Genomic DNA, 41,496 nt, shown 5'->3' on the forward strand with positions numbered 1-41,496 from the left:
ACCCTGTCCTGCCAGCTGATGGTGGAAGGCCACGGCGTGGCCTGGTCCTGGCATCAGGCGGTGGAACGGCTGGCCGACCGGCTGGCTGCGCTGGGCAACCAGCTGCTGGCCGCCCGTGCGGCCGACCTGCGCGATGTAGGCCGCCGCGTGCTGGGCAAGATTGACCCCAGCCTGCAGGCCACCACCCTGGCCGAGCTGCCGGACAACTGCATTCTGCTGGCTAGCGATTTATCGCCGTCCGATACCGCCGGGCTGGATACCAACAAGGTGATTGGTCTGGCCACCGCCCAGGGCGGCCCCACTTCGCACACCGCCATTCTGGCGCGCACGCTGGGCCTGCCGGCACTGGTAGCTGGTGGCCCCGGCCTGCTTGGCGTCGCCAATGGCACCGCCGCCATTCTGGATGGCCAGAGCGGCCGGCTCTACCTGAGCCCGAGCGAACTCGACCTCAAATCCGCCCGCGAGTGGATGGCACTGCAAAACGAACGCAAGGCACGTGAGGAAGAACAGCGCAGCCTGCCGGCAGAAACCCGCGACGGCCACCGCGTGGAAGTGGCCGCCAACGTCAACCGTCCGGACCAGGTGGCTGCGGCCATTGCCTCCGGCGCCGAAGGCGTGGGCCTGATGCGTACCGAATTCCTGTTCCTGGAACGTGACGACAGCCCGGATGAAGCAGAACAACTGGCTACCTATCAGGGCATGCTGCAGGCACTGGAAGGCCGCCCGCTGATCGTGCGTACGCTGGATATCGGCGGCGACAAGCAAGTGCCCTATCTGAACCTGCCGCATGAGGAAAACCCCTTCCTCGGCATGCGTGGCGCCCGCCTGCTGCTGCGCCGCCGCGACCTGCTGGAACCACAACTGCGCGCACTGTACCGCGCCGCCCGTGGTGGTCAGCCGCTGTCCATCATGTTCCCGATGATTACCTCACTCAAGGAAATCACCCGCCTGAAGGGCCTGTGTGAAGGCATCCGCCGCGAGCTGGATGCGCCGGTGGTACCGATCGGCATCATGGTGGAAGTGCCTGCCGCCGCCACCCTGGCCGACAAGCTGGCTGAGCATGTGGACTTTTTCTCCATCGGCACCAACGACCTCACCCAGTACGCTCTGGCCATCGACCGCCAGCATCCGGAACTGGCGGCAGAAGCCGACAGCCTGCACCCGGCCGTGCTGCGCCTGATCCACCAGACCGTACAGGGTGCAGCCCTGCATGGCCGCTGGGTGGGTGTGTGCGGCGGCATTGCCGGCGACCCCTTCGGTGCCGCCCTGCTCACCGGCCTGGGTGTCAACGAACTGTCGATGAGTCCGCGCGACGTCGCCAGCGTCAAGGCCCGCCTGCGCGGCAGCGACTTTGCCAAGCTGGCCGCACTGGCGCAGCAGGCACTGGATTGCGATAGCGCCGAAGAAGTCCGCGCCCTGCAGAGCCTGCTGTCATGAATAGCCCGCTGATCACCATCACCCTGAATCCGGCCATCGACCAGACCGTGTGCGTGCAGAATTTTCAGCCCGGTGCAGTCAACCTGGCGCTGTCCAGCAGCAGCAATGCCGGCGGCAAGGGCGTCAACGTTGCCAGCTGCCTGGCCGACTGGGGCTTGCCGGTGCTGGCCACCGGCCTGCTCGGCCGCAATAACAGCGAGGCTTTCGAAGCCCTGTTCAAGGACAAGGGCATTGCCGACCGCTTTATCCGCGTGGCGGGCGATACCCGCGTCAACATCAAGCTGTCTGATCTGGCCAATGCCAGCACCACCGACATCAACCTGCCCGGCCTGACGGTGGGCGAAGCCCAGTGGGAACGCCTGCTCACCCTGCTGGCGGCAGACATCAACCCCGGCAGCCAGATCGTGCTGGCCGGCAGCCTGCCGCAAGGGCTGGAGCCGGAGCGCCTGCCGGTGCTGATCGGCAAGCTGCGCCAATGGGGCGCGCATGTGCTGCTGGACAGCAGCGGCCCGGCACTGGCCAGCGCACTGGCCGCGCCCCGCGCCAGCCTGCCGGACTGCATCAAGCCCAATCGCCACGAACTGGAGCAATGGGCGGGACGCCCCCTGCCCACCCTGGACGATGTCCTGGCCTGCGCCCGCCAGTTGCAACAGGCCGGCGTGGCCGAGGTGGTGGTGTCGCTCGGCGAGGAAGGCGCGCTGTTTGTGCTGGACGATGGCCCCGCCCTGCTGGCACGGCTGCCGGTACAGAACCCGCTCAGCACCGTCGGTGCTGGCGATGCCTTGGTAGCCGGCCTCAGTGCCGCACGCCACCAGCGCCTGGCCGGTGAAGACCGTGCGCGGCTGGCCGTGGCCTTTGCCACCGCCAAGCTGGCGCGTATCGGCCCGCACCTGCCGGCTCGCAGCGAGGTGGAAGGCTTGGCGCAGCAAGTGGATGTCCAGTTACTGCAATAAACCATCATGCTGCGGGCGGGCAACGCTCACCCACCCCGCCACGCGGCAGATCATCAGCAAAGCAACAACAACAGGCAGACAAAACTAGGAGAAAGACAATGGCAAACCTGCTGGCAGTAATTGCAGCCCCAGACCGCAGCACCCAGGCCATGTTGGCTGGTGAAGCCTTGCGTCAGGCGGCAAGCAAGCTGAAACACAAGATCGATGTGGAAATTCATACCGCACAGGGCGTGCAACAGCCGCTGAGCGCCAGCGCCATCGCCAGTGCCGATGCGGTGCTGCTGCTGGGTGAAGCAGCCGCGCAAGACGTGCGCTTTGCCAACAGCCACACCCTGCTCAGCTCACTGGAAGCCGTACTGGCCGATGCTGAAGGCCAGCTCAAGGCCAGCCTGAACGCCCAGACCGCCAGCAGCGCGCTGCGCATTGTCGGCATTACCTCCTGCCCCACCGGCATCGCCCACACCTTCATGGCCGCCGAAGGCCTGAGCCAGGCAGCACAAAAGCTGGGCCACAGCATCCGCGTGGAAACCCAGGGTTCGGTCGGCGCACAGGACACCCTGACTGCCGATGAAATCCGTCTGGCCGATGTGGTGATCATCGCGGCGGACACCCAGGTCGATCTGGCGCGTTTTGTTGGCAAACGCTTGTACTCCAGCGGCACCAAGCCGGCCATCAACGATGGCGAAAACCTGGTGCGTCGCGCCATTGCCGAAGCCCAGCCGCACGCGACCAGCCAGGCCGCCGGCAGTACTGCGGCGGCCACGGCAGCAACAGCCAGCCAAAGCGAACAGCGCAGCGGGCCCTACAAGCATCTGATGACTGGCGTGTCCTTCATGCTGCCCTTCGTCACTGCTGGCGGCATCATGATTGCGCTGGCTTTTGCGCTGGGCGGCATTTACGCCTTCGACGATGCCCACAAGGGCACGCTGGCCTGGGCCTTGTTCCAGATTGGTGCCAAGTCGGCGTTTGCGCTGATGGTGCCGATTCTGGCTGGTTATATCTCCTACTCCATCGCCAACCGTCCGGGCATTGCCCCCGGCATGGTGGGCGGCATGCTGGCCGCCAGCCTGGGCTCCGGCTTTCTCGGTGGTATTGCCGCCGGTTTCATCGCCGGTTACGGCACTGACTGGCTGAACAAGAAAATCCAGCTGGGACGTAATCTGGACGGCCTGAAGCCGGTACTGATCCTGCCGGTGCTGGGCTCCCTGCTGGTGGGCCTGCTGATGATCTACGTCATCGGTACGCCGGTAGCCGCCCTGCTGGCGATGCTGACCGAAGCACTCAAGAGCATGCAGGGCAGCAGTGCCCTGCTGCTGGGTGCCATTCTGGGCGCGATGATGGCCTTTGACATGGGCGGCCCGGTGAACAAGGCAGCCTACGCCTTTGCCACCGGCCTGATCGCCAGCCAGGTCTACACCCCGATGGCCGCCGTGATGGCAGCCGGCATGACCCCGCCGCTGGGTATTGCCCTGGCCACCAAGCTGTTTGCCGACCGCTTTACCGCCGACGAACGTGAAGCCGGCAAGGCCGCTGGCGTGCTGGGTATTTCCTTCATCAGCGAAGGGGCGATTCCCTTTGCCGCCCGTGATCCGCTACGGGTGATTCCGTCGCTGATGGTAGGCTCGGCGGTGACCGGTGCCATCTCCATGGCCATGGGCGTGGAACTGAAAGTACCGCACGGTGGCGTGTTCGTGCTGCCCATCCCCAATGCGGTGACCAATCTGGGATCCTACCTGGTGGCACTGGTGGTGGGTACGGTGCTGACCGCCGTGATGCTGCGCGTGCTGAAAAAACCGCTGGCACAGTAAGCCATAGCCGGACCAGCAGCCCAGATCTGCTGGCCGGTAAACCGTTTCTCTCTCTCGGGCCAACTCCTTTGTGGGTTGGCATTTTTTTGCCCGGCACATGGAAACGGCATCTTAAAAAAACGGAAATTTCCAGAACGGAATGGCCAGAGCACCGCATGGCAGCGCTGCTATGGTAGAGCCCATTCCCGCCGTGGCAGGCAAGCTTGCGCCAAGCCCGGCTTACTCTGGAGAACCACCACATGTCTGCCCCTGCCCTGTCCGCCGCCGATGTCAAACTGGGCCTGCGTGAAAAAGTAGCCTATGGACTGGGCGACATGGCGTCCAATCTGTCGTTTGGTGCCGTGTCGCTGTTCCTGCTGTTTTTCTATACCAATATCTTTGGCCTGAGTGCTGGCGAAGCCAGCCTGATCTTCCTGATCGCCCGCATCATCGACGCGCTGTTCAACATCCTGCTGGGCTACGCCATCGACAAGACCCACAGCCGCCACGGCAAGCTGCGGCCCTATCTCTTGTATGGTGCGCTGCCACTGGGTGTACTGACCGTACTGTGCTTCAGCACCCCGGACACCAGTTACAAGTTTGCCTATGCCCTGGTCAGCTACACCGTGTACTGCCTGGCCTACACCACGGTGAACACCCCCTATTCGGCCATGAACAATATGCTGACCCAGCACGCCATGTCGCGCTCCTCGCTGTCGGTCTATCGCATGGTGTTTGCCACCATGGGCTACTTTGTGGTGTCGGTGTATGCCGACCAGCTGATTCGCCGCTTTGCCGATCCGCGCACCGGCTACCAGCTCACCATTGCCCTGTTCGCTGTGCTGGCCACCCTGCTGTTCTATGCCTGCTTTGCCATGACCAAGGAGCGCATCCACCAGCACAAGGACGAAGCACCCAGCCTGCGCCAGATGGTGCAGGCTATCACCGGCAACCTGCCCTTGTTCCACCTGTCCATGTTCACCGTGTTTACCTATATCGCCTACAGCGTGTGGATGGCCGCCGCCATTTACTACATCAACTATGTCCTGCGCGATGAAGCCTATACCGCCAGCTTTTTCGCCCTCCAGACCATAGCCAATGTCGCCGGCACCATCGCCTCGGAACAACTGATCGCCCGCTTCGGCAAAAAAAGACTGACCCTGCTCACCCTGGCTGCCGGCGCCTTGGCACTGGCCTACCAGTACTGGCTGGCGGGTGACAGCCGACTGGCCATCATGGCCTGCGTCTGCCTATACAGCGCTGCCATGGGCAGCATCTTCGTCTGCATGTACGCCATGGTGGCCGACACGGTGGAATACGCCGAATGGAAGCACCATGTGCGTACCGAGGGTGCCATCTACGGCTATTTCAACTTCATCACCAAGGTGGCCATGGCCATTGCCGGCGGGCTGGCCGGGCTGATCCTGCAGTATGCCGGTTACGACGCCGCCCATATCACGCCGCGGGCGCAAGACTGGATCGCCCTGATGATGACCCTGATCCCCGCCGCCATGTTTGTACTCGCCCTGCTGTTCATGCTGCTCTACCAGCTGGACGAAGACAGCTATCTGCGCATGGTGGGCCAGATCGAGGCACGCAAGCAACACGCCGGCACCCCGGTACAGGAGTCCTGAAATGACAGCCAATCACCAAGAACTGATCGCCAGCATGAGCCCGCAAGACAAGGTCAAGCTGCTGAGCGGGCATGGATTATGGCGCAGCGCCAGCCTGCCGCAGCTGGGCATCAGCGACTTTGTCATGACCGATGGCACCTATGGCGTGCGCTACAGCACGGCCCAGATCGACGAGCAGGAAAGCTGGAATATCAGCGACTTCCTGTCGGTGATCCAGCAGGACGCAGGCCAACAGGCAGACGACGGCAAGGGCGGTTCCGAAGCGCTGTTTGGCCACTCACGCCCGGCCACCTGTTTTCCCAATGGCTCCAGCCTGGCCTGCAGCTGGGATGTGGCACTGGTGGAACAAATGGGCCGGGCGCTGGCGATTGAATGCCAGTCCATGGGCGTGGGCCTGCTGCTGGGGCCGGGCATCAACATCCGCCGCACGCCGCTGGCCGGGCGTGGCTATGAATACTACTCGGAAGACCCGCTGCTCAGCGGCGATCTGGCTGCAGCGCTGATCAACGGTCTGCAACAGGAAGGCGTGGGAGCCAGCCTCAAGCATTTCGCCTGCAACAACTCGGAATACATGCGCACCGAGATGGACTCCATCGTCGAGGAACGGGCGCTGCGCGAAATCTACCTGTACGGTTTCCAGCGCGCCATTGCCAAGGCCAATCCCTGGACGGTGATGTCCTCTTACAACCGGCTGAACGGCGAACAGACCTCGCAGCACCACTGGCTGCTGACCCGGGTATTGCGTGAGGAATGGGGCTATCAGGGGCTGGTGATGTCCGACTGGTACGGCATCAAGGACCGCCCGGCCTCGCTGCTGGCCGGCAATGAACTGGCCATGCCGGAAAACGCGCTGGACAATGCCGAACTGCTGGCTGCCATCGAACAGGGCCGCATTCCGCAGGAGGTACTCGACAACGCCTGCCTGCACATGCTGCAGCTGATCGCCAAGGTGCATGCCGGCCGCCGCCCCGGCACCGAGGCTGATTTTGCCGCCCACCACCAGCTGGCACGGCAGATTGCCGCCGAATCTCTGGTATTGCTGAAGAACGATCACCAGCTGTTGCCGCTGGATGGACAACAGTTGCAGCGGCTGGCGGTCATCGGCAAACCGGCACTGCAGCCGGTGATACAGGGCTCGGGCTGCGCCACCACCCAGCCCTGGCAGCTGGACTGCCCACTGGATGAAATCCGGGGGCTGGCAGGCCCGGCAGTACGCGTCGATTACGCCGTTGGCGCGCCGGATGATGAACACGACGACGAAACCGCGTTGCAGGAAGCCTGCGCCATGGCTGCAGCAGCCGAGGTAGCGGTGGTATTTGTCAGCACGGCTATCGGGGTGGATGGTGAAAACGGCGATCGCCAGCAGCTTGACTTGCTGCCCAGTCATCAACGCCTGATCAGCCGGCTGGCCGCCGTGCAGCCCAAGCTGGTAGTGGTGCTGTGCAATGGCGATGCGGTACTGATGCCCTGGCTGCAACAGGTGCCCGCGGTACTGGAATGCTTCTTTGCCGGCCAGGGCATGGGCCATGCCGTCGCTGCCACGCTGTTCGGCCACAACAATCCCAGCGGCAAGCTCACCACCACCCTGCCCAACAGCCTGGAAGAAACCCCGGCCTACCTGCATTACCCCGGCGAAAACGGCCGTCACCATTACAGCGAGGGTCTGTATGTCGGTTACCGCTATTACGACAAACGCCGGCTGCAACCGCTGTTTCCCTTCGGCTTTGGCCTGAGCTACACCCGCTTCGACTACCGCGACCTGCAGCTCTCCAGCCGGCAAATCGACGAACACGACACGCTGAATCTTGGCGTGGACATCCACAACGTCGGCACACGTGCCGGCAAGGAAATCGTGCAGTTGTACATCGCCCCGCCACCCTCGGCACTGGGCCGCCCGCTGCAGGCTTTGCGGGCGTTTGCCAAGGTGGATATACCTGCTGGCGCAAGCCGCCGCGTCCAGTTCACCCTGCAGCGTGAGGATTTTGCCTATTACGACCCGGCACACGCGGCCTGGGTAGTGGACAGCGGACAATATGAAATCCGTATCGGCGCGTCCAGCCGCGACATCCGCTTGTACGCCACGCTAGCGGTTTCGGCACAGCCGCCCTACCCCAGGCTCAAGGCCGACTCCTCGCTAGTGCAGCTCACCCGTCACCCACCGATGCTGCAGGCAGTGGCCGAACTGGTGGCGAGCAAATGTCCGCTCAGCGTGGAAGAAGCCCACGCCAAGCTGGTGAACATGGCTCCCGACATGTTCGGCGGCCTGTTCATCACCCTCACCGCCATGCTGGAACTGGATATCAGCCGCGATGAGCTGCAACAGATACTGCAGCGTTTCAATGGCATGTACCCGGAGGACGCCTGCTAGGCATCGCGGTTTTTTCATCGAGACGTCAAGCCGCTGTCACATAACAAGGCGACAATCCCTCCCGAGCCAGCGGCTTGTGCTGGATTGTCTCTTGTTCCGTTGTTTCTTCTCGGCTTTACTCTCGGGCCAACCCTTCACCGGGTTGGCATTTTTTTTGGCCTTGCCCCGCCTGCCTGACTAGACCCGCTGACACCCCCGCTCCTGCCTTGTGCCGCCTTGCCGTACGTTTGGTACTGTCTGCGGCGGCGCGCCTTGGCCCGATTTCTCTACGTGGTTTTGTTAGCCGCTCTGAATGCTCGTGCCTGCCGTGCTACCCGCGCAGATATCGTTTTGTTCCCCATTTGGCGCTAGACTGCCGGCTGCCCTGTTTACCGACACCCATCATGAAATCGAAATCCTCCTCCGGCGGCCTGGTTTACTCCACCGAGCACGGTCGCATGTGTCCGGACTGCCGCCAGCCTGTTGATGCCTGCAGCTGCCAGCAAGACACCCTGCCCAGCGGCGATGGCATCGTGCGCGTCAACCGCGAAAACAAGGGTCGTGGCGGCAAGACCGTCACCCTGGTCAAGGGCGTGCTGCGCGACGCGGCGGGTTTGACTGCACTGGGCAAGCAACTGAAAAACGCCTGCGGCAGCGGTGGCACCGTCAAGGATGGCATCATCGAAATCCAGGGCGACCATGTCGCGACCGTGATGACCACCCTGCAAAAGCTGGGCTTTCAGGTAAAACGGGCGGGCGGCTGAGGCAGCCTGAAGTAATGTCCCCGCACGGCTATTACGCCTCTTTCCTCTGCCGCGTCATGCCCGGCACTGCGCTTTCCCTCACTCGGCAATTGAAAAAATACAACACAAATTTTCTCTTCGTGAAAATTTATCATTATTTTTTCACTAAAAATCGCTTCTCCCCGTATGCTAGCTGGCATGACATACGCCCATACCGACCAGCTTGCACCCACTACCCAGCCCGATCCGGCCTGGCTGGGTGAGCAAATCCGCCAGCTGCGCAAGTTGCGCAAGCTGTCGCTGCAACAGCTCAGCACCGCCACCGGCCGCTCCATCGGCTTTCTGTCACAGCTGGAACGCGGCAAGAGCCAGCCCAGCGTGTCGGACCTGAACAAGCTGGCCAGCGCACTGGCCGTCCCCTACAGCGTATTTTTCAGCCAGGCACCGCAGCACGAGCGCGGACTGGTGGTGCGCCAGGCGCATCGTCCGGTACTGCACTACGCCGAAGGTGTCAGCGATGCCCTGCTGTCACCCGGATTTGGCGGCGAGCTGCAACTGATGCTCAGCCGCTTTGCGCCCGGAGCCAGCTCTGGCGCGCAGACCTTGACCCATGGTGGCGATCAGGGCGGCATGGTGCTGTGTGGCGAGCTGGAATTATGGGTGGACGAACACTGCCATCACCTGCAAGCCGGCGACAGTTTCAGCTTCAACAGCAGCCGGCCACACCGTTATCGCAACCCCGGCACCGTCGAAACCCAGGTGATGTGGGCTTATACCGTCAGCAACTAAGCCCCGCACCGCACGGCCACAGAGGAGACGCCATGTTTGAATCCAGCGCACATTACCCGCCCACCTGGTATGCCGCCACCAGCCAGGCCGAACAAATCGAACGCCCGCCCCTGCGACAGGATCTGGATGTCGATGTACTGGTAGTGGGCGCCGGCTATACCGGCCTCTATACCGCGCACAATCTGGCGGATGCTGGCGTCAACGTAGCGGTGATCGAGGCCAGCCGGGTCGGCTGGGCGGCCAGCGGACGCAATGGCGGCCAGCTTATCCTGGGCTTTTCCTGCGACATGCCGCCCATCGAAGCTGCGCTGGGGCTGGAAGCCGCCCGGGAAATCTGGCAACTGCTACGCGGCGCAGCTGCCGACATTCGCCACAAGATTGCCCGGCATCAGATCGACTGCGAGCTGGCACAGGGCCATCTGTGGACATCCGTGCTGTGGCAGCGCATCCGGCTGTTATCCGAGTGGCAGGAGCATGCTGCCCGCCATTACGACTACCAGGCACTGGAGTTCGTCCCACGCAAGGACCTGCCACAGCATGTTGGCTCAGAGCGCTATGTGGCCGGACTGATCGACCATGAAGGCGGCCATTTCCATCCGCTCAAATACATTCTGGGGCTGGCCCGTGCCGCCGAAGAAAAAGGCGTGGCCATCTTCGAACAGACCCGCGCCCTGTCCTACACCAGCCAGGGCGATGGCTGCGTGGTGCAAACGGCACAGGGCAAGATACGCTGCCGCAAACTGGTACTGGCCACCAATGCCTATGTCGACCAGCTGGACCCGGCACTGGAGCGCAAGATCATGCCGGTAGGCACCTATATGATCGCCACCGAACCGTTGCCCGAAGAAGTGGCAAGCCAGCTGCTGCCCAGCAATATGGCGGTATCCGACAACCAGTTCATCCTCGACTATTTCCGTCTGAGTGCCGACCGCAGCCTGCTGTTCGGTGGCAAATGCACTTATTCCGGCCGCACCCCGGCCAATCTCACCGCCAGCATGCGTGCCGACCTGCTGCGGGTATTTCCGCAACTGGCCCCCTATCGCATCACCCATACCTGGGGCGGGCATATCGACATTACCGTACCGCGCACTCCGGATTTCGGCTGCCGCGACAATGTCTACTGGGCGCAAGGTTTTTCCGGCCACGGCGTGGTGCCCACCTGCGCGGCAGGCCGGGTACTGGCCAATGCCATTCTGGGGGATAGCCACCTGCTGCAGCAGTTCATGCGCCTGTCCAACCCCGACTTTCCCGGCGGCAAGCTGCTGCGCGTGCCGCTGCAGGCGGCCGGCATGTTCTATTACCGCCTGCGCGACTACGCCATCCCCGGCCTGAGCTACTAAACCTGCCTGGAGCAGCTGATAAAACCCTGTGGCGATGCACCCTGCCTCAGGGAGGCTACGCTCTTGTTAGCCTCTCGAGGCAAAAGCCCGCAGTAAAACCCAGGACAAGCACCCCGCAAGCGGCAGTGCATGCCGGCCTTGCGGTTTTGTTCGCCGCCCCCCTTTTCCACCGTCAACAGGAGTTGCCCATGACCGCCCACCCCGGTTCACAAGCTGCCTACCAGTTGTTGAAGCACACCGCCCGCCAGACGCTGGCCAGTACACCGTACACCGGCCCGCTATGGCTGCTGGACCCTGCACTGGTCCGTCAGCAATACCTGGCCTTGCAGCAAGCCCTGCCACGTGCCCGCATCCACTATGCGGTCAAGGCCAATCCGCATCCGGCCATTCTGCACACCCTGCTGGCGTTGGGCAGCGATTTCGAAATTGCCTCGGAGCAAGAACTGGATAGCCTGCTGGAACTGGGCGTGGATGCCGCACGCATCCTGTACTCCAATCCGATCAAGGCACGGCGTGCCATTCGCTACGCCTACCAGCATGGTGTGCGCTGGTTTGCCAGCGACAGCGTGGAAGAAACCCTGAAAATTGCCGCCGAAGCGCCGGATGCCACCCAGTACCTGCGCCTGGAAGTGGACAACAACAGCAGCGACTACCCGCTGGGTACCAAGTTTGGCCTGGCCATTGCCGAAGTGCCGGCGCTGCTGGCACAAGCGCAGCTACATGGTGTGGACATCGGCGGCGTGCACTTTCACGTAGGCAGCCAGTGTCGCGACCCGGCAGCCTGGCTGCGCGCCATCGATACGGTGTGGCCGGTGATGACCTTGCTGCGCGAGCAAGGCTTCCGGCCGCGGCTGCTGAATCTGGGCGGCGGCTTTCCCATCACTTATGACAAGCAGGCACCGGACATCGCCAGCATCGGCGCGGCACTCATGCCACGGCTGGCGCAGCTTCCTGCCGACTGTGAAGTCGTGGTGGAGCCTGGCCGCTACATGAGTGGCCCGGCCGGGCTGTTCATCTGTGAAGTGATCAATGTGCAGCACAAGCATGGCAAGCGCTGGGTATATGCCGATGCCGGCATGTTCAGCGGACTATACGAATTGATGGATGGCTTTCACTACCCGCTGGAACTGAATGGCGGCGCAGCCGGCCCCAGCGGTCAGGCCATCCTGGCCGGCCCCACCTGTGACAGCTGTGATGTGCTGAGTGAAGCCATGCCGCTACCGGATACGCTGCAAGAGGGGGATTTGCTGTGGTTCTATCACAGCGGGGTCTATACCCAGAATCTGGTCACCACTTTCAACGGCATGCCGGCTCCGCGCGTGGTGGTGTGCCAGCCTGGCGGAGCAACAGCCGCTTCCTGAGGCCAGCAAGGCAGCGCACTCACCAAGGCTCAGCGCATCAACGTCCGCCGGACACATCCAGAATGCTGCCGGTGCAGAAGCTGGCGGCATCGGATAGCAGCCAGACAATGGCCGCAGCCACTTCCTGCGGCTGGCCGCCACGCTGCATGGGCACCGCCGGTGCCAGCCGCTCCACCCGGCCCGGCTCGCCGCTGAGGGCGTGGATGCCGGTTGCGATCAGGCCGGGGCGCACGGCATTGACGCGGATGCCCTCGCTGGCCACTTCGCGTGCCAGACCCAGCGTGAGCGTGTCGATGGCCCCCTTGCTGGCAGCGTAATCGACATATTCGCCGGCACTCCCCAAACGGGAGGCAGCGGAAGAAACATTGACAATGATGCCGCCACGCCCGCCATGACGGGTGGACATGCGGCGCACCGCCTCGCGGCAGCACAGCATCGGCCCCGCCACGTTCAGCTGCAGCATGTGCTGGATGCGTTCGGCACTGAAGCTGTCCAGCCGCCCCATGGGCGCGGTGGCTCCGGCATTGTTGACCAGGCCATCGATACGGCCAAAGCGGGTAGCAACCGCGGCAAACAGCTGGATGATCTGCGCCTCGTCCGACACATCGGCCTGAAACGCCTGCGCTTCGCCACCCTGGGCGCGAATGGCCGCCACCACATGCTGCGCGGCCGCCTCATCCTGCCGGTAATTCACCGCCACCTGCCAGCCGGCACTGGCCGCTTGCACGGCGGTAGCCGCACCAATGCCACGGGAAGCACCGGTAATCAGCAGGGTCTGGCTCATCTCAGGTTTGTCCTTCGCGCAAAAAGCGCTGGTACCAGCCCACGCGGGCGGTGCGGGCGGTGTCGAATGTGCTGGCGAGGCCAGCCTCGTCGCTAGCTGCGACCTGCTCGGTCAGGGCCGCCAGTGCCAGGCGGTAGCGTTCCAGCTCGTCCAGCAAGGCCGAGCGGTTGGCCAGGGTAATGTCTTTCCACATTTCCGGGTGACTGCCGGCAATACGGGTGAAATCACGGAAACCGGTGGCGGCGAAATCGAAGCAGCGTTCGGCATCCGGCTTGCCCGCCACCATGCCGACATAGGCAAAGGCCAGCAGGTGCGGCAGATGGCTGACCGTAGCAAACACGCTGTCGTGTTCGGCCGGGCTCATGCGATGGATCACCGCACCACAGGCCTGCCACAGCCCGGCCACCTTATCGCAGGCGCCGCTGCTGGTTTCCGGCAAGGGGGTGAGCACCACCTTGCGCTTTTCATACAGGCCGTACTGGGCAGCAGCCGCGCCGGACAGCTCGGAGCCGGCAATGGGATGGGCCGGCACGCAGCCGGCCAGATGATCCGCCAAATGGGTGCGGAACAGCTCGGCCACATCGCCCTTGGTACTGCCGGCATCGCTGACGATGGCATGCGGCTGCAAATGCGGGGCCATGGCCTGCATCATGCGGCCCATCTGCCCCACCGGGCAGGCCAGCAAGACCATGTCGGCACGGCTGGCCACTGCGGCCAGATCCTGGCTGATTTCATCCACCACGCCCAGCTCCAGCGCGCGGGTCAGGTTGTCCAGCGTCCGGCCCACGCCGATCACATGCTGCACCTTGCCCGCCCGTTTCAGCGACAGCGCAAATGATCCACCGATCAGCCCGACCCCGACCACCACCAAGGTGGTAATACCCTGCTGCACCTGACTCCCCTTTCCTGCCCTGTTACCATCTGGCCCTGCCTCATCTGCGGCGGGCGAAAGAGCTATGATAAGCGATTTTGCGCCCGCGCCAAGCCCGCAAACCATCAAAGGAGCCGGCCATGTCCTGCACCGTGTATGTCTATTTCAAGATTGAACCGGCCAGCGGTCGCCAGCTATTGCCGGCGCTGCGCCGGATGCAGGCCGCACTGGCCGTCGATGGCATCCGCGCCAGCTTGCTGCGCCGTGCCGATGAGCCGGCTGATGTGCCGCTACAGACCTGGATGGAGGTGTATCAGGGAGTGGAGGACGTGGCGCAGTTTCGCCAGAGGATGCAGCAGGCGCTGGACTGTTATATCGATCCGCTGCTGATGCCGCCACGGCATCTGGAATGCTTTCAGCCGCTGGAGTGATCAAGCACGACTGGCGATGCTGACAGCCGACAATGCGGCTAGACCGGCAGATTGAGCTGCTCGCCGGGGCGGGCCAGATGAAAACCCTGCACGAAGTCACAGCCGGCAGCGCGGGCGATATCCAGCTGCATGGCGCTTTCAATGCCTTCGCCCACTACTTTGGCACCGTGCAGATGCAGGATGTCCACCAGCCGCGCCAGCTTGTCGCGCACGCTGGGGCGCATCAGCGCGTGGCGCATCAATACCTTGTCCAGCTTGACGTAATCCGGCTCCAGCAGCCATACCCGCTCCAGATTGGATGCGCCCTGGCCAAAATCATCCAGCGCAATCTTGAAACCCAGGCTGCGGTAACGCTGTACCGCTTCGTACAGGCGCATGGGATCGCTCACCGCGTCCTCCACCACTTCCAGACAGATCTGGCTGGCCGGAATCTGCAGGTATTGCAGCACCTCGGCAAAGAACTGGCCATGGGTTTCGCTGACATTGACCAGATGCTGGGCATTCACATTCAGTGACAGCACCAGATCGGCCGGCGGGTGTTGCAGCAGGAAATTGAGCAGATGCAGACAGCGCAGCTGACGGTCGAGAAAGACCGAACGGCGTGGCGAGGTTTCCGCGGCAAACAGTACGGTAGGGATCAGCTGACCGCCAAAACCGTCAGTCACCCGCGCCAGAGCTTCGACCGACCACAAGCGCTGGCTGCCATTGGCTTCCAGTGCATAAATCGGCTGATACACCGAGCGGAAACGCCATTCTTCGTGGCGGCCGCGTACCCGGCCAGCTTGCAGGCTGAGCGCCTGCTGTTCGAACTGGTGTGCGTTCAACAACTGATTGATATGCGCCAGATCTCGCTCGATCGGTGCCAGTTGCGCAGGCTGGGCAAGGGCTTGCTGTTCCAGCAGGCTGGCTGCCACCATGCTGTTTCTCCTCGGACAGTCCGTGGACTGCCATTATTGCTGGAGGGGAAACGGCTCCCCCTCATCGTGGCTGCCACTATAGCGACGGCCATTTAGCGCCAGAAATAATTTAATAAGAAGACTTTATGCAAAAATGATCTAAACAGTACCAGCCGGCTGAACGCTGCCAACAAAACCTCGCAGACGGTACAAGGTATACGACAAGCAGACACGGTGCCGCGCGCAGATTCTGCTAGCGGGTGTCAAGCCTGCTGCAGCAGCAAGGCTTGCAGTTGCTGGCAGCATGGATGCCCAGCCGGCAAAGCCTGCCCGGCAATCCTGGCCACCGGCCACAGGCCGATCAGGCTATTGGAAAGAAATACCTGCTCGGCTTGCCACAGCCGGGCCGGGGCGATATCCGCCTCGTCCAACTGATAGCCCAGCTGTGGCGCATGGGCAAACAGCCAGTCGCGCAGCATGCCCTGTACGCCGTTCTGGTCCAGTCGGGGTGTGACGATGCGCTGCCCTTCCACCAGATAGACATTGCTCATGGTGGCTTCGATCAGCAAACCGCGCTGGTCCAGCATCAGCCCTTCATGGATGTCCGGGTCGCTCCATTCGGAACGGGCCAGCACGTTTTCCAGCCGGTTAAGGTGCTTGATGCCAGCCAGCAAGGGCTGGCAGGACAGGCGGGTGTCGCACCAGCGCACATTCACCCCGTCACGGGCACGCTCCTGCGGATAGCCGGCCCACGGCGTAACCGACACCAGGCGGGTGGGCTGGCAGTCTGCCGGCATGGCATAGCCACGCGCCCCCACACCCCGGGTGAGCACGATCTTGGCCACGCCCTGCTCCACTCCAGCAGCCAGTTGGGCGATTTCTGCCAGCAGCAAGGCTTCATCCGGCAGCGGCAGCTTCAGCCGGGCCGCGTCGGCCAGCAGCCGCTGATATTGCCAGCGCCACAGCCGGGGCTTGCCCTGACGGATTTCGATGGTGCGATAGATGCCGTCACCATAAGCCAGGCCACGGTCCAGCGCGGAAATCTGCTCGCCAGGCTGGCCGTTGATCAGCATCGTCATCAGGCTTGCTCCACGCCCAGCGCACGCAGCAAGCCACGCGCCTTGTGGCGGGTTTCCTGCAGTTCGCGCTGCGGGTCGGAGTCGGCCACGATGCCGCCACCGGCACGGAAGCGCAGCTGCTGCCCTTCCTGCATGAAAGTGCGGATCAGGATGTTCAGGTCCATGCTGCCATCGCGGTTGAGGTAGCCCAGGCTGCCGGTATAAGCGCGGCGTGCACTGTTTTCCAGCTCGCGGATGATCTGCATGGTGCGCACTTTGGGGCAGCCGGTGATGGTGCCGCCGGGGAACAGGGCGCGGATGGTGTCCAGTGGCGAAACATCGTCACGCAGACGGCCACGGATATTGGATTCGATGTGATGAACATAGGCATAGCTTTCCACCGCCATCAGTTCGTTCACCTCAACCGTGCCGGGCTGGCTGATGCGCCCCAGATCGTTGCGCTCCAGATCGATCAGCATCACATGCTCGGCCCGTTCCTTGACGCTGGAAATCAGCCGCTGCTTGAGCGCGCCATCTTCTACGGGGTCGGGCGAGCGCGGATGGGTGCCGGCAATCGGCCGGGTGTCGGCCCAGCCATCCCGTACCCGCAGCAGCCGCTCCGGCGAGGAGCTGACAATCTGTGCACTGCCAAAGTCGGCCAGCGCGGAAAACGGTGCCGGGTTGGCACGGCGCAGGGCGGCAAACAGGTCTGGAGCCTGCACTTCCGTCCCCAGCTCGGCGCGCCAGCCACGGGAGATGTTCACCTGGAACACATCGCCTTCGTAAATGTAGTTTTTCAGCCGCAGTACCGCGTCGGTATACCAGTGCGGCGGGTCTTCCTCCAGCGTCTGCAGGCTGACTGCTTGCGGAACAAAAGCGGGAATGCTGCGAGCCAGCTCACCCAGCCGCTGCCAGTCGGCGGCGCTTTCCGCCACGATCCACGCGCTTTGTTCACGACGGTTGATCAGAATGGCGGCCGGTACCCTGGCCATGGCAGCCAGCGGGAAACTGTCCGGCAGCGCCTCTGCTACCCGGCTTTCAAACTGCGACAGCAAGTCGTAGCCCAGATAGAGGAAATGCCCGCCGACAAAGGGTAGACGGTGTGGATTGTCCACCACTTGCGGCTGAAACTGGCGCAGGGCCTCGACAAAAGCCTCGCCCTCACCGGCGTGGTACAGCGTGGTGCTCTGGGCGGCAAACAGCATGTCCCAGCCCTGCTCGCCGGAGGACATCAAGAGATAGGGGAAGTCGGCGCGACGCGCGGCATGCAGGGCCAGCAGGTCGGGCAGGAAGTCGAGTCGTTCGGTGAACATGCCAGATCCGGAAAGGCGGCACGAAGACGCCGCACAAATAAGAAAACCGCCGCGAGTGTATCGCAGCGGTTCGGGCTGTCAATCCATTTGCGCGCTGCACCGCAGTATGCGGCACGGAGCGTCAGGCATTACATGCGCTTGAATACCAAGGTACCGTTGGTACCACCAAAGCCAAACGAGTTGGAAATGGCGATATCAATCTGCATGTCACGCGCGGTATTGGCCACGTAGTCCAGATCGCAACCGGATTCCACATCCTGCTCGTGCAGGTTGATGGTGGGTGGCGACACCTGGTTGTAAACAGCCAGGATGGAGTAAATGGCTTCCACACCACCCGCGCCGCCCAGCAAGTGGCCGGTCATCGACTTGGTCGAATTCACCACCAGCTTTTTGGCGTGGTCACCAAAGGCGATTTTCAGCGCATTGGTTTCGTTGGCATCCCCCAGCGGGGTGGAAGTACCGTGCGCATTCACATACTGCACCTGATCCGGATTGATCCGGGCGTCACGCAGTGCATTCTGCACGCCGCGGGCCGGGCCTTCCGCACTCGGAGCGGTAATGTGGTGGGCATCGGAGCTCATGCCAAAGCCGATCAGCTCGGCATAGATACGGGCGCCGCGCTTGACCGCGTGCTCGTATTCTTCCAGTACCAGCACGCCAGCACCTTCGCCCATGACAAAGCCGTCACGGCCCTTGTCCCAGGGTCGGGACGCGGTTTCCGGATCGTCATTGCGGGTGGACAGCGCCTTCATGGCAGCAAAACCGCCCATGCCCAGCTTGGAGATGGCACCTTCGGCACCACCGGCCACCATCACGTCGGCGTCGCCATACTGGATCATCCGTGCTGCATCACCGATGCAATGCGCACCGGTGGTGCAGGCTGACACGATGCCATACGACGGGCCTTGATAGCCCTTCAGGATGGATACGTGGCCGGCGATCAGGTTGATCAGCGAACCCGGAATGAAGAAGGGGCCGATCTTGCGGGCACCGCCCTGCTGTACCGCTACGCCGGTTTCCTCGATCAGCGGCAAGCCGCCAATACCGGAACCGATGTTGACGCCAACGCGGGTCTTGTCCAGGTCGGCGACATCGTCCAGACCGGCATCGGCTACCGCTTGCAGCGCTGCTGCAATGCCGTAGTGGATGAACAGGTCGGAGCGACGGGCTTCCTTGGGCGAGATATACGCGCTGATGTCGAAGTCTTTGACTTCGCCGGCGATCTGGCAGTTGAGCTCGCTGGCATCAAAACGGGTTACTTTGCCGATGCCGCTCTTGCCGGCCAACAGATTGGCCCAGCCGGTAGCGACATCATTGCCGACCGGGGAAATGTGTCCCAGACCGGTTACTACAACTCTGCGTTTGGACACGAAGAATCTCCGTGAGAGGTGGGAGGCAGTCTCCCGATGATCCCACAAGGCCTGTTTGATCATTATTACAATCAAACGGGCGTTTGGAATCCTCTATAACAAAAGAACCTCTGCTGGCGAGCCAAGGCCGCACCGCGCAGAGGTCCTGTACAGGCCTGAAAATATTACTTGTTCAGGTGGGCGGTAACGTAATCCACGGCTTGCTGAACAGTGGTGATCTTTTCAGCTTCTTCGTCCGGGATTTCGCACTCGAACTCTTCTTCCAGAGCCATTACCAGCTCAACGGTGTCGAGGGAGTCAGCGCCCAGATCATCAACGAAGGACGATTCGATCTTGACTTCAGCTTCGTTTACGCCCAGTTGTTCGGCAACGATCTTTTTAACGCGCGCTTCGATGTTTTCCATTTGTCTAAACCCTTGACCTTTCTGATTCGGGATAACAAAACCCGTGTATTCTACAAAAAAAAATTAGAGCAGCCCACCTAAATCTTGTCTTTTGTTCGACAAGCTAGTTCAGGGCATGAACATGCCACCATTTACATGCAGTGTCTGACCGGTGATATAGGCTGCGCGGTCGGATGCCAGGAAGGATGTTGCATCGGCAATATCCTTGGCATCGCCCAGACGGCCCAGGGCGATTTGCCCCACCAGCGCCTCGCGCTGCGCTTCCGGCAGCGCGCGGGTCATGTCGGTATCGATAAAGCCCGGTGCCACGCAGTTGACCGTGATATTGCGACTGCCAACTTCGCGTGCCATGGACTTGGTGAAGCCCATGATACCGGCTTTGGCCGCTGCATAGTTAGTCTGACCTGCATTGCCGGTGGCACCCACCACCGAGGCGATATTGATGATGCGGCCCCAGCGGGCCTTCATCATGCCGCGCAGCACGGCCTTGGATGCCTTGAACACCGACTTGAGGTTGGTGTCCATGATGGCATCCCAGTCGTCGTCCTTCATGCGCATCAACAGGCCATCGCGGGTGATACCAGCGTTGTTGACCAGAATGGCCACGCCGCCGAATTCCTTGTCGATGGCATCCACCAGCGCTTCGATGGCACCGTCTTCGGTCACGTTCAGCACGCGACCGGCACCACCGGCAGCCGCCAGACGTTCGTTGATGGCAGCAGCACCGGCTTCCGAGGTAGCAGTGCCGATGACAATGGCGCCCTCGGCTTGCAGCGCATCGGCAATGGCTGCGCCAATGCCGCGCGAAGCGCCGGTTACCAGGGCTACTTTGCCTTGCAGACTCATTTCGGATGTCTCCTTGTTATGGGCGTCAGCACGCGGCGGGCCGGCTGGCGACCCGCCACGGATATCATTGCAGTTCGGCCTTGGCCGTTTCCAGCGCAGCAGCGTCGGTCAGCGCCAGGCACTTGACGTTGCCGTCAATGCGCTTGGCCAGACCAGCCAGCACCTTGCCCGGGCCACACTCGGCCATGGTGACGATGCCGTCGCCAGCCAGCTTCTGGATGGTTTCGGTCCAGCGCACCGGGCTGTACAGCTGGCGTACCAGCGCATCACGGATGTCGGCAGCGTCGCTGTAGCTGACTACGTCGGCATTGTGCAGCACCGGAATGGCCGGGGGATTAATGTGTACTTGCAGCAGGGCTTCGGCCAGTTGCATGCCGGCCGGCTTCATCAGCGCACAGTGCGAAGGCACTGACACCGGCAGCGGCAGCGCACGCTTGGCACCACGGGCCTTGCAGGCTTCCATGGCACGCTCGACGGCCGCCTTGGAGCCGGCAATCACGACCTGGCCCGGCGAATTGTAATTGACCGCTTCCACCACCTCGCCATTGGCCGCTTCGGCGCAGGCAGCGCGTACTTCGTCATCGGACAGGTTGAGGATGGCCGCCATGGCCCCCTGCCCGGCCGGTACGGCGTTCTGCATGGCTTCGGCGCGCAGGCGCACCAGCTTGACGGCTTCGGCAAACGGCAGCGCGCCGGCAGCCACCAGCGCGGTGTATTCACCCAGGCTGTGGCCGGCAACAACAGCAGGTTGCTGGCCGCCTACTTCCTGCCAGGCCAGATACGTGGCCACACCGGCAGCCAGCATGATGGGCTGGGTATTGACGGTGGCATTGATGGCCTCGGCGGAATCCGCCTGCAACATGGCCCACAGGTCCACGCCCAGCGCGGTGGAGGCTTCTTCGAAGGTGTGCTTGACGACCGGCAGGTCGGCAAAGCCATCCATCATTTTCAGGCTTTGCGAGCCCTGACCGGGAAAGAGAAAGGCAAACGCCATAGACAGTCTCCGCAAATACGACGGAATAATAATCGACGGAAGGATGCGGCAAACCAGACCATTCTGCCAAGCACTCAGATCAAACGCCCATAAGAATGGGCGTCATCACATGCCAGGCATGCTATGGTCGTGACCGGCCTTCCGTCGCGAAGAATCAGTACTTCAGCAGTACGGCACCCCAGGCAAAGCCACCGCCAATCCCTTCCAGCAGAATGGTCTGGCCACGCTGGATGCGACCATCACGTACCGCATGGTCCAGCGCCAGCGGAATGGAGGCAGCCGAGGTATTGCCCTGTTGCGGCAATGTCACGATCACCCGCTCCATCGACATGCCCAGGTGTTTGGCCGTGGATTCGATAATGCGCAGATTGGCCTGATGCGGCACCAGCCAGTCGACTTGCGCCTTGTCCACGCCAGCCTCGGCCAGGGTGGTGGCAGCGATGTCGGACAAGGCCTTGACCGCAAACTTGAATACCGCCGGGCCGTCCATGTGCAAGAAGGGAATGCCCTGGATCTTCCCGCCGGAAATCTGCGCCGGGGTATTGAGGATGTCCTTGTAGCGGCCATCGGAGGCCAGCTTGGCATGCAGGATGCCCGGCTCGTCCGATGCGCCCAGCACGACCGCGCCCGCACCATCGCCAAACAGCACGCAGGTACGGCGGTCTTCCCAGTCCATCACGCGTGACATCACCTCGGCGCCGACCACCAGCACTTTGCTGGCCATGCCGCCCTTGATGTAGTTGTGCGCGGTGGTAAGGGCAAACATGAAGCCGGCACACACCGCCTGCACGTCGAATGCGGCGCAGCCGTGAATACCCAGCTTTTCCTGCAACAGGCAGGCGGTGCTGGGGAAAATCATGTCAGGCGTGGTGGTGGCGACGATGATCAGATCGATCTCGCCCTTGTCGATGCCAGCGCTCTGGATCGCCGCCTCGGCGGCTTTCAGGGCCAGATCACTGGTGGTTTCTTCATCGGACACGATGTGGCGGGCGTGAATGCCAGTGCGCGAAACAATCCATTCGTCACTGGTTTCCACGCGCTCGGCCAGCATCGCATTCGTGAGCACATTGGATGGCAGATAACTGCCAGTGCCTAGAATGCGGGAATGGGCCATGTATTAATCAGTTCGCTTCCGGCTCGGGCTGCTTGAGGTTGTTTAATTGGTGTGCAACCCGGTCGGTAATATGACCAATCACGTCGGAGCCGGCTTCCTCGCAAGCCTGTTCCAGCGCGAAACGGAATCCTACGGCATCAGTTCCGCCATGGCTTTTCACCACGATGCCGCGCAGGCCCAGCAGGCTGGCGCCATTGTAGCGACGCGGATCAACGCGGTTGCGGAAATGCTTGAGCACCGGCATGGCAGCCAGCGCGCACAGGCGGGTCCACCAGTTACGGGTGAATTCCTGCCGCAGGAAGTAGGCAATCATGTGCGCCAGCCCCTCGGCTGATTTGAGCGCCACATTGCCGGTAAAACCGTCGCAGACTACCACATCTACCGTGCCTTTGTAGACGTCGTTGCCTTCGACATTGCCGATGAAGTTCAGCTCGGACTGGCGCAGGTATTCGCCGGCGCGCTTGACGCTGTCGTTACCCTTGATGTCTTCCGAACCGATATTGAGCAGCCCGACACGCGGGTTGGCATTGCCGGTAATGCTGGATACCAGCTCCGAACCCATGATGCCGAACTGCAGGAGTTGTTCTGAGGTGCAATCGACGTTGGCGCCCAGGTCCAGCATGCAGGTGCTGCCCTTGACTGACGGCATCATCTTGGCGATGGCCGGTCGTTCGATGCCCGGAATGGTTTTGAGGACAAAGCGTGCAGTGGCCATCAGTGCGCCGGTATTGCCGGCAGACACGGCAGCTTGCGCTTCGCCTTCCTTGACCAGATTGATCGCCACCCGCATCGACGAATCTTTCTTGTTTTTCAGGGCCAGTTGCGGCGACTCGTCCATGCCGACCACTTGCGTGGCATGGCGGATATGGACGCGCGAACGCGCAACACCCTGATGGCGGGACAATTCAGCCTCGATGGCTGCCTGGTCTCCGACAAGAATCAGATTGGCGTTGGGATGGTCTTGCAGGAATTGGATCGATGCTGGGACGGTGACCTTGAGGCCAACGTCACCGCCCATTGCATCAACCGCGACGGTGATAGTCATCAACGTTTACGGTAGTGAAACCTACCTGTTTTTATGAAGGTAAGTATTGGGTGAAAAAGGACGAATTATTCGCCTTTGGTCTTAACGACCTTGCGACCACGGTAGAAGCCGTTCGGGCTGATGTGGTGACGCAGGTGGGTTTCACCGGTCGTCGGCTCGCTAGCCAGCGACGGAGCGGTCAGAAAATCGTGTGCACGATGCATGCCGCGCTTGGACGGGGACTTTTTGTTCTGTTGAACAGCCATGTTCGACTCCTAGGAAAATCGCGTGTATTGATAATTCAAGACTTGGAGATCTTCAACGTGGCCAGCACCGCAAACGGATTGGGCTTGTCAGCCTTGGCACGCGTCAGAGCTTCCGAACCGCATTCGTCGTGTTTCGTCGAGTGCGGCAAGCCCATGATGATTTCGTCTTCGATCATTGCCACCACATCAAGCTCTTCCAAGGCGAGAATGGCGTCCAGCGTTTCGTCCAGTTCCACTGCTTCATCCAGCTTTTCCTGCCGGGTGAACAGGGTTACCACCACATCAGTGGCTACCTGGTAAGGCATGGCTTCCAGACAACGCTGGCAGCTTACCATTACGTCTGCATTCACCCGGAGGCGAAGGGACAAACGGGACGAACCATCACGAAAACCTTCCACGGTGTATTCCACCGTACCGGAGGTATCGGACAGGTCGCTGTGCACACGCTCGTCAAGTGCGCTGACGGGCATTTTGCCGGTCAGAACGCGGCCCTCACGGGCGAACTTGAGCGGGTCGATCAAAATCGGGTTAGACATAAACCCAGCATGATATAATCTGCCCCCCTGATTTGTCAAAATAATCAAGCAATACCATCATGCAGATCATACTGGCTTCCACCTCCCGTTATCGTCAGGAAATCATCAGCCGGCTGGGCCTCCCCTTCGAGGCAGTCGCTCCCGTTTGTGACGAAACACCCCTGCCCGGCGAAACCGCACTGGACACCGCCGTGCGCCTGGCGCGCAGCAAGGCCCAGTCGCTGGCTACCCGCTACCCTGCGGCCTTGATCATCGGCTCCGATCAGGTAGCCTTGCTCGACGGCCAGCAGATCGGCAAGCCTGGCTCCTTTGAAAAGGGCGTGGCCATGCTGCAATGGATGAGCGGCCGCACCGTGGTGTTTCACTCGGCGCTGGCGCTGTACAACACCGCCAGCGGCCGCCTGCAGGAAACCGTGGGCATCACCCGCGTTACCTTGCGCCAGCTCAGCGAGCAGCAGATCCGCAATTATCTGACGCGCGAACCGGATGCCCTGCATTGCGCCGGCAGCGCAAAGAGCGAGGGCCTGGGCGGCGCACTGTTGCAAAAAGTGGAATCGGACGACCCCAATGCCCTGATTGGCGTGCCGCTGTTCGACCTGATCAGCATGCTGAATGCCGAAGGCGTGGAGATACTGTAATGAGTGGAAGCCTGTTTCTGATTCCCGCCCCGCTGGGCGATGAAAGCGTCGCCTGGCTGCCGGCAGCCGAGGCAGCCAAAGTGCTGCATATCCGCCACTTTGTGGTAGAGGCAGAGAAGACTGCCCGCAAGCACCTGAAAGCGCTGGGCGTCAGCACGCCGATTCGCGAGCTGGCAATGAGCACGCTGAATGAACACACCAAACCCGGCGATGTCGCCGCCCTGCTCGCACCGCTGCTGGCAGGCGAAGACGTGGGCCTGATTTCCGAAGCGGGCTGCCCGGCGGTGGCCGACCCCGGCGCACAGCTGGTGGCACTGGCGCATGAGCGTGGCATCCGCGTGGCGCCGCTGATCGGCCCTTCGTCCATTTTGCTGGCGCTGATGGCCTCCGGGGCCAATGGCCAGTGCTTTGCCTTTCATGGCTATCTGCCGGTGGATGCTGCAGAAAAGGCCAAGCTGGTAAAGGAGCTGGAGCAACGCTCGCGCCAGCGCAATGAGACCCAGGTGTTCATCGAAACGCCTTACCGCAACAATGCCCTGCTACAACAATTGCGCGAAACGCTCTCTCCCACCACCAGGCTGGCCGTGGCCTGCGATCTGACCCTGCCGACGGAAACCATTGTCAGTCGCTTGGTGAAGGACTGGCCGCAAGCTGCGCCAGACTTCCACAAGCGCCCGGCCATTTTCATTCTGCACGCTGCCTGAAAGGCCACGCCATGCCCAAGCTGCCGCCGCTGATCCACTCGCTGCTGGATACCGACCTGTACAAGTTCACCATGCTGCAGGCGATTCTGCACCAGTTTCCGGCAGCTTACGGGCAGTATGAATTCCGCTGCCGCAACCAGCCGGACTACCCGCTTTCCCAATTGCACAAGGACGTGGAAGCCCAGCTGGACTGGCTGTGCCAGCTACAGTTTACCCAGCCGGAACTGGCCTATCTGCGCAGCTTGCGTTTCATCAAGAGTGATTTTGTCGACTACCTGGAGCTGTTCCACCTACAGCGCCGCTTTATCCGGGTGGAATGCGACGGCGACGCACTGAACATTCATATCGAAGGGCCGCTGGTCCAGGCCATGTTCTTTGAAATCTTCGTGCTGGCCATCGTCAACGAGCTGTATTTCCGCCGGCTGGATACCCCGCAGGTGCGCGAAGAAGGCCAGCGCCGGCTGGATGAGAAGATTGCCACCCTGCTGCGCTTCGAAGCGGAAGAAAGCGCCCAGCAGCGCTTCCCCCTGCTGATTTCGGATTTCGGCACCCGCCGCCGCTTCAGCCGCGAATGGCAGCAACAGGTGGTGGAGCAGCTCAATGCCGCCCTGCCCAAAGTATTCCGTGGCACCAGCAATGTGTGGCTGGCATGGAAGCTGGGCATCACCCCCATCGGCACCATGGCACACGAATTCTTCCAGGCATTCCAAGCCTTGGGCGTGCGCCTGCGCGATTTTCAGAATGCGGCACTGGAAGCCTGGGTACAGGAATACCGTGGCGACCTGGGCATCGCCCTCACCGATGTGGTGTGCATGGACGCCTTCCTGGCCGATTTCGACCTGTACTTCGCCAAGCTGTTCGATGGCCTGCGCCACGACAGCGGCGACCCGACCGAGTGGGCGGACAAGGCCATTGCCCACTACCGCAAGCTGCGCATCGACCCGGCCACCAAGATGCTTACCTTCAGCGACGGCCTGAGCGTGGACAAGGCTCTGGAGCTGCACCGCCGCTACAGCCCGCACATCCAGGTGAGCTTTGGCATCGGCACCCACTTTACCAATGATATGGGGCTGGAGCCCTTGCAGATCGTGCTGAAACTGGTCAGCTGCAATGGTCAGCCGGTGGCCAAGCTGTCGGACAGCCCGGGCAAGACCATGTGCAGCGACCAGACCTTCCTCGCCTATCTGCGCCAGGTGTTCAAAGTAGCCCAGCCGGACTGAGCCTCAGCCTTGCAGCAGTGCCAACAGGCGCTGCTGCGCATCCGCACTCAGACGCTCCCCTGCCAGTGCCACGGTGCGCTCGCCCAGAGCGCGGTAGGCCGGTTGCCAGTTTGCCGGCAGTACCGCCAGATGGCGCGCCACGGTAGCCACATCCCCCCGCACGACAGGCCCGGTCAGCGCGGCCTGCGGCCCCATGCTCAGCGCATTGGCCAGACTACCCTGCATCAACTGCCCCAGCAGGGCTGGCAACAGCTGTTCGTCCACGCCGCCTTGCCGCGCCAGCTGGCGGGCCATGTCCGTCAGCGTCACCAGATAATTGGATGCCACCGACAGGGCCGCGTGGTATGCCGCCTTACCACCCGGAGCCAGCGCAAACGGGCGTGCACCGATGGCGGCCGCAAAATCCCGCAGCGCCACGCATGCCACCGCATCGCCCTCCAGCGCGCACATGGTGCCGGCAAATTGCTCGACCGCCCGCGCCGGGTCAGCAAAGGAAAACGCCGGATGCAGGCTGGCGACATACGCACCCGCCGCACGCAGCGGCGCCAGCAGTTCGGCTTCGGCAGCACCGCTGGCATGGAATACCACGCAACCGGGCCGCACCACACCGCTGGCCAGCAAGGCTTGCGCCACACCGGCAATGGCGTCGTCCGGTACCGTCAATAGCCACAAATCTGCTGGCTGCAAGCCGTCCAGCGCCAAACAGGCACGCCCGGCACCGATGAAATCCACCGCAACCGTGGCCGATGCAAGGCTGCGCGCCAGGCAATCCACCACCCGATAGGCCCCGCTGCCCACCGCCAGGCGGCCCAGGGTACGGCCCACGCGGCCGGCCCCGATGATGTTCAGACTCTGCATTCCAGACTCTTTCTTGACAGTCACAACGGCATGGCAGACCATGCCGCTACAATAATTTTGCTTAACAGCATTTTACTCGCCACGACCACACTCCCGGGGAGCCAGAGCCATGAAGCTGGTGATTTTTCTTGGCGTCATCGCCATCATCCTGTTTTATTTCATCACCCTGTACAACGCGCTGGTCAATCTCAAGCATACGGTGGCGCGCAGCTGGGCCAATATCGATGTGCTGCTCAAGCAGCGCCACGACGAACTGCCCAAGCTGGTGGAAGTGTGCAAGCAGTATGCCCAGTTCGAACAGCAGACCCTGAGCCGGGTGATGGAAGCGCGCGCCGGCGTGGCGCAATACGCCCAGAGCCGCAATATGGAAGGGCTGGGCCACGAAGAAGGCAAGCTGCGCGGACTGATCGGCCAGGTACTGGCCGTGGCGGAGGCCTACCCCGAACTCAAGGCCGACCAGCAGTTTGCCCATTTGTCCGAGCGCATCAGCCAGCTGGAAGACAATATTGCCGACCGGCGCGAACTGTATAACGACGCAGTCAACCTGAACAATGTGCGCATCGAGCAATTTCCCGATGTGCTGATCGCCCGCCTGTTCAATTTCCCCAGCGCTCGCGCCCTGCAGTTTACCGCGGCAGAAAAGCGCGATGTCGATCTGCACCAGCTGTTTCAGCAAGGCTAAAGCATGCTGTGGCTCAGTTCACAGTGGACCCGCAGCGGTTGGGCTGCCTTCAGCCTGTATCCCCTGCTGGCTTTCATCGGCCTCAAGCTCGGTCTGCATTCTTTCCTGCATGGCGTACTGCCGGCACTGCTGGCCTGCGGGCTGATCGGCTGGTGGCTGAATTATCGCCGCTACCGGCTGATTGCCGACACGCCTACCGCCCATGCCGTTTCCGCGGCACTGGGCCATGTGGAATTGTGCGGCGTCGCCCGCAATCACCCACAGGCGGCCAATTACAGCCCCTATTCCGGCCGCCGCTGCGTCTGGTATCGCTGCTGGCGCTATGAAAATGACCGTCGCGGACTGAATGGCAGCACGCTGGATCTTTTCGAGCGTGGCAACAGCCTGCCCTCGCTGCCGGAAAACTCCGAACTTTCCTTCCTGCTGGTAGATGGCAAACAGGAGGTCATCATCAATCCGGAAGGGGCCGAGGTCATTGCTCCGCACCGCGAAAGCTGGCAGGAGGGCAAGGAAACGCTGGTAGAGGAATGGATAGCCGAAGGCGACCCGCTCTACGTGCTGGGCCAGTTGCAAAGTCACGGTGGCAGCCGGCCGGATCTGCAGAGTTTCCGCCAGGATGTCGGCGCCAAGCTGGCGGAATGGAAACAAGACCAGCCCGCCCTGCTGCGCCGCCACGACCTGGATGGCGACGGCAAGATCAGCGAGCAGGAATGGCTGCTCGTGCGGGCAGCGGCCGAGCGCGAGGTGCGACAAAACTACCAGCAGCTGGCCAGCACACCAGCCACCCTGCACATCAGCAAACCGGATGACGGCAAGCCCTACCTGATCAACACCCTGCCACCACGGCAGGTAGCGCGCAGTTATCGCCTGCGCGCCTGGCTGCATGCGCTGGCAGCGCTACTCAGCTTCATCGCCTGGCTGCACAGCGGTCTGTCCGCCTAGTCAGGGCCATGCAATGGCCACAAGCAGCGCAGACTTTCACTGTGGCAAGTGCATGACAAGGCAATTCCACCTATCATTAGCCAGCCTGCATACCTCGCAGCGACAAGAGCGCCACAGCGCCGGGAGACACGCATGATCCGCCTGATTTATTCCAGCGCCCTCAACCCCGCCTATGCCGTGCAGGAACTGCACGGCCTGCTGGCCAGCTACCGGGCGCGCAACCAGCGCATGGGCATCAACAGCCTGCTGCTGCTGATGAACAAGGACTTCCTGCAAATGCTGGAAGGCGAAGAAGCAGCCATCGATGAACTGTATGCTTTCATCCAGCAAGACAAGCACCATTTGCAGCTGACCTTGCTGTCACGCGAAACGGTGAGCCAGCCCAGCTTTCCCAATCAGCCGCTGGTTTTCGTCGATACCGAGGAGCTGACACGCAAGCTGGGCCACCCGGTGCACCTGAGCAATATCGCGCCGCACGGCGAGCTGGACCATGCCGAACGCGCCAAGCGCTTTGTGCAGGAATTCATCAGCGGTAAATGGCACCACCATCTGCCCAATGGCCAGAACCCTCAGGTGGTTCATCGGCGCTGATCCGGCGCGCAAGAAAAAGGCTGCCGGATGGCAGCCTTTTTTATTGGCAGATCACGCTTACAAGGCAGCGGCCTGCAGTGCCTGATCCACATCGGCCAGGATGTCGTCGATATGCTCGATGCCGATGGACAGGCGAATCAGCTCGGGACGCACCCCGGCCTTGAGCTGCTCTTCCGGCGACAGCTGGCGGTGGGTGGTAGACGCCGGATGGCAGGCCAGGCTCTTGGCATCGCCGATATTCACCAGGCGGGTCACCAGTTGCAGGGCATCGATAAAGCGGCCACCGGCCTCGATGCCACCCTTGATGCCGAAGGACAGAATGCCCGACGCACGACCGCCCATATACTTGTCCACCAGCGCCTTGCTGGGGCTGCCCGGCAAGGCGCCATACTCCACCCACTCCACTGCCGGATGGGCTTGCAGGCGCTCGGCCACCTTGAGTGCATTGTCGCAGATGCGGTCCAGCCGCAGCGCCAGGGTTTCGATGCCCTGCAGGATCAGGAAGGCATTAAACGGCGAAATCGCCGCACCCATATTGCGCAGCGGCACCACGCGGGCACGGGCGATATAGGCCGCCGGCCCCAGTACCTCGACATAATTCACGCCGTGGTAGCTGACATCCGGCGTATTCAGGCGCACAAAGCGTTCTTTATGCTCGCCCCAGGGGAATTTGCCGGAATCGACAATGATGCCGCCAATACTGGTGCCATGACCGCCAAGGTATTTGGTCAGGCTGTGTACCACGATGTCGGCGCCATGCTCGAAGGGGCGGCACAGATAGGGAGACGGCACGGTATTGTCGACGATCAGCGGCAGGCCGTGCTGGTGGGCTTCTTCGGCAAAGGCGGCAAAGTCCACCACATTGCCCAGCGGGTTGCCCACCGACTCGCAGAACACCGCCTTGGTCTTGTCATCTACCAGCTTGCTGATGGAGGCCGGGTCCCTGTAATCGATGAAGCGCACTTCGATGCCCAGCTGCGGGAAAGTGTGGGCAAACAGGTTATAAGTGCCGCCGTACAGCGTGCTGGTGGCAATGATGTTGTCGCCAGCTTCGGCAATGGTCTGGATGGCGTAGCTGATGGCCGCCATGCCGGAGGCTACTGCCAGCGCACCGATACCGCCTTCCAGCGCCGCAACGCGCTTTTCCAGCACATCGGTAGTGGGGTTCATGATGCGGGTGTAGATATTGCCCTGCACCTTGAGGTCGAACAGGTCGGCACCGTGCTGGGTGCTGTCAAAGGCATAGCTGGTGGTCTGATACAGCGGAACGGCCACCGCCTTGGTGGTGGGGTCCGGGCTGTAGCCGCCGTGCACGGCCAGTGTTTCCAGTTTCATCTTCTTCTCTCCTGTGGCTTTACGCCTGTTGCATATCGGCCTAACCATACCGGCAGCAGGGACGGAAGCCAAGCCGGATTTCCTGCAAAGCTTATGAATTTTCGCGGCAGAAAAGCAAATGGCCAGTCAAAGACTGGCCATGTCTGGCAACACGCAGCACAGAAAGGAACTAGACGGCTGGCAGTGCCTGCACCGGCGCCATATTGGCCAGCACCCGCTCGAAGGGCTGGCGGAAACGGCTGGACACATAAGGAGCCAGGAAGTACAGCAGGCTCAGACAGCCCTCGCGGGCCACTACCTGTGCCTCTTGTGGGCAGCGGGCGATGTCAGGCCGGGCAATCCAGCCGGTTTGCAACAGCTGGAAATTGCGCGCCAGAAAACCGATCTGCACGTCGTCGCCTTCCAGCATGCCCTGATCGCGCAGCTTGAAAAACAGCTTTTCCACGCCACGGCTGATCAGTCCGGCCTCGATCTTGCTGTAGCTTTCGCGCAGCGACTGATTGACCGAAAACAGACTGGAGATGCTCTGCGGGATGAAACGGAAGGTCCACAGATGGCGCAATACCTTTTCCAGCAGCGACACCAGCCCCTCGATAGAGGCATTCACGCTCAGCTCGCCGGCGGCATTGAGGTAATCAGCCATGCCTTTGGAGTAACGGCGATACAGTTCGTTGATGATGTCTTCCTTGCAGGCAAAGTGGTAATACAGATTGCCGGTGCTGATATTCAGATAGCGCGCGATGTGATTGGTGGTGACGCTACGCTCACCCTGCTGGTTGAACAGCTGCAGGCTGGCTTCGACAATGCGGTCAAAGGTTGGACTTTTGCTTTCTTTACGGCTCATGGCAGGTTCTTCCCGATGTGCGGAACCCCGGGACAGACTGTTCCCGGCACCCGCTGCGTCTGTGATCGACAAACACCCGCGTATGATACCGCAAGCCAGCCGCTGCCAGCACCTGCTTCGCAGTAGGCAACTGCGCTCGCAATAGAAAAAGGCAGCGTTACGCTGCCTTTTCTGTCTGCATCTGCGCCTACTGCACGCTTACCGCACCAAAGTTGACGCGGCCAAAGGGGTTGGCAACAAAGCCGGCCACTTCCTTGCGCTCCAGCACATAGGCGGTGGGGTGAGCCAGTGGCAGCCACAGCGCCTGATCGCTGATCTGCTTTTGCGCCTGCAGGTAAAGCTTGCTGCGCAGGGCAAAGTCGCTGGTTTTCTTGCCGTCGCTGATCAGCTTGTCCAGCTGCGGATTGCAGTAGCGGGCGAAGTTGGTGCCCGACTGCACCGCTGCGCAGGAAAACTGCGGGGTGAGGAAGTTGTCCGGGTCGCCATTGTCCCCGGCCCAGCCCATGAACAGCAGATCATGTTCGCCCGCCTTGCCGCGCTTGATCAGCTCGCCCCACTCGATCACCTTGATCTGCGCCCGGATGCCCACCTTGGCCAGATCAGCCTGCAGCAGCTCGGCGCCCGCCTTGGGGTTGGGGTTAAGCGTGCTGCCACTTGGCCTTACCCAGATGGTGGTGTCAAAACCATTGGCCAAGCCGGCCTGCACCAGCAGTTTTTTCGCCCGTACCAGGTCTTGCGGGTAAGGCTTGATGGCCTTGTTATAGCCCCAGGTATTGGGCGGGTAAGGCAGAGTGGCCGCGCTGGCGGTGCCATCGAACACGGTTTTCAGATAGGTGTTCTTGTCAAAAGCCAGGTTGATGGCCTGACGCACCAGCACATTGTCAAAGGGCTTGTGCTGGCTGTTGATGGCGACAAAGGCGGTCATGAAGGCAGGCGTTTGCAGCACGCGGATCTTGCTGTCGTCCTTTACTGCCAGCACGTCTTGCGGCTTGGCGGACAAGGCCAGCTGGCACTCGCCGGCTTTCAGCTTTTGCACCCGCACCGTGGCGTCCGGGGTAATGGCATAGACCAGTGCCGACACCTTGGGCTTGGCACCCCAATAAGCTGGATTGGGCTGGTAGCGCACCACGCTGTCTTTCTGGAAGCTGCGCAGCACGAAGGGCCCAGTACCGATGGGCTTGCTGTTCAGCTCGGCCTGCTTGCCCGCGGCCAGCAACTGGCCGGCATACTCGGCCGAGTAGATGGAGGCAAAACCCATGCTCAGCGTGGACAGGAAGGTGGACTCGGGGTAGTTCAGCTCGAAGCGCACCGTGTTGTCATCCAGCTTGCTCACCGTCTTGATCAGCTTGGGCAGCTGCATGGACTGGGCATGCGGGTAGCCATTGGCGGCGGTCTTGTACCAGGGGTGCTCGGGGTTGAGCATGCGCTGGAAGGTAAACACCACGTCGTCGGCAGTGAGCTTGCGTGTGGGTTTGAAATAGTCGGTACTGTGGAAGGCTACGCCCGGACGCAGCTTGAAGGTGTAGCTGAGGCCATCGGCACTCACCTGCCAGCTGCTGGCCAGTCCCGGCTGCAATTTGCGGCTGGCGGCATCGTACTCCACCAGCCGGTTCATCAGCACATCGGCCGAGGCATTGGTGGTCACCAGCGAGTTGTACTGCACCACGTCGAAGCCTTCCGGATTGGCATCGGTACAGACGGTAAGCGGTTTGGCGGCCAGCGCCAGCGGGCTGGCCAGCATCAGGGCCAGCGCGAGGGTTCGCAGAGTCATGTTGGTCTCCATGCGGGGGAAGGCCGCCATGCGTGCGGGGCCCCGCTTGGGCATCAGCTTAAGGGAAGATGCGGCAAAATCAAATGACGCATTCCCGCTAAGCTTATTCACCATCAGCATCACACCGGGGCGGTGCTGTGCTCCAGCAATTCGTTGAAATGTGCCAGCGATACCGGCCGGCTGCACAGATAGCCCTGATACTGCTGGCAGCCCTGCTGGCGCAGCCAGTGGAGCTGGGCGTGGGTTTCCACCCCTTCGGCCACCATATTCAGCGAAAGAATGCGACACAGGCTGGTGATGAGCTGCGGAATCGCCGAGCTTTGTGGCAGGCCGGAAATAAAGGAGCGGTCGATTTTCAGGGTATTGAGGGGATAGTTCTGCAAATAGGCCAGATTGGAATAGCCGGTGCCAAAATCATCAATGGCAATGGCAAAGCCCATGGCGCGCAAGCTGGCCAGCGTATCCAGCGTGTTCTGGTCATGTGCCAGCAGCAGCGATTCGGTAATTTCCAGTTCGATGGCGGCGGCGCGACAGGCACTGGCTTGCAGAATCTGCTGCAAGGCATCCGGCAGCGCCGGATCAGCAAACTGGCTGGCCGACAGATTGACCGACACCTGCAAGCGCCTGCCCTGTGCTTCCCAGCGGGACAGCTGGCTGGCGACCTGTGCCAGTATCTGGCGGTCCAGCTCACGGATCAGACCACTTTCCTCGCACACCGGGATGAAACTGTCGGGAAACAGCAGGCCACGCTCAGGATGCCGCCAGCGTGCCAGCGCTTCGGCGCCGACGATTTCGCCAGTGAAGCAATCCACCCGTGGCTGGTAGAAGGCTTCGAACTCGCCGTTTTCCAGTCCGCGACGGATCTCATACTCCAGGGCGAGACGAGTGCGCGCCCGGGCATCCATCGCCTTATCATAAAACTGGATGCCATTGCGGCCGGCATCCTTGGCGCTATACATGGCCAGATCGGCATGCCGCATATGGCCCTGGATATCCTCGGCGCCATCCTGGCACAGGCTGATGCCCACCGAGGCCGTCAGCCTGACTTCCTGTCCGCGCAACCATAGCGGCCGCGCCAGCGCCTCGACCATGGCAGCAGCCAGCACGGCGGCCTGTTGCTGCACTTGCGGTGCACACAGCAGCACCAGGAATTCATCCCCACCCTGCCGTGCCAGTTGCTGATGCGGTGTCAGCAGTGCTTTCAGCCGCTCGCCCATCTGCACCAGCAGCAGGTCGCCAAAGGCATGGCCCAGGCTGTCATTGATATTCTTGAACCGGTCCAGATCGATACACAGCAGGGCCGCTTGCCAGCCCTGGCGCTTGGCCTGCTGCAGCAGCGCCGGATAACTCTGCAACACGAAATTGCGGTTGGGCAGGCCAGTCAGGGTGTCGTGCATGGCCAGGTAACGGGCGCGGGCTTCGGCATCTTTCAGCTCACTGACATCCACTTCGCTGATCAGCACGGCGTCTGCGCCGGACACCGCATCGCGACAATGGCGCGCCGATACTTCGTGCCAGCGCTCGCCATGGCGGGTCATCACCTGCGCCACCAGCCGCCCCTTGCCTTGCTGCTGCAATTGCAGCTGTAACAATTCGCGATCGGCAGCATGGATCAGGTGCGCCTGCCAGCTCTCGGCCGGATCGACCACTTTCTCACGCGCGGCCGGATTGCGGTACAAGGCCGGGCCATCCGCCTGATAAAGGGTGATCAACACCGGCAAGTGCAATAGCGCCTCGGCGCTGCGCAGGGTGTTGGGATCGGCCTGCAATTCGCCCAGGGCCTCACACAGCATCATCATGCTGCCCTGATGGCGCAGGCCGCTGAACACCACTTGCAGACTGCGCGGCTTGCCATTGGGGTAGAGCGTCCACGATTCGGAAAACTCCATGCCGAAACGCTCGAAATCACTCTGATACTGACGCAGGCGACGCGCCACCGACTCGGACATGTCGCGCCCCATGTCGCGGCCACGCAATTCGTCCAGCGTGGTGGCATCCCACACCTTGAGTGCCTCGGCATTGGCCCAGTACACCCGCTGCCGGTCGATATCAAACACCCATACCGGATGCCGCAGCCTTGCCAACAAGGCAAAACGTGCCATCGTTTCTTCAGTAAGCGATGTTAGCTCGTGCAGCATAGCGACTTTCAACCTGATCCCAACATGAATATTGCCGTCGTGTTCATTGCATCCTCCCCCGGCAGTGGAAGGACGGCTATTCTAGCAACCATCCACCATGAAGCTGCTTTTTTTAAGATAAGCACTAAAAATAAATCACGCTTTTTTAACAGCCACAGCTTGCCAGCGCCATTTTTTCATGACAAACAACTGTGGCAGAATATCCCACCCACCGCATAGAGTATTTGCTCCAGAGCAAAAGCAGGCGCTTAAGCATGACAAAATCCCACCCCTCATCAGCAGACCGACAAGAAAAAACCCCGCTCGCGCGGGGTTTTTGCATAAGCGGCGGGCGGTAGCCCGCAGGGCTGATTTACAGATAGCTGTCGGTGCTGGGGCAGCTGCACACCAGGTTACGGTCGCCGTACACGTCGTCGATACGGTTCACGCTCGGCCAGAACTTGTTTTCCAGCACGTAAGGCAGCGGGAACAGGCCGGTTTCGCGGCTGTACGGACGGTCCCAGTCGCCAGCGATGTCAGCCTTGCTGTGCGGTGCATTGCGCAGCGGGTTGTTATCCTCCGGCCATGTGCCGTTCTGCACCTGGTCGATTTCCTGACGGATGGCGGTCATGGCGGCAATGAAGCGGTCCAGTTCGGCCTTGGGTTCGGATTCGGTCGGCTCGATCATCAGCGTGCCCGGTACCGGGAAGCTCATGGTCGGCGCGTGGAAGCCGTAGTCCATCAGGCGCTTGGCCACGTCCACTTCGGTGACGCCACTGGCGGCCTTGAGCGGGCGCAGGTCGATGATGCACTCGTGCGCCACACGGCCATTGGCACCGCTGTACAGCACCGGGAAGTGCTCGCCCAGCTTCTTGGCCATGTAGTTGGCGGACAGTAGCGCGTTTTCGGTAGCTGCCTTCATACCCTCGGCACCCATCATGCGGATATACATGAAGGAGATGGGCAGGATGGAAGCCGAGCCGAACGGCGCAGCGGACACCGCAGTCTGACCGGCAACCGCACCCGGCACGTCAGCCACCACGTGGTTGGCCATGAACGGCGCCAGATGGGCTTTCAGGCCGATCGGGCCCATGCCCGGGCCACCACCGCCGTGCGGGATGCAGAAGGTTTTGTGCAAATTCATGTGCGATACGTCGGCACCGATATCGGCCGGACGGCACAGGCCCACCTGGGCATTCAGGTTGGCACCGTCCATATACACCTGACCACCATGGCTGTGGATGATGTCGCAGATTTCGCGAATCGGCTGTTCAAACACGCCGTGAGTGGACGGATAGGTAATCATCAGCGCCGCCAGATTGGCCGAATGCTGCTCGGCCTTGGCCTTGAGGTCGGCCACATCGACGTTGCCGGACTCGTCGCACTTCACCACCACCACCTGCATATTCATCATCTGCGCGGTAGCCGGGTTGGTACCGTGGGCGGATTGCGGAATCAGGCAGATATTGCGCTGACCTTCGCCACGCGCTTCGTGGTAACGGCTGATGGCCAGCAAGCCGGCGTACTCACCCTGCGCACCAGAGTTGGGCTGCATGGAGATGGCGTCAAAACCGGTAATGGCTTTCAGCTGGGTTTGCAGGTCGTCGATCAGTTGCAGGTAACCGGCAGCCTGATCACGCGGGGCAAACGGGTGCATATTGGCGAATTCCGGCCAGGTGATGGGAATCATCTCGCTGGTGGCATTCAGCTTCATGGTGCAGCTGCCCAGCGAAATCATCGAGTGATTCATCGCCAGGTCGCGGTTTTCCAGCTTCTTCAAGTAGCGCAGCATCTCGTGCTCGCTGTGGTGGGTGTTGAACACCGGGTGGGTGAAGAAAGCGGATTCACGCTTGAGGCCAGCCGGGATGGCATCGGCAGCGGCAGCGTCCAGCGCGGCGATGTCGGCATCCTTGCCGGTAAACAGCTTGATCAGCGCGGCCAGATCAGCTTCGGTAGCCGCTTCGTGGAAGGCCACACCCAGCACGCTGGCGGACACGCGACGCAGGTTGTAACCGGCAGCTAGCGCAGCAGCGTAGATGGCGTCGGCATTGGCCGCTTCCACCTGTACCGTGTCGTAGAAGCGGTCGAATACCAGCTTGCCACCGGAGCTCGTTACCGCATGGGCAAAGATGGCGGCCAGACGGTGAATGCGGCTGGCAATGCGCTTGACACCTTCGGCACCGTGGTACACCGCGTACATGCCGGCGATATTGGCCAGCAGTACCTGGCTGGTACAGATATTGGAGTTGGCCTTTTCGCGGCGGATGTGTTGCTCGCGGGTTTGCAGCGCCATGCGCAGCGCGGTCTTGCCCTTGGCATCCACCGACACGCCGATGATGCGGCCCGGTGCCGAGCGCTTCATTTCGTCCTTGAAGGCAAAGTAGGCAGCGTGCGGGCCACCATAGCCCATCGGCACGCCAAAGCGCTGGGTGTTGCCAATGGCCACGTCAGCACCCATTTCGGCCGGCGACTTCAGTGCCACCAGCGCCATGATGTCGGCAGCCACCACGGCCACACCACCCTTGGCCTTGATGGCGGCAATGTAGGGCGTCAGGTCGATCAGGTCGCCCGCTTCGCCCGGATACTGGAACAGCGCGCCGAAGTAGTCACCATTGCCGGCTTCTTCCGGATGGCCGGAAACCAGCTCGAAACCAAAGTACTTGGCACGGGTTTTCATCACGTCCAGCGTTTGCGGCAGCACACGGCTGTCGACAAAGAACTGTTCGGACTTGCTCTTGGATACACGGCGCGCCATGGCCATGGCTTCAGCGGCGGCAGTGGCTTCGTCCAGCAGCGAGGCATTGGCCATTTCCAGGCCGGTCAGGTCCATCACCATTTGCTGGTAATTCAGCAGCGCTTCCAGACGACCCTGGGCAATTTCAGCCTGATACGGGGTGTAAGCGGTATACCAGCCCGGGTTTTCCAGCACATTGCGCAGGATGACGGTGGGGGTCAGCACCGGGTAGTAACCCAGGCCGATGAAAGACTTATTGACGATGTTGCGGCTGGCCACGGCCTTGAGTGCAGCTAGGGCCTCAGCCTCCGGCACCGGGGACGGCAGGTCCAGCGCACGGTTCAGGCGGATGTCGGCCGGCAGGGTCTGGGCCACCAGATCGTCCAGCGAGGCAGCACCGATTTCGGCCAGCATCTCGCTGCGCTCGGCATCGGAAGGACCGATGTGGCGGGCAATGAATTCGTTGCGATTAAACAGGGAAGCAAGTGTCATGGGGGTGTCCGGTAATGAAGAGCAGAACCAGAGAATCCATTCAAGATCTAGCGAGCTAGAGCGAGACAAGGCGAAAACGATCGATAAAAAATGGGGAAGCGGAATTTACACAGCGTAAATGCGCATTCCGTAAATCTTTTTAACGCCGTATCGCCCCATATCTACTAGCCCAGCAGATATTGAGCGGGTTCTGAAAGTGAAAAAGCCCCGCGATGGTCAGCATCACGAGGCTTTGTCAGCGTGCAATCAGGCGCCGATTTCCTTGGCGTAGCCAGCGGCATCCAGCAGGCTGTCCAGATCAGCGGCATTGGCCGGCTTGATCTTGAAGAACCAGCCGGCGGCATACGGCTCGCTGTTGGCCAGCTCGGGAGCGGCTTCCAGTTCGGCGTTCACTTCCAGCACTTCACCGGCGATCGGGGCGTATACGTCGGAAGCGGCTTTTACCGATTCCACCACGCCGGCTTGCTCTTCAGCAGCCAGCTGCGCGCCCACTTTCGGCAGCTCGACAAACACGATGTCGCCCAGCAGCTCTTGTGCGTGTTCGGTAATGCCCACGGTTACGGAACCGTCAGCTTCCAGACGCAGCCATTCGTGGCTGGCAACGTATTTCAGGTCGGCAGGAATGCTCATTTGACTCTATCTCCACTAAGTATGCGATGTCGGTGCGGGCAGCCGCTGGCCGCCCGAGCCAGTGTTCAGTTGAAAACTTTCTTGCCGTTGCGCACGAACGGCATCTTCACCACGCGGACAGCGGTGAGCGTACCACGCAAATCCACCTGCGCGTTGTCGCCGGTGGCGGCCGGGACACGGGCGATGGCAATGGAATGCTTGAGGGTGGGCGAGAAGGTGCCGCTGGTGATAATGCCCTCACCCACGCCTTCCACTACCACTTTCTGGCCCTCACGCAGCACGCCACGGCCTTCTAGCACCAGGCCCACCTGCTTCATCGGCACACCGGCGGCCTTTTGGGCTTCCAGCGCCTTGCGGCCGATGAAGTCACGGCTGGCCGGTTCCCAGGCAATGGTCCAGCCCATGCCGGCCTGTAGCGGGGACACGGTTTCGTCCATGTCGTGGCCGTACAGATTCATGCCGGCTTCCAGACGCAGGGTGTCGCGCGCGCCCAGGCCAATGGGGGCCACGCCGGCAGCAACGAGTTCATTGAAGAAGGTGATGGCTTCGCCAGCCGGAATCATGATTTCCAGGCCGTCTTCCCCGGTATAGCCGGTACGGGCAAAGAACCAGTCGCCTGCAGGCAAGCCCTGGAATACCTTGAGTGATTGAATGGCGTCGGCCAGTTGCGGCTTTACCGCACAGACCTTGGCAATGGCCGTGGGGCCTTGCACGGCCAGCATGGCGAGATCGCGACGCACATTGAGGGAAACATCAAAACCGGCCTTATGGCTATCCATCCAGGCCAGGTCTTTGTCGGTGGTACCGGCATTCACCACCATGCGGTAGCCATAGGAAGTGAGGTAGACAATCAGGTCGTCCACCACGGTGCCGTCTTCGGTCAGCATGCCGGAGTACAGGGCCTTGCCTTCGAAGGGCAGCTTGGCCACGTCGTTGGCGATCAGCTGTTGCAGCCAGGCTTTGGCGTCGGCACCGCTGATGTCGATCACGGTCATGTGGGACACATCGAACATGCCGGCGTCGCTGCGCACGATCTCATGTTCCTTCAGCTGGGAGCCGTAATGGATGGGCATTTCCCAACCGGCGAAATCAACCATCTTGGCGCCAGCGGCGACATGAGCGTCAAACAGGGGGGTACGTTTCGGGGCCGTCATCTGTGCGTCCTTGCAAAGGGGGTGTTTTGCCTGTCTTGGTACAACACCCCTCTGTCCTGACACCTGAGATTTTCCGGCGGGCGTTTTCAGCCGCCGTTAGCCCCTTCGGTGGCTACCTCGATGGGCAGCGCTCTCCAGAGTAAAGCAGATACGTGATATCCGATGATGCAGTCCTTTTGCCTGAGCGATTGCGGGTGCGCTTGCGCCTTCGGCGGCGGTCTTGCTGACCGCTCTCTCCTGCATGATGCGGCGATTATCGTTGCAGAAACAGGCAAAGGCAAGCCGAGAATATCTTCACGCAAAGCCATTTATCCTGTTGTTTCTGCTTGATTTTCAATATCGAAAATTTACGAAAAATATAATTGTCACAATATATTCATTAGTGATCACCATTTCGTGACAAACATAAAACAAGGGCTGCCATGGCAGCCCTTGTTCATCTACATCTCACCCGCCTCTTAGCCAACGTCACCGCGCAGCAGCAGG

At 61.5% G+C, this 41,496-nt stretch carries 38 protein-coding genes and 2 riboswitches (1 of these 40 cut by a window edge); of the genes, 17 read left to right on the forward strand and 21 right to left on the reverse strand.

The window, feature by feature from the left end; genetic code table 11:
- From ptsP to EAY64_RS13035, 9 genes are all read left to right on the forward strand, one after another.
- Positions 1 to 1,437: the 3' portion of a phosphoenolpyruvate--protein phosphotransferase gene (ptsP, locus tag EAY64_RS12995; protein ID WP_103525173.1), read on the forward strand. It extends 1,068 nt beyond the left edge of the window; the window shows 1,437 of its 2,505 coding nt (coding positions 1,069–2,505); the start codon falls outside the window, past its left edge; it ends in the stop codon at positions 1,435 to 1,437.
- Positions 1,434 to 2,390, forward strand: coding sequence for a 1-phosphofructokinase (pfkB, locus tag EAY64_RS13000; RefSeq protein WP_103525174.1), 957 nt, complete (start codon positions 1,434 to 1,436; stop codon positions 2,388 to 2,390). The genes ptsP and pfkB overlap by 4 nt, the downstream gene beginning before the upstream one ends.
- Before the next feature lie 98 nt (positions 2,391 to 2,488).
- The gene (locus tag EAY64_RS13005; RefSeq protein ID WP_103525175.1) at positions 2,489 to 4,198 is read left to right on the forward strand and encodes a PTS fructose transporter subunit IIC; all 1,710 of its coding nucleotides are present in this window, start codon (positions 2,489 to 2,491) and stop codon (positions 4,196 to 4,198) included.
- Between the two features lie 239 nt (positions 4,199 to 4,437).
- A complete protein-coding gene (locus tag EAY64_RS13010) occupies positions 4,438 to 5,811 on the forward strand; it encodes an MFS transporter (protein ID WP_103525176.1) in 1,374 nt (457 codons plus the stop codon).
- Between the two features lies 1 nt (position 5,812).
- Complete coding sequence (locus EAY64_RS13015; RefSeq protein ID WP_103525177.1) at positions 5,813 to 8,179, forward strand: beta-glucosidase family protein; 2,367 nt, start codon at positions 5,813 to 5,815, stop codon at positions 8,177 to 8,179.
- Between the two features lie 383 nt (positions 8,180 to 8,562).
- A complete protein-coding gene (locus EAY64_RS13020; protein ID WP_103525178.1) occupies positions 8,563 to 8,922 on the forward strand; it encodes a translation initiation factor Sui1 in 360 nt (119 codons plus the stop codon).
- 177 nt (positions 8,923 to 9,099) lie between these two features.
- The gene (locus EAY64_RS13025) at positions 9,100 to 9,690 is read left to right on the forward strand and encodes a helix-turn-helix domain-containing protein (RefSeq protein WP_158604697.1); all 591 of its coding nucleotides are present in this window, start codon (positions 9,100 to 9,102) and stop codon (positions 9,688 to 9,690) included.
- Positions 9,691 to 9,722: 32 nt separating this feature from the next.
- Positions 9,723 to 11,030 (forward strand): NAD(P)/FAD-dependent oxidoreductase, encoded by a 1,308-nt coding sequence (locus EAY64_RS13030; protein ID WP_103525180.1) that lies wholly within the window; start codon positions 9,723 to 9,725, stop codon positions 11,028 to 11,030.
- A 188-nt stretch (positions 11,031 to 11,218) separates the two neighbouring features.
- On the forward strand, positions 11,219 to 12,391 hold the full coding sequence (locus EAY64_RS13035; RefSeq protein WP_103525181.1) for a type III PLP-dependent enzyme: 1,173 nt from the start codon (positions 11,219 to 11,221) through the stop codon (positions 12,389 to 12,391).
- Between the two features lie 37 nt (positions 12,392 to 12,428).
- Here EAY64_RS13035 and EAY64_RS13040 read toward each other — a convergent pair whose 3' ends face one another.
- Entirely contained in the window at positions 12,429 to 13,175 is a 747-nt protein-coding gene (locus EAY64_RS13040; protein ID WP_103525182.1) for an SDR family oxidoreductase, read from the reverse strand.
- Position 13,176: 1 nt separating this feature from the next.
- Entirely contained in the window at positions 13,177 to 14,067 is an 891-nt protein-coding gene (locus EAY64_RS13045; RefSeq protein ID WP_103525183.1) for a prephenate dehydrogenase, read from the reverse strand.
- 119 nt (positions 14,068 to 14,186) lie between these two features.
- On the opposite strand from EAY64_RS13045, the gene EAY64_RS13050 reads away from it, so the two are divergent.
- Positions 14,187 to 14,477, forward strand: coding sequence for a DUF4936 family protein (locus EAY64_RS13050; protein WP_103525184.1), 291 nt, complete (start codon positions 14,187 to 14,189; stop codon positions 14,475 to 14,477).
- Between the two features lie 38 nt (positions 14,478 to 14,515).
- Here the strand turns inward: EAY64_RS13050 and EAY64_RS13055 are convergent, their stop codons facing one another.
- The 11 genes from EAY64_RS13055 to EAY64_RS13105 all read right to left on the reverse strand — a co-directional run bounded on the left by EAY64_RS13055 (position 14,516) and on the right by EAY64_RS13105 (position 24,298).
- Positions 14,516 to 15,394, reverse strand: a complete 879-nt coding sequence (locus tag EAY64_RS13055) for an EAL domain-containing protein (RefSeq protein WP_103525185.1) — start codon at positions 15,392 to 15,394, stop codon at positions 14,516 to 14,518.
- Between the two features lie 242 nt (positions 15,395 to 15,636).
- Positions 15,637 to 16,452, reverse strand: a complete 816-nt coding sequence (gene pabC / locus EAY64_RS13060) for an aminodeoxychorismate lyase (protein ID WP_103525186.1) — start codon at positions 16,450 to 16,452, stop codon at positions 15,637 to 15,639.
- A complete protein-coding gene (locus tag EAY64_RS13065; protein WP_103525187.1) occupies positions 16,452 to 17,744 on the reverse strand; it encodes an aminodeoxychorismate synthase component I in 1,293 nt (430 codons plus the stop codon). The genes pabC and EAY64_RS13065 overlap by 1 nt, the downstream gene beginning before the upstream one ends.
- 128 nt (positions 17,745 to 17,872) lie before the next feature.
- On the reverse strand, positions 17,873 to 19,114 hold the full coding sequence (gene fabF / locus EAY64_RS13070) for a beta-ketoacyl-ACP synthase II (RefSeq protein ID WP_103525188.1): 1,242 nt from the start codon (positions 19,112 to 19,114) through the stop codon (positions 17,873 to 17,875).
- Between the two features lie 164 nt (positions 19,115 to 19,278).
- Positions 19,279 to 19,518 carry an acyl carrier protein gene (gene acpP, locus EAY64_RS13075; RefSeq protein WP_019103041.1) on the reverse strand — a complete coding sequence of 80 codons (240 nt, stop codon included), beginning with the start codon at positions 19,516 to 19,518 and terminating at the stop codon, positions 19,279 to 19,281.
- Positions 19,519 to 19,626: 108 nt separating this feature from the next.
- On the reverse strand, positions 19,627 to 20,364 hold the full coding sequence (gene fabG, locus EAY64_RS13080) for a 3-oxoacyl-ACP reductase FabG (RefSeq protein ID WP_103525189.1): 738 nt from the start codon (positions 20,362 to 20,364) through the stop codon (positions 19,627 to 19,629).
- Between the two features lie 64 nt (positions 20,365 to 20,428).
- Positions 20,429 to 21,358 (reverse strand): ACP S-malonyltransferase, encoded by a 930-nt coding sequence (gene fabD / locus EAY64_RS13085; protein WP_103525190.1) that lies wholly within the window; start codon positions 21,356 to 21,358, stop codon positions 20,429 to 20,431.
- A 154-nt stretch (positions 21,359 to 21,512) separates the two neighbouring features.
- The gene (locus EAY64_RS13090; protein WP_103525191.1) at positions 21,513 to 22,472 is read right to left on the reverse strand and encodes a beta-ketoacyl-ACP synthase III; all 960 of its coding nucleotides are present in this window, start codon (positions 22,470 to 22,472) and stop codon (positions 21,513 to 21,515) included.
- 7 nt (positions 22,473 to 22,479) lie between these two features.
- Positions 22,480 to 23,517, reverse strand: a complete 1,038-nt coding sequence (gene plsX, locus EAY64_RS13095; protein WP_103525192.1) for a phosphate acyltransferase PlsX — start codon at positions 23,515 to 23,517, stop codon at positions 22,480 to 22,482.
- A 65-nt stretch (positions 23,518 to 23,582) separates the two neighbouring features.
- Positions 23,583 to 23,762: a 50S ribosomal protein L32 gene (gene rpmF, locus EAY64_RS13100; RefSeq protein WP_103525193.1), complete on the reverse strand. Its 180-nt coding sequence runs from the start codon at positions 23,760 to 23,762 to the stop codon at positions 23,583 to 23,585.
- A gap of 35 nt (positions 23,763 to 23,797) precedes the next feature.
- Entirely contained in the window at positions 23,798 to 24,298 is a 501-nt protein-coding gene (locus EAY64_RS13105; RefSeq protein ID WP_103525194.1) for a YceD family protein, read from the reverse strand.
- 59 nt (positions 24,299 to 24,357) lie between these two features.
- Here EAY64_RS13105 and EAY64_RS13110 point away from each other — a divergent pair, with 59 nt between their 5' ends.
- The 3 genes from EAY64_RS13110 to pncB are packed head-to-tail and all read left to right on the forward strand — an operon-like array spanning position 24,358 to position 26,860.
- Positions 24,358 to 24,936 (forward strand): Maf family protein, encoded by a 579-nt coding sequence (locus tag EAY64_RS13110; RefSeq protein WP_103525195.1) that lies wholly within the window; start codon positions 24,358 to 24,360, stop codon positions 24,934 to 24,936.
- Positions 24,936 to 25,640: an SAM-dependent methyltransferase gene (locus tag EAY64_RS13115; protein WP_103525196.1), complete on the forward strand. Its 705-nt coding sequence runs from the start codon at positions 24,936 to 24,938 to the stop codon at positions 25,638 to 25,640. The genes EAY64_RS13110 and EAY64_RS13115 overlap by 1 nt, the downstream gene beginning before the upstream one ends.
- A gap of 20 nt (positions 25,641 to 25,660) precedes the next feature.
- Positions 25,661 to 26,860 (forward strand): nicotinate phosphoribosyltransferase, encoded by a 1,200-nt coding sequence (gene pncB, locus EAY64_RS13120; protein ID WP_199734444.1) that lies wholly within the window; start codon positions 25,661 to 25,663, stop codon positions 26,858 to 26,860.
- Positions 26,861 to 26,863: 3 nt separating this feature from the next.
- Here the strand turns inward: pncB and EAY64_RS13125 are convergent, their stop codons facing one another.
- Positions 26,864 to 27,718 carry a Rossmann-like and DUF2520 domain-containing protein gene (locus EAY64_RS13125; RefSeq protein ID WP_103525198.1) on the reverse strand — a complete coding sequence of 285 codons (855 nt, stop codon included), beginning with the start codon at positions 27,716 to 27,718 and terminating at the stop codon, positions 26,864 to 26,866.
- Positions 27,719 to 27,827: 109 nt separating this feature from the next.
- On the opposite strand from EAY64_RS13125, the gene EAY64_RS13130 reads away from it, so the two are divergent.
- The 3 genes from EAY64_RS13130 to EAY64_RS13140 all read left to right on the forward strand — a co-directional run bounded on the left by EAY64_RS13130 (position 27,828) and on the right by EAY64_RS13140 (position 29,933).
- Positions 27,828 to 28,400 (forward strand): LemA family protein, encoded by a 573-nt coding sequence (locus EAY64_RS13130; RefSeq protein ID WP_103525199.1) that lies wholly within the window; start codon positions 27,828 to 27,830, stop codon positions 28,398 to 28,400.
- A gap of 3 nt (positions 28,401 to 28,403) precedes the next feature.
- Positions 28,404 to 29,342: a hypothetical protein gene (locus EAY64_RS13135; protein ID WP_103525200.1), complete on the forward strand. Its 939-nt coding sequence runs from the start codon at positions 28,404 to 28,406 to the stop codon at positions 29,340 to 29,342.
- Positions 29,343 to 29,474: 132 nt separating this feature from the next.
- The gene (locus tag EAY64_RS13140; protein WP_103525201.1) at positions 29,475 to 29,933 is read left to right on the forward strand and encodes a BLUF domain-containing protein; all 459 of its coding nucleotides are present in this window, start codon (positions 29,475 to 29,477) and stop codon (positions 29,931 to 29,933) included.
- 57 nt (positions 29,934 to 29,990) lie between these two features.
- Here the strand turns inward: EAY64_RS13140 and EAY64_RS13145 are convergent, their stop codons facing one another.
- From EAY64_RS13145 to EAY64_RS13160, 4 genes are all read right to left on the reverse strand, one after another.
- A complete protein-coding gene (locus EAY64_RS13145; RefSeq protein WP_103525202.1) occupies positions 29,991 to 31,268 on the reverse strand; it encodes an O-acetylhomoserine aminocarboxypropyltransferase/cysteine synthase family protein in 1,278 nt (425 codons plus the stop codon).
- A gap of 169 nt (positions 31,269 to 31,437) precedes the next feature.
- On the reverse strand, positions 31,438 to 32,112 hold the full coding sequence (locus EAY64_RS13150) for a TetR/AcrR family transcriptional regulator (RefSeq protein WP_103525203.1): 675 nt from the start codon (positions 32,110 to 32,112) through the stop codon (positions 31,438 to 31,440).
- Between the two features lie 187 nt (positions 32,113 to 32,299).
- Entirely contained in the window at positions 32,300 to 33,883 is a 1,584-nt protein-coding gene (locus EAY64_RS13155) for an ABC transporter substrate-binding protein (RefSeq protein WP_103525214.1), read from the reverse strand.
- A gap of 119 nt (positions 33,884 to 34,002) precedes the next feature.
- Positions 34,003 to 35,985 (reverse strand): putative bifunctional diguanylate cyclase/phosphodiesterase, encoded by a 1,983-nt coding sequence (locus EAY64_RS13160; RefSeq protein ID WP_103525204.1) that lies wholly within the window; start codon positions 35,983 to 35,985, stop codon positions 34,003 to 34,005.
- 60 nt (positions 35,986 to 36,045) lie between these two features.
- Between EAY64_RS13160 and EAY64_RS20285 the strand changes: the two genes are divergently transcribed.
- On the forward strand, positions 36,046 to 36,240 hold the full coding sequence (locus EAY64_RS20285; protein WP_147456223.1) for a hypothetical protein: 195 nt from the start codon (positions 36,046 to 36,048) through the stop codon (positions 36,238 to 36,240).
- A 133-nt stretch (positions 36,241 to 36,373) separates the two neighbouring features.
- On the opposite strand, the gene gcvP is transcribed toward EAY64_RS20285, so the two are convergent.
- The 3 genes from gcvP to gcvT form a co-directional block, all read right to left on the reverse strand.
- Positions 36,374 to 39,226, reverse strand: a complete 2,853-nt coding sequence (gene gcvP / locus EAY64_RS13165; RefSeq protein ID WP_103525205.1) for an aminomethyl-transferring glycine dehydrogenase — start codon at positions 39,224 to 39,226, stop codon at positions 36,374 to 36,376.
- 246 nt (positions 39,227 to 39,472) lie between these two features.
- Positions 39,473 to 39,856 (reverse strand): glycine cleavage system protein GcvH, encoded by a 384-nt coding sequence (gene gcvH / locus EAY64_RS13170; RefSeq protein WP_103525206.1) that lies wholly within the window; start codon positions 39,854 to 39,856, stop codon positions 39,473 to 39,475.
- Between the two features lie 65 nt (positions 39,857 to 39,921).
- Positions 39,922 to 41,010, reverse strand: a complete 1,089-nt coding sequence (gene gcvT, locus EAY64_RS13175; protein WP_103525207.1) for a glycine cleavage system aminomethyltransferase GcvT — start codon at positions 41,008 to 41,010, stop codon at positions 39,922 to 39,924.
- A 41-nt stretch (positions 41,011 to 41,051) separates the two neighbouring features.
- A riboswitch (glycine riboswitch) is annotated at positions 41,052 to 41,158 on the reverse strand.
- A 10-nt stretch (positions 41,159 to 41,168) separates the two neighbouring features.
- A riboswitch (glycine riboswitch) is annotated at positions 41,169 to 41,260 on the reverse strand.
- Positions 41,261 to 41,496 lie beyond the last annotated feature (236 nt).

Origin of the sequence: Aquitalea palustris, from assembly GCF_003693445.1 — a bacterium.
GTDB lineage: Bacteria > Pseudomonadota > Gammaproteobacteria > Burkholderiales > Chromobacteriaceae > Aquitalea > Aquitalea palustris.

What these genes read in the sequence shown, in the direction of transcription:
- pfkB (WP_103525174.1), top strand. Translation starts at nt 1,434, where the DNA reads ATGAATAGCCCGCTGATCACCATCACCCTGAATCCGGCCATCGACCAG.
- EAY64_RS13110 (WP_103525195.1), top strand. Translation starts at nt 24,358, where the DNA reads ATGCAGATCATACTGGCTTCCACCTCCCGTTATCGTCAGGAAATCATC.
- EAY64_RS13035 (WP_103525181.1), top strand. Translation starts at nt 11,219, where the DNA reads ATGACCGCCCACCCCGGTTCACAAGCTGCCTACCAGTTGTTGAAGCAC.
- EAY64_RS13050 (WP_103525184.1), top strand. Translation starts at nt 14,187, where the DNA reads ATGTCCTGCACCGTGTATGTCTATTTCAAGATTGAACCGGCCAGCGGT.
- EAY64_RS13145 (WP_103525202.1), bottom strand. Translation starts at nt 31,268, where the DNA reads ATGAAACTGGAAACACTGGCCGTGCACGGCGGCTACAGCCCGGACCCC.
- EAY64_RS13055 (WP_103525185.1), bottom strand. Translation starts at nt 15,394, where the DNA reads ATGGTGGCAGCCAGCCTGCTGGAACAGCAAGCCCTTGCCCAGCCTGCG.
- EAY64_RS13135 (WP_103525200.1), top strand. Translation starts at nt 28,404, where the DNA reads ATGCTGTGGCTCAGTTCACAGTGGACCCGCAGCGGTTGGGCTGCCTTC.
- EAY64_RS20285 (WP_147456223.1), top strand. Translation starts at nt 36,046, where the DNA reads ATGAATATTGCCGTCGTGTTCATTGCATCCTCCCCCGGCAGTGGAAGG.
- rpmF (WP_103525193.1), bottom strand. Translation starts at nt 23,762, where the DNA reads ATGGCTGTTCAACAGAACAAAAAGTCCCCGTCCAAGCGCGGCATGCAT.
- gcvP (WP_103525205.1), bottom strand. Translation starts at nt 39,226, where the DNA reads ATGACACTTGCTTCCCTGTTTAATCGCAACGAATTCATTGCCCGCCAC.
- EAY64_RS13010 (WP_103525176.1), top strand. Translation starts at nt 4,438, where the DNA reads ATGTCTGCCCCTGCCCTGTCCGCCGCCGATGTCAAACTGGGCCTGCGT.
- EAY64_RS13030 (WP_103525180.1), top strand. Translation starts at nt 9,723, where the DNA reads ATGTTTGAATCCAGCGCACATTACCCGCCCACCTGGTATGCCGCCACC.
- EAY64_RS13150 (WP_103525203.1), bottom strand. Translation starts at nt 32,112, where the DNA reads ATGAGCCGTAAAGAAAGCAAAAGTCCAACCTTTGACCGCATTGTCGAA.
- EAY64_RS13015 (WP_103525177.1), top strand. Translation starts at nt 5,813, where the DNA reads ATGACAGCCAATCACCAAGAACTGATCGCCAGCATGAGCCCGCAAGAC.
- acpP (WP_019103041.1), bottom strand. Translation starts at nt 19,518, where the DNA reads ATGGAAAACATCGAAGCGCGCGTTAAAAAGATCGTTGCCGAACAACTG.
- EAY64_RS13105 (WP_103525194.1), bottom strand. Translation starts at nt 24,298, where the DNA reads ATGTCTAACCCGATTTTGATCGACCCGCTCAAGTTCGCCCGTGAGGGC.
- EAY64_RS13040 (WP_103525182.1), bottom strand. Translation starts at nt 13,175, where the DNA reads ATGAGCCAGACCCTGCTGATTACCGGTGCTTCCCGTGGCATTGGTGCG.
- EAY64_RS13130 (WP_103525199.1), top strand. Translation starts at nt 27,828, where the DNA reads ATGAAGCTGGTGATTTTTCTTGGCGTCATCGCCATCATCCTGTTTTAT.
- EAY64_RS13140 (WP_103525201.1), top strand. Translation starts at nt 29,475, where the DNA reads ATGATCCGCCTGATTTATTCCAGCGCCCTCAACCCCGCCTATGCCGTG.
- fabG (WP_103525189.1), bottom strand. Translation starts at nt 20,364, where the DNA reads ATGAGTCTGCAAGGCAAAGTAGCCCTGGTAACCGGCGCTTCGCGCGGC.
- pabC (WP_103525186.1), bottom strand. Translation starts at nt 16,452, where the DNA reads ATGACGATGCTGATCAACGGCCAGCCTGGCGAGCAGATTTCCGCGCTG.
- EAY64_RS13025 (WP_158604697.1), top strand. Translation starts at nt 9,100, where the DNA reads ATGACATACGCCCATACCGACCAGCTTGCACCCACTACCCAGCCCGAT.
- gcvT (WP_103525207.1), bottom strand. Translation starts at nt 41,010, where the DNA reads ATGACGGCCCCGAAACGTACCCCCCTGTTTGACGCTCATGTCGCCGCT.
- EAY64_RS13115 (WP_103525196.1), top strand. Translation starts at nt 24,936, where the DNA reads ATGAGTGGAAGCCTGTTTCTGATTCCCGCCCCGCTGGGCGATGAAAGC.
- fabD (WP_103525190.1), bottom strand. Translation starts at nt 21,358, where the DNA reads ATGGCGTTTGCCTTTCTCTTTCCCGGTCAGGGCTCGCAAAGCCTGAAA.
- EAY64_RS13020 (WP_103525178.1), top strand. Translation starts at nt 8,563, where the DNA reads ATGAAATCGAAATCCTCCTCCGGCGGCCTGGTTTACTCCACCGAGCAC.
- EAY64_RS13065 (WP_103525187.1), bottom strand. Translation starts at nt 17,744, where the DNA reads ATGTTCACCGAACGACTCGACTTCCTGCCCGACCTGCTGGCCCTGCAT.
- EAY64_RS13005 (WP_103525175.1), top strand. Translation starts at nt 2,489, where the DNA reads ATGGCAAACCTGCTGGCAGTAATTGCAGCCCCAGACCGCAGCACCCAG.
- EAY64_RS13160 (WP_103525204.1), bottom strand. Translation starts at nt 35,985, where the DNA reads ATGGCACGTTTTGCCTTGTTGGCAAGGCTGCGGCATCCGGTATGGGTG.
- gcvH (WP_103525206.1), bottom strand. Translation starts at nt 39,856, where the DNA reads ATGAGCATTCCTGCCGACCTGAAATACGTTGCCAGCCACGAATGGCTG.
- plsX (WP_103525192.1), bottom strand. Translation starts at nt 23,517, where the DNA reads ATGACTATCACCGTCGCGGTTGATGCAATGGGCGGTGACGTTGGCCTC.
- EAY64_RS13090 (WP_103525191.1), bottom strand. Translation starts at nt 22,472, where the DNA reads ATGGCCCATTCCCGCATTCTAGGCACTGGCAGTTATCTGCCATCCAAT.
- EAY64_RS13125 (WP_103525198.1), bottom strand. Translation starts at nt 27,718, where the DNA reads ATGCAGAGTCTGAACATCATCGGGGCCGGCCGCGTGGGCCGTACCCTG.
- EAY64_RS13155 (WP_103525214.1), bottom strand. Translation starts at nt 33,883, where the DNA reads ATGACTCTGCGAACCCTCGCGCTGGCCCTGATGCTGGCCAGCCCGCTG.